General features: G+C 66.9%; 51 protein-coding genes, 2 tRNA genes and 1 pseudogene (2 of these 54 only partly in view). 23 read left to right on the top strand and 31 right to left on the bottom strand.

The features are described 5' to 3' along the window. The 3 genes in view from K244_RS22215 to K244_RS0117765 are tightly spaced (at most 1 nt apart) and all read left to right on the top strand, a layout consistent with a single transcriptional unit that may run on beyond the window. On the top strand, positions 1 to 146 hold the 3' end of the coding sequence (locus tag K244_RS22215; protein WP_020187641.1) for a S49 family peptidase. It extends 1189 nt beyond the left edge of the window; 146 of the gene's 1335 nt are visible here — the last part of the coding sequence; the start codon falls outside the window, past its left edge; its stop codon occupies positions 144 to 146. After that, entirely contained in the window at positions 143 to 2008 is a 1866-nt protein-coding gene (locus K244_RS22835) for a tape measure protein (protein ID WP_020187640.1), read from the top strand. The genes K244_RS22215 and K244_RS22835 overlap by 4 nt, the downstream gene beginning before the upstream one ends. A 1-nt stretch (position 2009) precedes the next feature. Next, positions 2010 to 2408, top strand: coding sequence for a hypothetical protein (locus tag K244_RS0117765; RefSeq protein ID WP_020187639.1), 399 nt, complete (start codon positions 2010 to 2012; stop codon positions 2406 to 2408). Positions 2409 to 2464: 56 nt separating this feature from the next. On the opposite strand, the gene K244_RS0117760 is transcribed toward K244_RS0117765, so the two are convergent. Further along, positions 2465 to 2695 (bottom strand): helix-turn-helix transcriptional regulator, encoded by a 231-nt coding sequence (locus tag K244_RS0117760; RefSeq protein WP_020187638.1) that lies wholly within the window; start codon positions 2693 to 2695, stop codon positions 2465 to 2467. 113 nt (positions 2696 to 2808) lie between these two features. Between K244_RS0117760 and K244_RS0117755 the strand changes: the two genes are divergently transcribed. From K244_RS0117755 to K244_RS0117745, 3 genes are read left to right on the top strand one after another with little or no spacing between them, the layout of a single operon-like run. Next, positions 2809 to 3123, top strand: a complete 315-nt coding sequence (locus K244_RS0117755) for a hypothetical protein (protein WP_020187637.1) — start codon at positions 2809 to 2811, stop codon at positions 3121 to 3123. After that, positions 3120 to 3668 (top strand): helix-turn-helix domain-containing protein, encoded by a 549-nt coding sequence (locus K244_RS23695; RefSeq protein WP_020187636.1) that lies wholly within the window; start codon positions 3120 to 3122, stop codon positions 3666 to 3668. Before K244_RS0117755 ends, K244_RS23695 begins: the two co-directional genes overlap by 4 nt. Positions 3669 to 3723: 55 nt before the next feature. Then, positions 3724 to 4017 carry a type II toxin-antitoxin system HicB family antitoxin gene (locus K244_RS0117745; protein WP_020187635.1) on the top strand — a complete coding sequence of 98 codons (294 nt, stop codon included), beginning with the start codon at positions 3724 to 3726 and terminating at the stop codon, positions 4015 to 4017. A gap of 2195 nt (positions 4018 to 6212) precedes the next feature. Here K244_RS0117745 and K244_RS0117740 read toward each other — a convergent pair. Then, positions 6213 to 6302 (bottom strand) — tRNA-Ser (locus K244_RS0117740). A gap of 501 nt (positions 6303 to 6803) precedes the next feature. On the opposite strand from K244_RS0117740, the gene K244_RS22200 reads away from it, so the two are divergent. Together K244_RS22200 and K244_RS0117730 are read left to right on the top strand one after the other, a co-directional pair. Next, complete coding sequence (locus K244_RS22200) at positions 6804 to 7817, top strand: DMT family transporter (protein ID WP_020187634.1); 1014 nt, start codon at positions 6804 to 6806, stop codon at positions 7815 to 7817. Between the two features lie 66 nt (positions 7818 to 7883). Continuing rightward, positions 7884 to 8729, top strand: a complete 846-nt coding sequence (locus K244_RS0117730; protein WP_020187633.1) for an MOSC N-terminal beta barrel domain-containing protein — start codon at positions 7884 to 7886, stop codon at positions 8727 to 8729. 37 nt (positions 8730 to 8766) lie between these two features. Here K244_RS0117730 and K244_RS0117725 read toward each other — a convergent pair whose 3' ends face one another. The 4 genes from K244_RS0117725 to K244_RS0117710 are packed head-to-tail and all read right to left on the bottom strand — an operon-like array spanning position 8767 to position 12254. Beyond that, positions 8767 to 10044 carry a TRAP transporter large permease subunit gene (locus tag K244_RS0117725; protein ID WP_020187632.1) on the bottom strand — a complete coding sequence of 426 codons (1278 nt, stop codon included), beginning with the start codon at positions 10042 to 10044 and terminating at the stop codon, positions 8767 to 8769. Further along, a complete protein-coding gene (locus tag K244_RS0117720; RefSeq protein WP_020187631.1) occupies positions 10041 to 10583 on the bottom strand; it encodes a TRAP transporter small permease in 543 nt (180 codons plus the stop codon). Before K244_RS0117720 ends, K244_RS0117725 begins: the two co-directional genes overlap by 4 nt. Beyond that, positions 10576 to 11247, bottom strand: a complete 672-nt coding sequence (locus tag K244_RS0117715) for a cyclase family protein (RefSeq protein WP_020187630.1) — start codon at positions 11245 to 11247, stop codon at positions 10576 to 10578. Before K244_RS0117715 ends, K244_RS0117720 begins: the two co-directional genes overlap by 8 nt. Positions 11248 to 11252: 5 nt before the next feature. Beyond that, entirely contained in the window at positions 11253 to 12254 is a 1002-nt protein-coding gene (locus K244_RS0117710) for a TRAP transporter substrate-binding protein (RefSeq protein ID WP_020187629.1), read from the bottom strand. Between the two features lie 624 nt (positions 12255 to 12878). On the opposite strand from K244_RS0117710, the gene K244_RS0117705 reads away from it, so the two are divergent. From K244_RS0117705 to K244_RS22195, 3 genes are all read left to right on the top strand, one after another. Continuing rightward, positions 12879 to 13265, top strand: coding sequence for a hypothetical protein (locus tag K244_RS0117705; RefSeq protein ID WP_020187628.1), 387 nt, complete (start codon positions 12879 to 12881; stop codon positions 13263 to 13265). A gap of 270 nt (positions 13266 to 13535) precedes the next feature. Next, positions 13536 to 13612: transfer RNA gene (locus tag K244_RS0117700), tRNA-Arg, on the top strand. Between the two features lie 19 nt (positions 13613 to 13631). Then, positions 13632 to 14084: a hypothetical protein gene (locus tag K244_RS22195; RefSeq protein WP_024816584.1), complete on the top strand. Its 453-nt coding sequence runs from the start codon at positions 13632 to 13634 to the stop codon at positions 14082 to 14084. Between the two features lie 169 nt (positions 14085 to 14253). Here K244_RS22195 and K244_RS23690 read toward each other — a convergent pair whose 3' ends face one another. Continuing rightward, a complete protein-coding gene (locus K244_RS23690) occupies positions 14254 to 14862 on the bottom strand; it encodes a hypothetical protein (protein WP_155931802.1) in 609 nt (202 codons plus the stop codon). Between the two features lie 181 nt (positions 14863 to 15043). On the opposite strand from K244_RS23690, the gene K244_RS23240 reads away from it, so the two are divergent. Both K244_RS23240 and K244_RS22190 read left to right on the top strand, forming a co-directional pair. Continuing rightward, positions 15044 to 15403: a thermonuclease family protein gene (locus K244_RS23240; protein WP_197027186.1), complete on the top strand. Its 360-nt coding sequence runs from the start codon at positions 15044 to 15046 to the stop codon at positions 15401 to 15403. 99 nt (positions 15404 to 15502) lie between these two features. Next, complete coding sequence (locus tag K244_RS22190; RefSeq protein WP_197027185.1) at positions 15503 to 16705, top strand: hypothetical protein; 1203 nt, start codon at positions 15503 to 15505, stop codon at positions 16703 to 16705. Between the two features lie 142 nt (positions 16706 to 16847). On the opposite strand, the gene K244_RS0117685 is transcribed toward K244_RS22190, so the two are convergent. The 9 genes and pseudogenes from K244_RS0117685 to K244_RS0117650 all read right to left on the bottom strand — a co-directional run bounded on the left by K244_RS0117685 (position 16848) and on the right by K244_RS0117650 (position 28585). After that, entirely contained in the window at positions 16848 to 18338 is a 1491-nt protein-coding gene (locus tag K244_RS0117685) for a hypothetical protein (protein ID WP_036307040.1), read from the bottom strand. Positions 18339 to 18746: 408 nt separating this feature from the next. Next, a pseudogene (locus K244_RS24250) lies at positions 18747 to 19073 on the bottom strand (SOS response-associated peptidase family protein); the annotation flags it as partial. A 3-nt stretch (positions 19074 to 19076) separates the two neighbouring features. Then, positions 19077 to 19964, bottom strand: coding sequence for a hypothetical protein (locus tag K244_RS0117680; RefSeq protein WP_020187624.1), 888 nt, complete (start codon positions 19962 to 19964; stop codon positions 19077 to 19079). Further along, complete coding sequence (locus K244_RS0117675; protein ID WP_081761500.1) at positions 19961 to 22585, bottom strand: S8 family peptidase; 2625 nt, start codon at positions 22583 to 22585, stop codon at positions 19961 to 19963. Before K244_RS0117675 ends, K244_RS0117680 begins: the two co-directional genes overlap by 4 nt. Then, positions 22515 to 23567 carry an AAA family ATPase gene (locus K244_RS0117670; RefSeq protein WP_020187622.1) on the bottom strand — a complete coding sequence of 351 codons (1053 nt, stop codon included), beginning with the start codon at positions 23565 to 23567 and terminating at the stop codon, positions 22515 to 22517. The genes K244_RS0117675 and K244_RS0117670 overlap by 71 nt, the downstream gene beginning before the upstream one ends. A 673-nt stretch (positions 23568 to 24240) precedes the next feature. Then, a complete protein-coding gene (locus tag K244_RS0117665; protein ID WP_020678390.1) occupies positions 24241 to 26238 on the bottom strand; it encodes a hypothetical protein in 1998 nt (665 codons plus the stop codon). Further along, positions 26238 to 27542 (bottom strand): hypothetical protein, encoded by a 1305-nt coding sequence (locus tag K244_RS0117660; protein WP_020187621.1) that lies wholly within the window; start codon positions 27540 to 27542, stop codon positions 26238 to 26240. The genes K244_RS0117665 and K244_RS0117660 overlap by 1 nt, the downstream gene beginning before the upstream one ends. Before the next feature lie 3 nt (positions 27543 to 27545). Further along, positions 27546 to 27962 (bottom strand): hypothetical protein, encoded by a 417-nt coding sequence (locus K244_RS0117655; RefSeq protein ID WP_155931798.1) that lies wholly within the window; start codon positions 27960 to 27962, stop codon positions 27546 to 27548. A gap of 98 nt (positions 27963 to 28060) precedes the next feature. Continuing rightward, on the bottom strand, positions 28061 to 28585 hold the full coding sequence (locus tag K244_RS0117650; RefSeq protein WP_020187619.1) for a hypothetical protein: 525 nt from the start codon (positions 28583 to 28585) through the stop codon (positions 28061 to 28063). Between the two features lie 473 nt (positions 28586 to 29058). Here K244_RS0117650 and K244_RS0117645 point away from each other — a divergent pair, with 473 nt between their 5' ends. Beyond that, positions 29059 to 29742 (top strand): recombinase family protein, encoded by a 684-nt coding sequence (locus K244_RS0117645; RefSeq protein WP_020187618.1) that lies wholly within the window; start codon positions 29059 to 29061, stop codon positions 29740 to 29742. Between the two features lie 219 nt (positions 29743 to 29961). Beyond that, positions 29962 to 30405, top strand: coding sequence for a hypothetical protein (locus K244_RS0117640; RefSeq protein ID WP_155931796.1), 444 nt, complete (start codon positions 29962 to 29964; stop codon positions 30403 to 30405). Here the strand turns inward: K244_RS0117640 and K244_RS0117635 are convergent. The 7 genes from K244_RS0117635 to K244_RS0117595 form a co-directional block, all read right to left on the bottom strand. Beyond that, positions 30402 to 30716, bottom strand: a complete 315-nt coding sequence (locus K244_RS0117635) for a hypothetical protein (RefSeq protein WP_020187616.1) — start codon at positions 30714 to 30716, stop codon at positions 30402 to 30404. The two genes, K244_RS0117640 and K244_RS0117635, sit on opposite strands and share 4 nt — an antisense overlap. Before the next feature lie 8 nt (positions 30717 to 30724). Continuing rightward, complete coding sequence (locus K244_RS0117630) at positions 30725 to 31336, bottom strand: hypothetical protein (RefSeq protein ID WP_155931794.1); 612 nt, start codon at positions 31334 to 31336, stop codon at positions 30725 to 30727. Between the two features lie 409 nt (positions 31337 to 31745). Continuing rightward, positions 31746 to 34265 (bottom strand): AAA family ATPase, encoded by a 2520-nt coding sequence (locus tag K244_RS23980; protein WP_197027184.1) that lies wholly within the window; start codon positions 34263 to 34265, stop codon positions 31746 to 31748. A gap of 124 nt (positions 34266 to 34389) precedes the next feature. After that, complete coding sequence (locus tag K244_RS0117615; protein ID WP_020187613.1) at positions 34390 to 35241, bottom strand: hypothetical protein; 852 nt, start codon at positions 35239 to 35241, stop codon at positions 34390 to 34392. 523 nt (positions 35242 to 35764) lie between these two features. Continuing rightward, entirely contained in the window at positions 35765 to 37036 is a 1272-nt protein-coding gene (locus tag K244_RS0117605) for a tyrosine-type recombinase/integrase (RefSeq protein WP_036307034.1), read from the bottom strand. Positions 37037 to 37875: 839 nt separating this feature from the next. Then, positions 37876 to 38079, bottom strand: a complete 204-nt coding sequence (locus K244_RS0117600; RefSeq protein ID WP_020187610.1) for a hypothetical protein — start codon at positions 38077 to 38079, stop codon at positions 37876 to 37878. Positions 38080 to 38335: 256 nt separating this feature from the next. Next, a complete protein-coding gene (locus K244_RS0117595) occupies positions 38336 to 39025 on the bottom strand; it encodes a GntR family transcriptional regulator (RefSeq protein ID WP_020187609.1) in 690 nt (229 codons plus the stop codon). 142 nt (positions 39026 to 39167) lie between these two features. Here K244_RS0117595 and K244_RS0117590 point away from each other — a divergent pair, with 142 nt between their 5' ends. The 5 genes from K244_RS0117590 (at position 39168) to K244_RS0117570 (ending at position 44419) form a co-directional block, all read left to right on the top strand. Beyond that, positions 39168 to 40157, top strand: a complete 990-nt coding sequence (locus K244_RS0117590) for a tripartite tricarboxylate transporter substrate binding protein (RefSeq protein WP_020187608.1) — start codon at positions 39168 to 39170, stop codon at positions 40155 to 40157. A gap of 86 nt (positions 40158 to 40243) precedes the next feature. Beyond that, entirely contained in the window at positions 40244 to 41386 is a 1143-nt protein-coding gene (locus tag K244_RS0117585; RefSeq protein ID WP_020187607.1) for a mandelate racemase/muconate lactonizing enzyme family protein, read from the top strand. Positions 41387 to 41389: 3 nt separating this feature from the next. Beyond that, entirely contained in the window at positions 41390 to 42280 is an 891-nt protein-coding gene (locus tag K244_RS0117580; RefSeq protein ID WP_020187606.1) for a fumarylacetoacetate hydrolase family protein, read from the top strand. After that, positions 42273 to 43259 (top strand): NAD(P)-dependent oxidoreductase, encoded by a 987-nt coding sequence (locus K244_RS0117575; protein WP_020187605.1) that lies wholly within the window; start codon positions 42273 to 42275, stop codon positions 43257 to 43259. Before K244_RS0117580 ends, K244_RS0117575 begins: the two co-directional genes overlap by 8 nt. A gap of 20 nt (positions 43260 to 43279) precedes the next feature. After that, positions 43280 to 44419: a mandelate racemase/muconate lactonizing enzyme family protein gene (locus tag K244_RS0117570; RefSeq protein ID WP_020187604.1), complete on the top strand. Its 1140-nt coding sequence runs from the start codon at positions 43280 to 43282 to the stop codon at positions 44417 to 44419. Positions 44420 to 44485: 66 nt separating this feature from the next. Here the strand turns inward: K244_RS0117570 and K244_RS0117565 are convergent, their stop codons facing one another. The 6 genes from K244_RS0117565 to K244_RS0117540 form a co-directional block, all read right to left on the bottom strand. Then, complete coding sequence (locus tag K244_RS0117565) at positions 44486 to 45907, bottom strand: amidase family protein (protein WP_020187603.1); 1422 nt, start codon at positions 45905 to 45907, stop codon at positions 44486 to 44488. 314 nt (positions 45908 to 46221) lie between these two features. Beyond that, positions 46222 to 46917 carry a cyclase family protein gene (locus K244_RS0117560; protein WP_020187602.1) on the bottom strand — a complete coding sequence of 232 codons (696 nt, stop codon included), beginning with the start codon at positions 46915 to 46917 and terminating at the stop codon, positions 46222 to 46224. Between the two features lie 42 nt (positions 46918 to 46959). Next, positions 46960 to 47694: an ABC transporter ATP-binding protein gene (locus K244_RS0117555; RefSeq protein ID WP_020187601.1), complete on the bottom strand. Its 735-nt coding sequence runs from the start codon at positions 47692 to 47694 to the stop codon at positions 46960 to 46962. Continuing rightward, positions 47691 to 49487 carry a branched-chain amino acid ABC transporter ATP-binding protein/permease gene (locus K244_RS0117550; RefSeq protein WP_020187600.1) on the bottom strand — a complete coding sequence of 599 codons (1797 nt, stop codon included), beginning with the start codon at positions 49485 to 49487 and terminating at the stop codon, positions 47691 to 47693. Before K244_RS0117550 ends, K244_RS0117555 begins: the two co-directional genes overlap by 4 nt. Next, the gene (locus K244_RS0117545; RefSeq protein ID WP_020187599.1) at positions 49484 to 50359 is read right to left on the bottom strand and encodes a branched-chain amino acid ABC transporter permease; all 876 of its coding nucleotides are present in this window, start codon (positions 50357 to 50359) and stop codon (positions 49484 to 49486) included. Before K244_RS0117545 ends, K244_RS0117550 begins: the two co-directional genes overlap by 4 nt. A gap of 149 nt (positions 50360 to 50508) precedes the next feature. Further along, positions 50509 to 51705 (bottom strand): ABC transporter substrate-binding protein, encoded by a 1197-nt coding sequence (locus K244_RS0117540; protein WP_024816581.1) that lies wholly within the window; start codon positions 51703 to 51705, stop codon positions 50509 to 50511. Positions 51706 to 52002: 297 nt separating this feature from the next. On the opposite strand from K244_RS0117540, the gene K244_RS0117535 reads away from it, so the two are divergent. After that, a complete protein-coding gene (locus K244_RS0117535; protein ID WP_020187597.1) occupies positions 52003 to 52947 on the top strand; it encodes a LysR substrate-binding domain-containing protein in 945 nt (314 codons plus the stop codon). An 87-nt stretch (positions 52948 to 53034) separates the two neighbouring features. On the opposite strand, the gene K244_RS0117530 is transcribed toward K244_RS0117535, so the two are convergent. Beyond that, positions 53035 to 53787 (bottom strand): hypothetical protein, encoded by a 753-nt coding sequence (locus K244_RS0117530; RefSeq protein ID WP_020187596.1) that lies wholly within the window; start codon positions 53785 to 53787, stop codon positions 53035 to 53037. A 212-nt stretch (positions 53788 to 53999) separates the two neighbouring features. Continuing rightward, entirely contained in the window at positions 54000 to 54566 is a 567-nt protein-coding gene (locus K244_RS0117525) for an XRE family transcriptional regulator (RefSeq protein WP_024816580.1), read from the bottom strand. Positions 54567 to 55037: 471 nt separating this feature from the next. Between K244_RS0117525 and K244_RS0117520 the strand changes: the two genes are divergently transcribed. Beyond that, a complete protein-coding gene (locus K244_RS0117520) occupies positions 55038 to 55391 on the top strand; it encodes a RidA family protein (RefSeq protein ID WP_020187594.1) in 354 nt (117 codons plus the stop codon). A 177-nt stretch (positions 55392 to 55568) separates the two neighbouring features. Then, a protein-coding gene (locus K244_RS0117515) for an MFS transporter (RefSeq protein ID WP_024816579.1) crosses the window boundary here: on the top strand, positions 55569 to 56709 show its 5' portion. The gene runs 185 nt beyond the window's last position; only the first 1141 of its 1326 coding nucleotides appear in the window; its start codon is at positions 55569 to 55571; the stop codon falls past the right edge of the window.

The raw sequence follows: 56709 nt of genomic DNA, 5'->3' as shown, positions 1-56709 counted from the left end.
CCGCTCGCCAGGCCGGCCGCGAGGTCCTGAACATGCGGGCGGCGCGAGATGAAGCGACCGGCGAGATTTCGACCTTTCCTGTTGGCTCGGGTCGTCCGGCGTCGCCGCGAGACCTTTGGCGTCGAGCGATGAAGGGGTCCAAGTGAGCACGACTTCGGCCAGCGTCGTTCTTTCGGTCGTCGACCGCATCACGGCCCCGATCGCCGCTATTCAACGGCGCATCGACCGCCTCACGGCGCCCGTGCGTCGCATCGGCCAGGCCATTAGCGACCTCGGCCGCGCCGCTGGCGTGGATCGTCTGACGGGCTCTGTCGTCAACCTCGGCCGAAGGCTCGGCGACGTCGGTTCGGTGGCGCGCGGCATTATCGCGCCGCTCGCCGCGGTCGGGGGCCTCGCGGCGGGGTTCGGCGCGCGGTCGCTCCTCACCACAAACATGGAGTTCGAGAAGTACGGCGCGATCCTCGAGACCGTCCTCAAGTCGTCCACGAAGGCGAAGGACGCGATGGCTTGGGTCTCCGACTTCGCGGCCAAGACCCCGTACGAAATCGGCGAGGTGACGGACGGGTTCGTCAAGCTCACGTCCTACGGTTTCCAGCCCATGAGCGGCGCGCTCCACGCCGCCGGCGAGGCCGCGGCGGCGATGGGAAGACCCCTTGAGCAGGCCGTCGAGGCGCTGGCGGACGCCGTTACGGGCGAGAATGAACGTCTGAAGGGGTTCGGCATCACGGCGTCGACCGTCGGAAACAAGATCACGTACAACTGGAATGAGAACGGCAAGCAAATGACTGCCTACGCGAAGAAAAATTCGCGGGCGCAGATTGAAGCCGTGATCTCCGGCATTTGGAACCGCCGGTACGCCGGTTCGATGGATAAGCTTTCGAGGACGCTAGGAGGCATGTGGGGAAACCTGCGCGATCAGTGGGCGCGCTTCATGCTCGTAATTGGCAACGCGGGCGCGTTCGACCACGTCAAGAACCGCCTCGGCGCTTTGCTCGACTACGTCAACGGCCTCGCGGCGTCCGGACAACTTGCCGCCGTAGGCGCGCGGATTTCCGACGGCCTTGTCGCCGGGATGCGGGGTGTTGAGGAATGGGTGCGCGCGGTCGATTGGTCCACGGCGTGGGAAGGTCTCAAGAGCGGGCTGCATGTGCTCGGCCAGTTCATCAGCTTCGCGGCCTGGCTTGCCGAACTCCTCGGCCCGACGGGTTCGGTCGTCGCTGGGCTCACGACGCTCGGCGCCATCACGTTCGCGCCGCTCATCGCCTCGCTCGTGTCGCTTGCGGGGGCGATCGGGAGCGTCGCCGGCGCTGTCCTGTTCACCCCTGCGGGCTTGGCGACGATCATTATCGCCGGCGGCGTCATGGGGCTCATGGCGCGCAAGTCCGAGGCTTTCGCCAAAATCTGGGAGATGCTCCCGCCGAAGGTGCAGGGCGCGCTCGCGCCGCTCGGCAAGATCGCCGACTTTATCGACTGGCTCACGGACAAGCTCGCGCTCGGCATCGACAAGGTCGCGGGCCTCATCGACGGGCTCACGGACAAGCTTGCCGGCGGAATAGGGGCCGTCGCGACGGGCATCACCTCGCTTTTCTCGTGGGCCGGCGAGGGCGCGCCGCATAAGCCCGGGACCCCGGCCGAGGAGGAAAAGAGGCGCGCCGAGATGGCGGTGCGGCCGTGGGGGCCGGGCGCCGAGGTGCCGCGCTATTCGCCCTCGGCGGCGCTCTATGGGCCGCAGCTTCCGAGCGCGCCCTACGCGCCGTCGGCGCGGTCCACGTCTTCGTCACCGTGGAAGCCTGCGGCGGGCGCGGGCGCGCCGATGCCCGCCGCGGCCGTGCCGGTCATCAATCAGGAGACGAACACCGTCAACGCGCCCGTGACGATGCACGCGCCGGTTACCGTCACAGTGCCCGACAGCCAGCTTGCCGCCGTGGTAGCTCGCGAGATTTCCAAAGCCCTCGCGGCGGTGCTGGCGCAGCAGCGCGCGGCGGCCGCCTCCTCGCTGGGAGACTGAAATGGACCTTGCGGATCAAATCGAGGCGTTCCTCGAAGGCGGAGCCCCTTTTGTCCTCATCGAGGATATCGAGATGATTGAGCCCATCGTCGAGTTGGCGCAGGGCGAGCAAATCATCGGTTCCGTATGGCGCATTCGAGGTGCGTTGGTTCAAGGCGGTCCGCGCTCGACCGGATGCATCACCGTCGCGGGAAGTGCTGACGAGGTCCGAGACCGCCTCGCGCGATTCCCCCTCCTACTGATGCTTGCGACAGGTGCCGAAGAACGCCGTCACGGGCGCGAAATCATCGGCTTTGGCACGTTCGAGACGGCAGAGGCGTTGCCCGAAATCACGACCGTCCGCGAACTTGTTGCCGATGCGGGGTTTGCACCGACCAAACCGGTGCGCACGCTCCAATGAACGCAGAACCGAGGGCGGGCGTGGTGCCCAGAGCGGGATATCGGCCCGCCGGGATGCTACTCGCTAGCCGCTAGCTTCCGAAGCTTGACCCCGCCCTCGATAAGTTCGACGCCCGCGGCCTCTAGAGCGTCCCTGATGGCGCCGAGGTTGTTGGCGATTGGCGTCCGCTTCCCGGTTTCAAAGTCCCGCACCGTTGAGACGCTGGCTTTGCTCGCCTCCGCGAGTTCTGGCTGTGACCAGTTCAAAAGGGCGCGCGCTGCGCGAGACTGTGCCGGCGTGATCGTCATTGGCGCATTGTAATGACCCGTTTGCATTTCGACAACATCATATAATTCAGTTGACGTCATCATGGTTAGCGTGATGTGTGTATGTCAGTGTTTTTATATGACGAGGCATGTGCATGTTGCAGGACGTCCGCGACCCCATGAACGAATGTCTGAGCGAGATGGCGCTGCTCAGAGCCGAGCTTGAGCGAGAGCACCTTTCAGACGCCGCTTACGAGGCAGCAACGTCGCGGTTCGTCGATCTTGACGGCCGGCTGGCCGCGTGCCCGCCTCCATGCTCGGTGGAGGGGGCGATGGCCGCCCTCGTCGAACTCAAACGCAACTGGATGACGCATTACGCCATCGACGAAGATGACCCGGGAGCCGCAACGATGACGGCTCTGTTCTCGGGCGTCGACGTGCTGGTCGCAGAGTTCGCGAGGCAGGCATGAGCCGCGTTTCATACCTGACCACGCGGGAGGCGTCGGCCATGCTCCGCCGGTCTACTAAGGCCCTTGAGCGCTGGCGGACGAAGGGCACCGGCCCGCGCTACATCAAGATGGGCGGGATCGTCCTGTACGACCCCGCTGACATCGAGGCGTTCGTCGATGCCGGCCGTCGCGGCCGGACGCGCGGCGAGCCGGAGCCGGCCAAGCCGCACCAAGCGGCTGCGGCGGTGTCCCGGCGGCCTTCTGAGCCGGCCTCGACGCAGAACGTCTCGCCTCGGTTGCTAGCGAAGACGCGCCCGTGGAATGTCGCCGAGCATCTCCACTCACCGGCGCAGCGCGCCGCCTACCTTGAGGCAGTGTTCGAAGAGGGCGACACAGTGCTCCTTGCCGCCGCGCTCGGCGACGTAGCTCAAGCAACGGACCTCGCAGGCCCGCTTCGTGGGCTACTGTCCAACATGCTCAGTTCGGAGGGTGGGATCAATTTGACGGCGGTGGCGGGCGCTCTCAAAGTCCTCGGGCTGCAGCTGCGGGTCCTGCCTTCGGAATGAACGTCGCGGCTTGAGCGGCGCGCCGCTCGCCGCAAAGACGGCCCTTCCGCTAAGGATGATCGCGATGCCCCACGTTTACGCCCTCGTCCACGAAGAGCGAGGCTCGTTCGGGATTTCCTTTCCGGACTTCCCTGGCTGCATCTCCGGCGGGCACACCCTCGACGAGGCCATACGGCGCGGTGCCAAGGCACTTAACTTCCATGTCGCCGGCATGGTCGAGGGCGGCGAGCGCCTTCCGACGCTCCGATCTTTGGACGAGCTTCGGGCGGATGCGGAGTTCGTCGAGAGCCTCGACGGTGGCGATCTGGCGCTCGTGAAATTCGGTATCCCAGACCGATGCCGAGGCTAGCGCCGTTTCGGCGGTGGTAGCGAGCATTCCCGAAGCCCATAGGCTTGGAGTTGAAGGCCCTTCCTGCACGACGAGGCGTCGGGCGGACCTTGCCATTCAAACGTGTGTTCTGTTTTTGTTCGAAGCCAGGTTTGTGTTAAAGAGCCATTCGAAATGGGAATGGACCCTCAATTTTGAACGAGCCGTGGCTGTAAATCCTGCCTGCTGGCTTCCATCGTCGCGATCATCGTTGTGGTAGCGCCGCGCTGACGAGCCCCAAATTTTCCTAGGTAGGAGGTGTTGTCACTTCCTTAGCCGGAACGAAATGGATCAAGATGCAACTCTTGCGGTCCGATTTATCCGCGCAGTTGCAGAGCAGCAGGGACGCCAATGCGGAATGATTCCCGACAGTTTTTTGTTTACGATCTAGAGATATGTGCACGCAAAGCTGAGGCAAAGATTCCTTCTTTTGAGGAGGTGTACGAAGTTTGGAAAAAATCAAAAGAAAATAACGTAGTTCATCCCATAAAGAGCAGTTCAGCATTCCTCAAGATCGGCGATATTGATTTCGACAGATTTAATAAAACTGCAACACTCCTAGTACGTATCTCCGACACCGCCTACCCAAATAGTGTTTATTCGGATCATGTATCAAATTTATTTACAGAGCATCAGAAAAGCGGGACGACCGGGGCGGACTTCGGATGTCACGTGATAATTTCTACCGTATCGGAAAAGAATAAGCCAAACACGTACACTTCGCTCGTGGAGAAGATGACAAATTTGCCTGGGAGCATAGTCCAGCGACTACTGTCAAAGCTTCTTAATATTGAGTATTCAAATAATAATCAGTTTTATGTATATCCTCACCCTGCAGGAGGGCTTACGCGCGAGGGCGAGCCTCGACTCGAACGGTGTTGCCCGCACATTGAATTGGGTGGGCGCCCCTCAGAAGCATTTATCAGCGATATCAATAGAGGCCGCTTGTCTGGCGTTCGTTTAATACGCTCCGAGCCGCGAACCCCGATGGGTAGTGGAGGTTTCTTAGTAAAAGAACAATCAGATCTGATACTTTCAGTCGACCAAGGAAGCGTTCCCCAACAATTATACGATCATATTAGGTCCTTTGCATCGAGTAATTCGGCCGCGTATCAAAGAACGTGTGTTTCATATAGACTTCCAGACAGTAAGAGAACCGTAACGGTTGAGCTTGATAGCAAAACAGGAGCGCCTATTGAGGACTTATACGTCCAATCTATTGACATTACTCGTATAAACCCATTATTGTCACAATCTTCGGAAGCGATTGTGAGGCATTTGGAAGCCAAAGCTAAGCCGCACCTGATCCATTACCGAGATATATGACATGATATCGATCATCAAATATGAATTAATGAGAGGGTTGACGTACAGAGCTATACGCCATGACTACATGCGGGCATACACGACTACGATCCCAGTAATAGGTGCGATATTAATTTACGTAGTTTACTTGTTGCTTCCCATAAGGCCGGAATTCCTCGGAGAGGAAGGAATCGTAAAGAGCGCTTTTGATATAATCGTGACGCTCCCTGGGTTCTATTTTGCTGGGTTGGCGGCAGTCGCTACGTTGGGCAATGTGTCGATGGATAAAGTAATGCCCCATCCCGCACCGCGGGCTTGGATTAAATCAAATGGTGTTTGGATCGACGTTGAATTAAGTAGAAGGCAGTTCTTATCTTATGTGTTTTCTTATCTAGTTTTGATTTCTTTTGTTTTGTGTGTAATATTCGCGTTAATAATGTCTTTCGAGGATCATATTTCCTGTGTGGGAACGCTTGATTTCTCGAGTCCTGTAAGCATATTGTCCTATATAGCAATCCAATGCTTTGGTTTTTCGATACTTATGATGTTTTTATCTATGGTTACAACGACACTGCACGGCATGTATTTTCTCACAGAGCGTGTCCATCAGCCCTAGGCATGATGCAATATTTGTAAGCGCTCTCGGCGCAGAGCACTGGCTGCGAGGGCCCTTCAAGGCTCTCAACAAGCCTAGACTGACAACGTTCGTCAGTCCGACGCGTCGGTAGCGGCGAGGCATCGAGGCTTAGCAAGATGCATTTTCTGCCTGCCGACTTCGGCTCAGCGATATTCCTAACGCCAGCTGACTTCTGGGGTCACTGCTGGGGTAAGTCGCCGAAAGCTTTCCAATTTGCTCATAAATCAAGAGGAACTGGCGGAGAGGGTGGGATTCGAACCCACGGTACGGTTGCCCGCACAACGGTTTTCGAGACCGTCCCAATCGACCACTCTGGCACCTCTCCGCGTATCGGCGAGCGTCGATCCGCGGTCCATACACGGCGCGTTACGTCGGCACAAGATGCGTCGCGCATCCGATCGCGCGAAGGGCGGCGCCGCGGCGGCGCCCTTCACGACGACGTCGCGCCAAGTCAGCTCGAGGCCGGCCGTCGGCGTGGATCAGGCTGGGCGCGAGGCGGCTTTACCCCCGCGGCTCGGCAGGCGCCCGCTCGCGGCGGACGAGGGCAGATCGATCCGGACGAACAATCCCCGCTCCCCCTCCAGCGGCGTCATCGTTCCTCCGTGGCCGCTGACGACCTCGTGGACGATCGACGGTCCAAGGCCGAACGCGACCCCGTCCGCTCCCTGGGAGGGTGAAGAAACCCTGAAGGCCGTCCCGCGTCCGGCGCACGTCTGACGCGCGTGGGCGCTCGATCATCTTTCCACCTTGCCGGCGGATCCTCTGGTAGATCTTGGCGACCGCCGCCCTTTGCGCAAGTCCGTCCCACTCCACGCATCCGAGTCCCATGAGCCCGCCGCCCTCCATCGCCTCGGCCGACGCCGCCGAGCCGGCGTCCGTCGCCGCGCCCCGCATCCCGCTGCCGCTTCCCTCCACCGACAACGCGTCTCTCGCGATCGGCCTAGTCGTGGCGGCGACGGCGTGCTTCTCGGCGGGCGACGTGGCGGCCAAGATGCTCGCCGCCACGCTTCCGGCGGTCCAGGTCACCTGGATGCGCTACACCGTGTTCGCGACCATGGTGGTCGTCGCCGCGCTGATGATCGGCGGCCCCCGCACGCTTCGGCCGAAGAGCGTGAAGCTCCAGCTCCTGCGCGGCGTCGCCACATCGAGCTCGGCGCTGTTCTTCATCCTCGGGCTGAAGAGCCTCGACGTCGCTCAAGCGACGGCGATCCACTACATGTCGCCGATCTTCATCACCGCGCTGTCGATCCCGCTTCTGGGCGAACGCGTCGGAGCGCATCGCTGGGCCGCAGCGGCCCTCGGCTTCGCGGGCGTGCTGATCGTGATGCGCCCGTTCGGCGCGGCGTTCACGCTCGCGGCGCTGCTGCCGGCTGCGGGCGCGATGGCCTGGGCTCTGGGCGCCGTGGTCACGCGCAAGATGGCGGCCGACCGGCCGGAGACCACGCTCGCCTGGTCGGCGATCGTCGGCCTCGCGATCCTCAGCCTCCTGGTCCCTTTCGCCTGGCGTATGCCCACGGCGCACGAGGCGGGCATCGCCGTCGCCATGGGCGTCTGCTCCACCGCGGGCCACGGTCTGCTGGTGGTCGCGTTGCGCCGCGCCGCGGCCTCGGCGCTCGCGCCGTTCTCCTATGTGCAGATCCTGTTCGCGGTCGCGATGAGCTTCGCCGTGTTCGGGCGCATGCCGGACCTCTGGACGATCGCGGGCGGCGCGGTGATCGCGGCGAGCGGCGTCTACGTCGCCCACCGCGAGCAGGTGTCCGCCCGGGCGCCGCGCGTGTCGTCGCGCTTCGCGGACGATCCCCACGTGGTCGCGGAGGCCGTGGCGGCCCCGCCTCGCTGACGGCGAGTTGGCGACCAGCGGGGCACGGATCTTGCGTGCGGCCAAGGCCTTACAGGAGATTGGCTGATGCTCGCAGGTCAGGTTTCGGCGCTTTGGCGCTATCCCGTCAAATCCATCCTCGGGATGAGCGTCGCCGAGGCGCCGCTCACGGCGGCGGGCCTGCTCAACGATCGGGCCTACGCCGTGATCGACGTCGAGACCGGCAAGATCGCGAGCGCCAAGCGGCCCCAGCTCTGGCGCAAGATGCTTGAGCTCGCCGCCGTCGCCGATGCGGACGGCGGCTACGGCGTGCGCTTTCCCGACGGCGACGTGATCGCGCTCGACGACCCCGCGCTCGACGCCCGCCTCAGCGCCTTCCTCGGCCGCAAGGTGCGGCTCAAGACCCAGGCCGCGGCGACCGACGCGCTCGACCGCGCGGTGCCGGAGGAGGTGTTGGACGAAGGCGAAGGCGCCGAGGTGCAGTCGACCCATCTCGTGCTGGCCCAGGCCTCGCCCGAAGGCGGGTTCTTCGACTACGCGCCCTTCCACGTGGTGACGCGCGCGAGCCTCGACGCGGTGAGCCGCGCGCTCGGCGACGACTCCATTCTGGCGCAGCGCTACAGGGCGAACATCGTGCTCGACATGCCTGACGCCGAGCCCTTCGCGGAGAACGGCTGGACCGGCCGCGAGCTGAGGATCGGACCGGACGTGACGCTCACGCTGATCGGCGCGACGCCGCGCTGCGCGGTCCCCATGCTCGCCCACGGCGACCTGCCGCGCGCCCCCGGCGCGCTGACGAAGGTGGTGGAGCTCAACCGGATCGAGCTGCCGGAGTTCGGGCCGGGCCTCTACCCCTGCCTCGGCGCCTTCGCGACCCTGAAGTCCGCCGGCGTCGCCGCGGTGAACGACGCGGCCGAACTCTCAGACGCCTGACGACGCAGCGCGGAAGGCCAAGGCCCTCCGCGCGACGTCAGTACAGCATCCGCGCGGGCACGAGCACGAGCGCCGGGAACAGCGTCAGGATGATCAGCACGATCAGCTGCGCGATCAGGAACGGCCAGACGCCCTTGATCGCGAGCGCGAGGGGCACCTTGCCGACCGCGGAGACCACGTTGAGCACCGTGCCGACCGGCGGGGTGATCAGCCCGATCGCGTTGTTCATAACGAACAGCACGCCGAAGTAGACCGGGTCGATGCCCGCCTGCTTGACGATCGGCATCAGCACCGGCGTCAGGATCAGGATCGTCGGGATGAAGTCGAGGGCGGTGCCGACGATCACCACCAGCAGCATGATCACGGCCATCAGGATGACCTTGTCGTGCTTGAAAGGGTCGAGCATCGCCGAGACTTCGGCCGGGATGTTGGCGATCGCGATGAGGTAGGCCGAGACCGAGGCCGCGGCGACGAGGAACATGACCGCGGCCGAGGTGCGGACCGCCATCAGCATGGCCTCGTAGAGCTTCGGCAGCGTCAGCTCGCGGTAGACGAAGGCGCCGACCAGCACGGCGTAGACCGCCGCGACGACCGCGGCTTCCGTCGGCGTGAACACGCCGCCCTTGAGGCCGCCGATGATGATGATCGGCAGGCCGAGCGCCAGCGCCGCGTCGAGAAGGGCGCGCCCGGCCTCGCCCCAGCTCTTGCGCTCCATCGGCTGCACCTTGTCGCGCTGCGACACGACCCACCAGGCGACCGCGAGCGACAAGCCCAGCAGCAGGCCCGGCACGATGCCGGTGAGGAACAGGCGGGTAATGGACACGCCGCCGATGACGCCGAACACGATGTAGCCGATCGACGGCGACAGCACCGGCGCGATGATGCCGCCCGAGGCGATCAGCCCCGAGGAGCGGCCGACGTCGTAGCCGGCCTGCCGCATCACCGGCAGCAGCATGGAGGCGAGCGCCGCGGTGTCCGCCACCGCCGAGCCCGACATGCTGGCGAGCAGGATCGCGGTGAAGATCGCGACATAGCCGAGCCCGCCGCGCAGGTGGCCGACGAGCGTCAGCCCGAGCGTCACCAGCCGCTTCGACAGGCCGCCCGCGTTCATGGCCTCGCCCGCGAGGAGGAAGAACGGCACGGCGAGCAGCGGGAAGCTGTCCGCGCCGTTGACCATCTGCAGCGCGATCAGCTGCCAGTCGAGCGCGCCGAGGTGCCACATCAGGGCGCCGGCGGTGACGATCAACGCGAAGGCGATCGGCATGCCCATGAAGATCGCGCCGAGCAGCACGAGCGAGAAGATGGCGACGGTCACGAGACGCCCTCGGCGACGTTGGGCTCGATGACTTCGCCATGCGGCCCGGAGCGGATCAGGTCGACGAGATCGGCGAGGATGAGCAGCGACAGGCCGACGCCCGCGACCAGCGCGCTGGCGTAGACCCAGCCGGTGGGGAGCTCCGAGACGGGAAGCAGGTTCTCGGCGTTCAGCACCGCCTGGTCCCAGGCGCCGACCGCGAGCACCACGCAGCAGCCGAGCGAAAGCGCATCGGTGACGATGCGGCAGAGCCAGCGGCCGACCTTCGGCAGCGGCGCGAGAAACATGTCGACGCCGAGATGGCCCTTCTGGCGCATCACCACGACGGAGCCGAGGAAGATCAGCCACACGAACAGGACGCGCGACACCTCCTCGGCGACCGTGATGCCGCTGTCGAAGCCGTAGCGCAGCACGACGTTGCCGAAGACCAGCACGATCATCACGCCGAGGATCGCGACCAGCAGCGCCTCGAGTCCGCGGAAGCCGAGATCGACCGCGCGCCCGAGCCCGCGCCGCGGCGGGGAGGAGGGCTCAGACATCGAGGCCCTCGATGGCGTAGGCGCGGGCCGGCGCGCCGTCCGCGTTGGGGATCAGCAGCGGGGCGGCGCTGAGCAGCACGCGCGGCGCGCGGATCTCGGCGGTGTTGATGAGGTATTCGATCAGCGTGGCGCCGTTCCGAAGCAGCACGTCGTGGGTGACGTGCTGGTCGTTCGGCACGGCTTCGCCCTTGAGCAGCAGGCGGATCGGGTAGTCCTGCGGGAAGTCGAAGGCGACCGCCGTCGGCCGCCGCTCCCACAGCCAGTCCGCCGCCTCGCGGGTGAGCCAGGGCGCCTCGGTCCAGAACTCTGGGATCGTGTAATCCCGCCGCGCCGCCCACTGGGTCGCGAGCAGCAGGATCTCGCCCTCCGGCCCGCCGGGGTCGGCGGCGGCGAGCGCCTCCGGCCCGATCGGCTCGTTCGCCGGCGCTGACGACAGGTCGAACACCCGGCAGGGACCGACGACGCGCTCGAGCGGCGTGGCCTCGATGGTGGGGCCGCCCGCCACGAAATGCGCCTGCGCGTCCACATGGGTGAAGCCGTGGCACGTGGTGGCGATGCGGCTGACGCGGAACTGGTCGCCCGCCGCGAGGTCGCCTTTGACGGTGACCTCGGGAGACCACCGGAAATGGCTCTCCATGGGCATGCTGAGATCGATGACGCGCATAGGGCTCAGCTCGCGGCCGAGGTGATCTTGTCGACGAGCTCGTGACCGAACTTCGCGACGTACTCCGCCTTCACCGTGTCCGCGACCAGCGCGCGGAACGCGCCCACATCGATGTCCTCGACCACCTTCATGCCGTCGTTCTTCAGCTCGGCGACGGCGACCTTCTCGCCCTCGACGTTCATCTCGCGCTGGAACACCGCGGCCTCCTTGGCGGCGGAGACGAGCGCCGCGCGCAGGTCCTCGGAGAGGCCGTCGAACTTGATCTTGTTCATCACCAGCGGGGCGGTGGTGAAGGCGTGGCGCGTGAGCGACAGGTGCTTCTGCACCTCGAAGAACTTGGCGTTCAGGATCAGGGTGACCGGGTTTTCCTGGCCGTCGATCGAGCCCATCTCGAGGGCGGTGAAGAGCTCGGTGAAGGCCATCGGCGTCGGCACGGCGCCCAACAGCCTAAAGGCCTGGATGTGCGCGGGGTTCGGCGTGGTGCGGATCTTCAGGCCCTTCACGTCCGCGGGCGTCTTCACCGCGCGGCGGTTGTTGGTGAGGTTGCGCCAGCCGACCTCCCAGGTGGAGAGCGCCTTCAGGTTCGACCCCGACAGGCCCTCGCGCAGGTCGTCGCCGATCGGCCCGTCGAGCACCGCCGCCACATGGGCGCGGTCGTTGAAGAGGTAAGGCAGGTCGAGCACGTTCAGCTTGGGCGCAAGGCCGGTGAAGAACGGGTTGCCGGTGAGGCAGATGTCGAGCGTGCCGCCGCGCACGCTTGCGATCATGGTCGGATCGTTGCCGAGCGCGCCGTTGGCGTAGACCTCGACCGCGATCCGGCCGCCGGTCTTCTCCTTCACCAGCTCCGCGAAGCGCAGCCCGCCCTTGTGGAAGGCGTCGACCTCCGGATGCGGATGGCCGAAGCGAAGCTTGAGCGGCGTCTGCGCGCGGGCGCGGGAGCCGGTCGCGACGAACGCGGTCGCGGCGGCGGCGCCGGCGATGACGGCGCGGCGGGAGAGAGCGGTCATGAGCAGTCCTCCTGGTGGCCGCCCGGCGCTGGGAGGCGCGGACGCGCCAGCGCCCGTGAGGGCGAGCGGCTGCGTTCCGCGCCATGCGGCGTCGGCGGCGATCTTTGCGATGAGGAGGCGTCCGCCTGTCCCAGCGGGTCGCCCGTCCTGAAGTTGCGTTTCCCAGCCACGAGCGATCTTTGTGTCGCCGTCAGCCGCCATATACTGCATGCAGCATGCGGCGTAATGCAACAGCGATGTTGCGTGGCCGTTGACGCCGGTACGGGAGCAGTCGGGCCGGTCTCAACGGCCGGCCGCGCAACACAACCAACCGACGAAGCCTTAGGCGGGAGCGCGACAACGCGGCGTCTGAGGTCCACCGCAGGGCGTCGAAAGGACCGCGAACGGACTCGGGATCGGGATCTCTCGACCTCAACGGATGGCGGATCGCGCGCCCCGGGTCCTCGATCGGGGAGCGGCCACTTCCCTGCGTGGACGCGCCGCGGCGGCGCGTGCGTTCAGTCGGTCCGCGTTGCGTAAAGCGGGACGAGAGTTCCTGGAGCCCGACTGCCGCCGACGCGTCAGGGATCATCGGCGTCCAGCGCGAGGCCGGCGCTGTCCCCTTCGTTCTCAAAGAGAAGGCCGATGAAGCGCGCACGGGTGGCTCATGCCGACGAACCGGCCGTGCGCCTTCCGCTCCACGGAGCGCGATCCACGCCCAACTTGGTCGGCGCGGCGCACAAACCGTCGGCGGTTCTGGACCAACTGGACGGCGCTCTCGCTCTCTCATCAACCGAGATCGGCGACGTGTTCTCCGAACCCAAGCGCGCCATCACCGACGGCGTGGTTATCACCCCGACGCTGATTGGCCAGGCCGTCGGCAGAAGGATCGCCCTGATGGGCGACCTCGCCGATCGCGCACGGTTGAAGGGGGCGCTGACGATTTGCTGTGCGAGCGCGTCCTGCCCGGCGGACGCCGCGATCCGCATGCGCGCTTCGAGCCTAGGTCTCGGATACTGGGCCTCGGGATGAATGTCCTTCTAGCCGATCCCGCGCCTTGCGCGTCTCCGGGCCGCGGATTGGCTCTGCGTTCAGATGCCGCCCACGTCAGGAAACGCGGCAAGACGTTCCCAATCCGCCGACGAGCGCGGCGAAAACAGCGCGTAACGGAAACCGGGGGTGCGCCGAGATCCGCTCTGCGGACACTCGAACCTCCCTCCTCTGTTCCCTTGAGAACCGTTCGCCCCGCAAACCCCGGATTGCCCCACGCGTCGCGATCGGCTAGGTTTCGCGCCGGCTCAGGCACCCGTAGCTCAGCTGGATAGAGCGCTGCCCTCCGAAGGCAGAGGTCAGAGGTTCGAATCCTCTCGGGTGCGCCAAAAATCCCTAAGAATATCAATGGCTTATGTGAGCGACCCGGCCGCGTCGCCGGTCGTCCCACACAGTCGTCCCACACAACGGCAGCGAGCACGACGAAGAGCGTGGCTCGCCGTCGCGCTGTTGATCGCCGCGCCGCTGGCCGGTTGCCAGACGACCGCGGAGCTCGAGTATGAGCGCTCGCAGCGGCTCGCGGCCTTCGAGGGCTTGACGCTGGCGCGGTTCATGGGGGCGACGGGGCTCACACCTTCCGACGCTTACCCGATCACGGGCGGGAAGGTGTTCGTGTTCGACGGGCCGACCGTCGTCTCCACGCTTCCGGCGACGCAGTGGACACCCGCCGTCTCGCGCGCGGCGGCCTGCCGGCTGCTGATCTCGGCGAGGGTCGCCCCAGGCGTCGCCCCCGGCACAGCCGATAGCTGGATCATAACCGGCACGTCGCGGACGGGCCCGTGCCAGACGGTGCCGATCTGATGGGCGTCGGGACGCAAACAGTAAAAGGGCAGGAGATAGACCCGCTTCGGACACGGTCTTCCGCGAGATGTCAGGGGGTGGGCACGATCCGCCCCGACGCCGGCAAACAGGCCGAACTCGCGGCGCTCGATTTTCTAGTTGGCGCCGCGGCACCCTAGGACCCCACATACTAGGGACATCCTAAATAAAGTTCTGATTTCCCAGCGAAGTCGACATTATCAATAGCCTCAAAGACGTAATTTGGAATCGTAAATCTTGGAATAATCAATCGATCAGGACCCTGGCCACAAATATTCAAGTTTCCAGTGTAATTTTTTACATACACTGAATAAAGTATTTGCGTTCCGCGTTTCAAATCTATTTGAAAACCATTTCGACTGAAGATTCCACCACTGCGAGGGTGACGTGGGTTAAATCTATTGTTAAAGGACACGGCACTGATGTCAACTGTGCTAATGCTTTGACCTGATGACGAATTTGTCCTAACTGCTGTAAATGAAAAATTATTTACCTCTTGTGCTAAGGCGCCAAAATAAGCTGTGCCTTGTAGACGGGGATCAAAAACTCGGGCGCCTGTAGCTGGTCGTTCGCCGCCGTCAAATTTCAGCAAGACGCCGCTAGTTGTGGAAGATCTGGCTAGTGGCAGATTTGCTGCAAGGTAAGGAGTGCTCGCAAACGGGGCCGGCTCCCAGGGTTCCATGGCCAAGTCGGCACCAAGGGAGCTGGTTAATCCCAATATCCATATGACGCCAGCAAGACGTGCCGCGCCTATCGACATCTCTTGCATCCCTCTCTTGAACGCGGGCTGTAGCGAGAAATCTATGGGAGTTTCTTCGTAAACTACCGCGGGTCGGCTATCGCCAATTAAAATCTCAGTATTCGATAGTGGGATACGCAGCCATTCACAGCAACATATCTTTTGGAGTAAAGCACATATCCTCCAAAGTATGAGGGTGCGCTTGTCAGCAATTGAGGCGCGATGTGCGTGGCGTCGAGCGCACCCGCCTGTTTGGAGCCCAATCGAGACGCACCCGAGTTCGCGGTCCGCGAAGTGCCCGCTCGAGCTGTTCCGTGCGGAGGCGGCGCGCGACCGGCTGAAGGCGCTGCTGAAGGGCCGCGAACCCACGATCGACCGCACCGGCGCCGATCGCTACGGCCGCACCGTCGCCGTCGTGCGTGTGGACGGGAATGACGTCGGGGCGATCCTGGTGCGTGAGGGCCACGCGAAGCCTTTGCCAACGCTGCGGCGGGCTGATCGGCCGGGGTGGCGCGAGCGGAACAATCAACGCGGCTGCGAATGGTTTCAAAAAGCCAACTAATGATTCCAGCGGACCGGCATCGTTTAGATGCCATCTAAAGCCGCCGCGCGCTCGGCCCCGAGCCGACATTGATTACATGAGCGAGACGCGAGAGGAAAAATGTCCGGAAATCAGAGTACGAAAGGGGGCGCCAATTCGTCCGATCCGCTCAATGCGGTGCGGCGTCGCGTAGCCAAGAACCTCGTAGGATTTTCCGCGGATTTTCCCGAAGAGTTAGACCCATTGTCGATGCTGGGAGGGCGCCTAAAGTCCGCTGAATTCCCGGTCCCCGAACTGGTCCTCTTCCTTTTGCGCACCGTCATGGGCTGGAAGTGGCGCGGACATGGCGAAAAGGTCCGGTGGAGCGTCTACGGCAGCGTGAACGGCGAGCCGGTCGTCTTCGAGTTGCGGAAATTCGGCTTCACGATCTTGCAGGCGGGGCAAGCAAAGGTCCCAACCCAGAGGATCGTCGGGCAGCTGAAGGCCGCTTTAAAGGAGGTTGAGGCGCTTCTTGAACCCTACGCCGAGGCCCAGGTCGAGATCGGCAACGTTTCGATCGTCAACCGATTTGGAGAATTCGACGGCCGCTACCGGTTTTTCCGTGAGAAGGCGCAGAAGTCTTACGCCAAAGCGGTCAAGCCGCCGCGGCGCAAGAAGCTCAAGAAAGCTGAGGATGGCGAACTGAACCTTGGGATCGCCGACGTACTGAATCATACGTTCCGCGCCAACAGCGAAGGCTTTTTCTACTCGACTGCGATGGTGGACGCTTATTTTAGCGCGCTGGAGCACCGACTGGTATTATTAAGGGCATTCAACGGAACGCCCCTGCCGCCGGGTAGTCTGACGCAATTGCTCGCTGCAAGCTGGGATGCCAAGCTCAAGACCGTATTGAACGTGGTCGGCGATCGACAGGCCGAGTTGTTGCTCGGCAAGATGCGCCGCATCAAGGAACGGATCCGAAATCCGTTCGCACATGGTGGTGTCGAGAACGACAAGGGTTCGATTTTCTTTCATCTGCCGAACGTTGGCGCGATCCCCGCCAACTTCACCCGGTTCGGCGATAGCGTCCGTTTTTCGTTCATACCAATCGAAGCCGACGATCACACGGAGTGCTGCGCAACGTTCGACGAGCTCGACCAGCTGCTATGCGTCGGAGATCTGACAGGGCCGCACCGGCTGCTGGACGCTGGCATTGACCCTTCCTTCGACGCGAACTCGCTCGCGGAGTACGCGAAGGCCATCGCCGGCGACGATGATGAGCTGGAGCGATTTATCCGCGCTCGGAGCCACGAGTGGGAGCGCCACGTCAACATGGATTACTGACGCCAATCCAATTTTGCTCGCGTCAGAAAAAGTTGGCGGGCGCCTAGTTACAAGGGCGCAATGTTGGTGACCGAGGGTCACGCGACCCTCGGTCGAGGCGGTGCTGTGCTGAACTCCACGTCGGTGAAATCGTTCGACCAGCCTACGCCATGGCGTGGGCCGCGGCGGCGAGGTTTTGCAGAAAACTGATCGACGGCGCAAAGAAATACTCACCGCCCATTAGCCTGACGCTTGTCTTGAAGTCGAAATCCGCCTCAAGACCAGCATAGGCATCCTTCCATTTTACATCGCGAGTTCCGGGTCGGTTGTCGCGCTGTCCGATGACACCGTCGATGCCAGTCTCGTCGTTCTCGAAATTGACGTTCCCCGCCCACGCTGCCTGCGTAAACTCGAATTGCTCACTGATGTCGGACATGTAGGCCATGAAGAGCAGTCCAACTCCACCCGTGGGCCGGTCAGTCTCCCGGAAGTCAGCCCCCTCCGGTCGGTAGGCGCGCTCGCCATAAGTGATCCCGCGGCGGGCCATTATGCGTGAGCGCTCGCCCTCATCCTGACCCCGAGGATTGGTCTTACGAATATGGGACTTAAACGGACAGTGGGTCTTGTCTGGATTGTCCTCGTCGACGCCGGAATAGTTGAAGTCGTTCGGAGGCGCCGCGGCGATTTCACTGCCGCTCACGATGACGGGCGTGCCGTTCTCGAACCGGCCGACGACCAGCGCACCTGCCCGCTCCTCGTTGTCGCCGGTCAGCCCTAGCGCGGCGGCTAGCTCTTCTTCTTGGAGTTTGAACTTCAGGACGTTCTGCTCAAGCTTCCGATAGACAAAGTAACTACCGCATGAGAACTCATTCGGCTGAGCTGGGTCCTTCACTATGAACTGAGATGGCTTAAAGACCGGGCTCCAGTTCGCCTTTTCCTCCCCGTCAATGTCCTCCTTAAGGAAGAGGGGCTGACTGCGGCCGTCCACATAGCCGAAATGTTCAAGCCCCTCGCCCTTCCGACCGCCTCCTGGCTGCATCCGGCGCTGCGCCTTACCGATGTCGACGCCGAGGATCTCAACGCCGGCCGGGCCCGCCAGCGCCTCCAAGGCGGCAACGCTCGCGAGGACGCTGGCCGCATCGTCGTCGCCGACGATGACGAGTGCGTCCGGTTCCTCGCGGTCCCAGACCCCGCCCGTCTCCCAATCCGCCGTCGGTGGATCGTTGATGCCATCGAACTCGACTGGGATGTTCTTGAATGTCAGCTTTGGCAACTGGCCGCGCTGACGCATACCAGCGCGGAACGCAACGTCGTCTGGAATGTCTTCGACCGGAATGCCGAGCTTGTCATAGGCCCCGCGCGCGAGCATGACGCAGACCACTCGGCCGCCGCTCAACCCAGTCTCCCCAAACGCCTCAGCCGCGCGCAACTGATCGAGCGCCGACGTTACAGAGAATGACAGTGTTTGCAGGAATTTACGCGCCTTTTGAGGGTCGGTGGCGTCAAAACGCAGAAAGATATTAGCAGTGTGATCGCGTCCGTGCCCCTTCAGGATGTTTCCCTGAAGATCCAATAGAACAGCCGCGAGTGCGCCATCCTGACCCCAACTACGCCATTCAATAGGTTGATTGAGCAAAATCTCTAAGGCAGTCATCTGCGTTCCCCCGAACGTCGCCCTCATTGGGCGATATGTCAGCTGCGCCCCGAAAATGACGCGCAATTAAACAGCGCGCCAGCCATTTCTTGATGAATGAGTTTTTTCTGGGCTGACGGCGATTTTCTGCGGAGAATGCACGCTCACGCGCGGGGCTAAAAATCTTTCAAGTGCCAAGGGATCGTTGGTCGAATTGGAGGGCGTAATCTAGATCGTCCCCTGAAGCTCTCGAAATTGTGCAGCTACTTGGTGTATATGTACTTGCGGCCGGTCCGCCGACCGGCGGCCCTCTTCACCTTGCGCTGACCTGGGTCCCAGAGCACTAGGCGTCGTCGTTCCGCAGCAGCTCCATCTGGTAAGTCTCCGTCGCCGGCGAGACCTCGTCCAGCGCACCGTCCTGGCGTGAGCCGCGCGCAGCCAGACGTCAATTTCCTCCGCCGTCGTGAGGATCACCGGCATAGCCTTCGGATGGATCGGCGCGACGACGGCGTTCGGCTCGGTCGTGAGGAAGCCGTAGGCGTCGACGGTCACCTCGCCTTCGGCCTTCTTCCGCACGCTGGTCCAGGTCGTCCAGATGCCCGTGAACACGGCGAGCGGCCGGCTCTCGTCTCACCCGAACCAAACGACCTCCTTCTTCCCACCCGGCAGCGTGTCGTACTCGCTGAAGCTCGAGAACGGCGCGACGCAGCGGTTCACTGGCCCAAGCCAGCGGCGCCAGTGCGGTGAGGCGGTGTTCGGTCAGCGCGGATCGCCGATCGTGTATCGCGAGACGCCGAAGACCATGTAGTTCATGCCGATCGGCGGGGCGTCGCGGACCGGAACGATCTCGCCAGCATGGGTGTCCCAGGCATAGTTGGCCCAGTCCCAGCCGCCGGTCCTGGCCGCCTGGGCGACCACGAACGATCCGCACCTCAGCCTGGCCGAGGTCGGGCTTCCGTCAAAATCCAGGCCCAGCGAGAACGTGTGGACCTGCCGGTTCCAACTGCGCTTGGCGGCCATGCGGACGATGCCTTCGGCGAGCTTCGTAAACGGCTTGATGGCGGGCTGCGCGTGAGTGAGCAGCGACAGGCCCTGCTTGAACGTGTCGGTGTCAAGAACCTCGAGGATGTGGTTGTCGCGTGAGCTCGACACGTTCACCGTTCGCCCCTCGAAGCTCACGCCATTGTCCCCGACGTTCAGACCGAGGAAGATCGGCAGGCCGTTGACGCCCGCGCTCTGCCCGTCCCTGGCCCTGCAGGTGGCGGTGAAAGTCAGCGCCTCCACTTCGCCGGGGACCTGGTTCTTGCCCGAGAACTCGCACAGGATCCTGTGCTCGCCGTGACCTGGAAACTCCTCGACGAAGAAGCGGTCGAGAGTGACCTTGATGGTGGCGCCCCTCAAGGTTTCGTCTGCGGTGATCGAGGCGAGCGGCACGATCGGCAGAAGATCGCCTTGGGCGTGCTCGACGAAGCCCAGGATCGCGCTGGTGCCCATGTAAGGCTTGTCGGCGCCGAACCCGAACGCCTGGGGAGCGCCGCCCTGGGGCGTCAGCGCGTCCGCCCGGCGATCGTCGCCGATCAGGCGCAGATACTCGATGATCGCCTGCGGAGACTGGGCTCCGAGGCTGTCGTCCTCGTTGAAACTCATGGTCGCCTGGTCCTGGCTCGAACGATGGCTCGCGTGCGCAGTTCGAGTTCCTGTCGGATCTGCTGATAGATGTCGGCCCTGATCGTGTCGGCGGTCTCGAAGCTGACCGCAAGCGCGTATGGCGCGTCGACGCGGTTGAAGGCGCTTGTCTCCGCGCGGGCCTGGACGCCGATGACGAAGCTCGACCGCCGTCCAAACGGAATGGCCCGGCTTCCGTCCAGCACCGAATGGAACAGCGTGCCCTTGCCGCAATGGCGGTGATCGGGCTGAACGACGTTCGTCCGGTCGACGCCCTCCCAGAAATGGGACCGCCCCTGATGGTCGGTGACCGCGAGCCGGATGGATCGGGGCGAGGCCGCGCTGACCCGCACGGGCGAGCTCCAGGCGAGCGTCACCGTGATCCGCCTGAGCTGCGCGAGTGACGACAGCGCGTCCGGGAGCGGGACCTGATACTCGTGTCGGCGCCCGTTCCGCAGCACGTCGTCGGCGAGCATCGTGACGCGGTGGCTCGCGCCGTTGATGACGCGGTCGACGTCGGGTTCGCCATAGCCGAGGAACTGGGCGATCGCCGCGCGGCGACGGTATTTCGACGTCGCCGCGGCCGGCGGATAAAGGCCGTCGAGGTGATGGCCGATGTCGCCCCACGAGCAGCCGTGCGCAAGAAGGCACTTCAGGATCACCGCCCGCGTCGGCCGGGTGCGCCATCCGGATTCGCCTGGAATGGCCGCGATCTCGTCGAGCGCGTCGGCCAGGCGAATGGCGTCGCGCGTCGCAAGCGCGGCGGCATTGCTGGTGCCGCTCGATCGCTGCGTCCGGTCGCGCCGGCCGCCACGGAAGTCGGGGATGGCCGTTCGCTGGCCTGCGCCCTCGATCTCCTGGGAATAGATCTCGAAGGCGGTCGGCGTGACCCGCGCGCGAGCCGCCTGCCGGCCCCCCGGCATCACGAGGTCCGGCTTAATGGACCCGCTGACGCCGGCGCCGAGCCGGGATCCCAGATTGGTCATGCGCAACGATCCGAACGGATCGATCGCAGCGCCCGTAAACGCGGCGGGACCGGCGAAGTCGCTATGGACGGCGCCGATGGTCAGGCCGTTGCAGGACTGCGCCGGGCTAAGCATCGGACGGGTGGCGCGGGCGCGCTCCAGAGCCGTCAGGATCGCTTCGGTGCGGGCTCCGGGACTGGCGCGCCGGAACTCGTCGAGCGAGGAAAAGCCGTCGATGGCGACGCCGTCCTGGACGTTTCCCGCGCTGATCACGAAGAGCACGCGATATGTGTGCGACAGGTGGTCGAGCAGCCTGCTCCAGTGGCTCGCACGCTTCTCGAACGGCGAGTGCATGTCGCCGATCGAATGGTTGATGATGACCACGTCCGGTCCGACAGGATCGTCGTCGCCGAGCCCCTCCTTCAACGCGCGCACGGCCCGCTCGACCATCCCGACCGCCAGCTTGTCGGTCGGGGTGTGCTCGGGGGAGCCGTTCGCGGGAGAGGCCAGGACCGGCACGACCAGAAGGGTCCGGTCAAGCGGCGGCGCGCCGCCGTCGAGATCGCCGTGAAGGATCAGCGATGCCATCTGCGTGCCGTGCATGCGACGGGCCGGCGGGGCCTCGGACGGCGTCACGTCGACTGGATAGACGTCGATCCGGTTGCGCAGGAGGTCATGGTTTTCGACCGGGAAACCGTCGAGCAGCGCCGCGATCGCGGGCCGCGCGTCGGCCTCCGCCGGCGGGCGTCGATCCACCGCCTCGAGTGGATCGCGCTCGTTTGGCGGATGCGGCGAGAAACTCTGCGGCCTGACCGCCATGACCTCGTCGGCGCTCGCCAGAGGCCCGGCGAGCGCGATCAGCTCGAGGGCGCGCCTGACAGGCAGCTCGACAAGGGCCGCGTGATACTGGATCGGCGAAATCAGGACGCGATCGAGCACCCGGCCGCCGACGGCTTCGACCTTCTCCTCGAAGGCGTTGAGACGGGCGCGCCGCACGATGCCGTCGTCGCGAAACCACAGATCGAACTCGATGCGGACTGCGCTGTCGGGGCGCTGCTCGATCTGGGCGCTCAGGACCGTCCGGGTCCACTGGTCGATCCGGTCCTGCGCCCCCCAGGGCCTCACCGTGTCGAGAGTGGCGAAGATCTGCCACCACTTGCCGAAGCCGTAAGGCGCGGGCTGTCCTGCGGTGAAGGTCTCCCACAGATCCAGCAGCGATCGCAGCGCCTGGCGCGACGGCATCAGTGCATAGAGGCGCCGGTCAATGACTGCGGCGGGATCCGGCAGGTCTTCGTCATCTGGAAAGTCTTCGCCGTCCGGCAGCTCCTCATCGTCGAGGCCCTCCTCGAGAAGCCATGTGAACCCGAGGCGGGCGGCTTCCTTGGCGAAGTTCTGGACGCCGTAGGCGAGTTCCAGCACCAGCACCCGATCGGGAGTGACGCGGTCCGGTTCGGCGGCGATGTCGACGCCATCCTCGATCTCGTCGAGGGTGCGCCTGAGGCCTTGGAACGCGTCTCCGAACCTAGCGGCCTGCGCGGCGGGCGTGGCGCGAGGCCGGGGGCGGCGATCAGCCGTTCCCGGAATCCTCCTCGCTTCCTGCGAGCGACGCAGCTTGAGGATTGGCCTTTCGGTCGGCATTGCGATGACCCTGCGATGGCTCGAAGCGCTTCTGCCACCGCTTCAGAGTGAGGCGAATCGCGTCGGACCAACTCGCATTCTTGCCCGACAGCACAATCCTCCGTTGCACGTCGAGCGCGAACTGTTCAATCTCGGAAAAACTCTTTCCCCGGAAGTTTTTGGCCAATCCTTGGAATTCCTTGGCGCAGTCGGCGGGCGCGTCGCGGAACGCCCTTTTGAGCCAGGTTGCAAGCTGCGTCTGCGTCGGATTGGGCATGTCGAGGCGCAGCTCGAAACGTCGCCACACCGCGCGGTCGAGCAGCTCGGGATGGTTGGTCGCGCAGACCAGCAGCACATGGGGCGGAAGGCTGTCGAACTGCATCAGCAGCGAGCTGACGACGCGCTTGATCTCGCCGGTCTCGTGGATGTCGCCGCGTTCCTTCCCGATGGCGTCGAATTCGTCGAAGAAGATCACGCACGGCGTCGAGGCGACGTACTCCATCACCGCCGACAGCTTGGACGCCGTCTCGCCTAGGAAGCTGTCGACGATCGCCTCGTAGCGCACGACGTAGAAGGTCAGGCCGAGCTCGGTCGCCAGCGCCTCGGCGAGCGAGGTCTTGCCGTTCCCGGGCGGGCCGACCAGCAGCACGGAATGTCTGGGCGAAAGCGAGTTCGCGTAGAGCAGCTCGACGTTCTCGTGCTCCTGACGCAGTTCCTCGAGGTCTTCGCGGGTCTCCTTCGACAGGATCAGATCGTCGAAGCGGCGTCGCGGGACGATCTCATGCAGCAGTCCGGCGACGCTGTCGGGCAGCCGCGGCGACGACAAGGTCAAGCTGGCTGCGCCCCCGACGGCTTCGATCACGTTGGCCAGCCGTTTGGCGAAGGTGTGCTGCTGCTTCGCCTTGGCCTCTTCCGCCAGCGCCCTGACGGTCCGCTTGACCATGGAGCGGTCGCCGGACGCGCCGGCTTCGGCCAACGACAGGACGAGGTCGCCTCGACTCATGCCCGATTTCTCTTGTCAGCCTGTGGCTCTGCGAGCCGACCGCCGCGAAGTGTCGAGGCTGTTGCCATAAGAGCGTGCAACACCTTCTCAAACGAGACAAGGTCTCGTTCCGTTATTTCGCCAGAATGTTCCTTTTTGTTTCGCTTTTCCAAGGGATGCTCCTTCAGAGCGCCGCGAATGCGGACCGCCGTTTCTCCGGTCACACAACCCCTCTTACAAGCGCGATCGAGCGTCGATTTTCCGATCCCGAGCAGCCGTGAGGCACAGGAAAGCCCTCCGTTCTCACGTATGAAGCGATCGAGCTGCGTCTTGAGTTCGTAATCTGGAATGACCTTAGGCATGGGCTTTTGTTTCATCACCATCGAAACGCGTCAATCTGAAAAATACGATACTTAACGGATCAAAAAAGAACGGCTGCGTTTGCCGGCCCCGTAGAAGCGCGGGATCGTACCGGCCGGCGCGCGCCTGACGTCCTCGGTCTGCAGTCGGTCGCGCTGAAGATCTTTGAACAAGCGCGCTGATGCCCTCCATGCCGGCCGTGGCCTAGGTCACGCAGATTCGATAGGTCAGGCGGTGGGCGAAGTCGTGGGACCCGCCTCCGGCCACAGCGCCGGGTTAGGCTCGCCGTAATTGACGCTGGTCGGTTGCTGCTTGGGCTTGTGTAATAGTAGGCCTACTCTCGACCAGCCTGCGTTTGAAGCGCCTGCCGGGCGAACATCGCCGCGAGCGGGCTGGCGTCGCGCCGGGCCGCAAGTTCGCGGATGAGCTGGACGCTATCCGGCGCCGTAAACAGCTCCGCGAGCTCGCTGTGCGCCCGGTCCTGCGCGGCCTGACGCACACGGTCCCGGATCTCCGAGAACACCGACGATCCCGCACTTGCAGGCGACGCCGCGATCGCGACGGGCATCGCGACCTGATCGAGCCGTTCGTTGATCTGCCGGTTCGCGTCTGTCGGGCTACCCATCGGGCGGCGCTGGCTGGTGGCGCGGAGGACGTCCAGCAGATCGTTCGTCTGCTGCCGGGCCTCTGGCAAACCGAGCGCCTCCAGCACGGCGTCCAACGTCGCGCGCTGCTCGGGCGTCCCGGCCACGGCGTTGGCGAAGCGCCCGCCCACGCTCTGATTGTCGCCGGTCGCGATGCGGCGGCTGGCCTGATCGAACCCGTCAGCGAGGCTCTGGCGAACCAGCGATGGCGGGAGCTCGGCGTCCTGGCCGCGAAGACGGCGCACGGCGTCGGTGATCTCGTCCACCCCGCCGGCCAGCGGCTTGGTCGGCAGGATCTCGCCGTAAGCCGCCGGCGTGTCGGCCGCGGTCGCGATGCGGCCGAGCGGCCCCTGCTCTAGCGGCTCGAGGTTTTGACGGCGCGCCTGCGACTGCATCGTGAGGGCATCGTCGTAGGCCTGCACGCCGCCGCGCGCCGGGGCGCGCGCGATGTCCCGCGCCTCGGTGGCGCCGCTGCTGTACGCGGCGGACTTGAGGCCTGAGAAACCAGGGTTCGCGGAGTTCGCCAGCGCGACACCGCGGTCGCGCATGTCCTTCGTGACCGCGTCGATGACGGCGATCGAGTTGTCGGGCTGGCCTTCGAACTGCGGCCCGAGCACCTCGTCGGCGCGCAGCCGCCTGAGCGACGCCGCGAACGCCGGGTCGCGGGCGATCGGTTCGAAGTCCGCCGGGTCGAGCGCGTGCGCCTCGGCCGCGGCGTAGGCCGGCCGCGTCGCCGTGTTGATGCCGCGGCGGACGTCGTCGAGCGCGACCTCGGCCGCCTGCGCGGCGCGGGGCCCGAGGGTGGACGGCGCGGCCGGCGCCGGCGCGATGGCGTCGAGCACCTGGCGCGTCGCCGCGTCGACCTGCTGCGGCCGCTGCGAGAAGAAGCGCGACGTCGTCGTGCCGCCCGCCAGCGAGCCCTCCACCGTTCGCTGCACGTCCGCGAGCTTCGACCCGCCGCGGGTCGCCTCGCCAATCGCCTCGGGCCCGCTGAGCGGCACGCCGACGCGGCGCGCGGTCTCCGCGAGGCGCTGAGCCTCGTCGAACTGGCCTGGATCAACGGCGCGGGCGGCGCGGGCCGCGACGGAGGTCGGCGCGCCGGCCACCGCGCGGGCGCCGGCGACGGCGAGGTTCCCGCCGAGCGCGCCGGCGGCGCGGGCGAACGGCTCGGCGGCGGTGCCTTCCGTAACTTGGCCGGCGGTCTCAGAAGCGACGGCGGGGATCAGCACGTCACCGACGATGCGCGCGCCAAGCCGCCCTGAGCCAAGCGCTGCCGAGGGCGCAAATTCGCCGATCGTCCGGGCGTACTCGCCGGCCGTCGTCTCGGGTTTGTGGAAGGGGCCGGTGACAGCCTCAACGGGCCTCTTAAGGTCTGCCGTCGTCTTCGGGTGTAGGAGCGCCAACGGCCCGCCGCGAACGGCGTCGATCGCTTCGCGCTGCTGCGGCGACGGGTCGGCGCCCGCGAGCTTCTCAAGGCCCCATGCCAGGCCGCGGCCCGCAAGCGTGTTCACGTCGCCGATCGATCCGCCGAACGACAGGACGCCGTCCGCGACGCCGGCCGCCGCGGACTTCGCGACGTCGCCGGGCAGGCTGGACGGCCGCGGAGAAGCGCCCGCGTCGGGGAACGCGTCGAACGGATCCGCAGACGGGGAAGCGTCGGGGAAGCGATCCCATGCGTCGGCGGCCATCACGGGCGGACCTTCAGACGCCCGTCGGGCGTGACGAACTTCGTGCCGGGCGGTAGCGCGAACGCCTCTTCGGGCGTCCTCACGCGGACGGCGTCAGAGGGAATGGCCGGCGGCGCCGGAGGTGACGGAGCGGCCGGCGGCCGCGGTTCCTGGCCGCCCTGCGCGGGCGCGCCGGGAAACGTCGGCGCGGCTTGCCTGCCGCCGCCTCGGTAGGCGTTCGACCGCTCGAAAGGCGGCAGCACGTCGTCGCGTCGGACGCCGGCACGGTCGGCGATCCCGCCATAACGGTCGAGATCGGCTCCCAGGACGTCTTCGTACGACCGCATGCGTGAATGCGCCTCCGCGAGCAAGGCGGCTCGCGTCTCAGGCTGAAGGGCCGCGCCGCCGTTCAGGCGGTTCGCGGCGCCGACGACCCAATCCGGCAGCGACGCAGTGTTCTGGACCAGCACCATCTCGCCTTCGCGCACGACGGACGTCGGGTCCATGATCTTGCCCAGGCCATACACCAGATTGAGGTCCGAGGCCTTCGAGTTCGTCCCTGCTGTGTCCACCATCGATCGGTAGATCGGGGCCGCCTGCGCGTAGTTTTTGTACGAAGGCAGCTGCGCGATCTCGCCGCGAAGCCCCTTGGCCTGTTCGCCGATTTTCGTCATGTCCGCCGCCGGCTGGGCGCCGGTGCGCACCGCCGCGCCGGGCGACATGAAAGTCGCACGCCCGTCTGGGCCCATCGCCTGGACAGGGGTCTCCGCGCCGAGAACCGCGTCCGCCTGCTGCTGAAGCGAGAGCGCGCGCAGGATCTGCGCCTTGGCTTCCGTTTCGGACATGGGCTTCAGCGCGCCCAAGCGCTCCGCGATCCCGCCGCCACCGAAGCCGAGCGCTTCCAGAAAGCGGTCGGGTACGGCCGGCGCCACCTGGCCGGCGTCGAGCGGACCGTAGAGGTTCGTTACCGTGGCACGCTGATTGTCCAGTCGGTTGTTCGTGATCGACGTGCGGGCGCCGACGTCCGTCGCATAGCGTGAACTGCCCGCAGTCAGATCTTGGCCGCGGCGCGCGGTCGCGGCATCGGTGTCCACGTTGTAGGTGAAGCCCTGCGGCGTCTGCCCGTAGCCTTGAACGCCCGTCAGCGCGGCACGCTCGGACGGCGTCCTACCAGCGGCGTGGAGCTCGGCTAGGCGCTCGGCTTCCTCCTTTTTCGCCTTCGCCATAGCGTAGGCCGCCTGTTCGGTCGGGCTCGGAGGCGCGAAGAGGCCGGCCACGCTGCGGATATGCTGGCCGATCGTCGGGTCGTACTGCCGGATTGCCATGCCTCAGCCCTCGTCGTCGGCGGTGGCGAACGCCGCGGCGTTGCTGAGCGCTCGCAGCCGGTCGCCTCGGCGCTCGAGCCGTGCGGCGCGGTGGAAGGCATCGAGAACGTCGGCGACCTGCGCCGCCTCGTCGAGCACGTCTGGTAGCAGGTCGATTTGCTCCGCAGTGCGAAGTGCCTCGGGGCGGCCGAACATACGCAGGGTCCCGCGGAGGCGGTCGAGCTTGACCGCGAACGCCGCCGGCGCGGCTGCGACGTCCGGCGCGACGGCGACCAGCATCGGCCGCGCTTTCGCGAACGCGGCAGCGGCGAAGTCGGCTTCTTCAGGTGTCGGGTGAACGCCGGTCGCATGAAGCTGGAGCGCGCAGCGGATCCCGAGCGCGGCGTCCGCGAGGCAGCGCTCGGCCCCCACGCCCGCCAAGAGAAGCCATGCCTCGACGCCCGCCCATGAAAGGTGCTCGTGGCCCGGGCCATCGCTGGGAAGGCCCGCCTCCGCGAGCGAGTGGTCGTGTTTGTTGCTCAATCGAACCCCTTCCCGGCAAACCGATGCGCTTCGAGGTCCACCACGACGCCGGCGGCGATCGCCGCGCTGCGCCGGGCGGCCGCTATCTCACCGAGGCAGTCGTCCGCGGCTGCGGCTTCCGCGTGGTGCCAAAATCGTTTGGCCTGGAGGTCGATCTCGACCGACTTGGCGGCCTCGCCCGCGCCGGCCCACCGGAACATGACGACGAGCAGCGCGAGCATGTCGGCGCCCCACGTCTCCGGCGCGTCCGGCCACACCTCCGCGCGGGGGTAGAGCTCCCACCAGGCCGCGCGGAGGTCGTTGAGTTCGGTCTCGCTGACCACCTCGTCGGCCGGCCGCTGGTGCAGGCTCGACAGCGCAAGGCCGAGCGGCCAACCCGCGGTCCGGAAGGTCTGTTCGCCCGCCGCCTGGCGGAGGCGGCCGGCCACGAAGGAAACCCGGTCGTCGCGGTCCCGGCGTCGGCGGTGCTCGTCGGGATCGTACGGTGCGTGTGCGTCGTCGTGGGCGGGGTCGCTGCTCATCCGGTGAGGATCGAGCCCCCGTGGTGGACGGATCAACCGGGGTAAAACGCCGATTTTCGTCCACTTCGGCGATTTATTCCGGCGAATGTCTTTTAACATCAAACGCTTATAGGGCGCGCCGCCGCGGCCGGACTGCCTGATGCGGGTGGTGCTCTTTGAGCGGTCTTTGCGGGTTTTTCGCTAGAAGCTCTTGGAGTTGCGGGTGATGCTCTAAGGCGGCCGGCTCGTGCGCTGCGGACCCGGTTCGGACGGGATGTCCAAAAGTTCGGTGCGGGCGAATTTTTGTGTCGGCGCCGGCCGCCGCTGCGGCGGACGCGGTCGGACTATACCCCGGGGGTCGACCTGGATGCGGGTGCGGGCCGCCAGCCCTCGACCCACCGGGCTGCGCGGCGGCACGCGGGATAGGGCGCTTGACGCTCGGACGACCTAGCCGTTACAAATCAGTCAACGCTCGTTGAGAGGTTTGTAACGTCATGGCCGAAGGCGCTTTCATCGCCTATTTCCGCGTCTCGACGGCCAAGCAGGGGGCGTCTGGCCTCGGGCTCGAAGCTCAACGAGCTGCCGTCCACCGCTACCTGAACGGCGGAGGCTGGCGGATCGTCGGCGAGTTTACCGAGGTCGAGAGCGGCAAGCGCGCGGACCGGCCTCAGTTGGCTCAGGCGCTGGCCGCCGCTCGCCTCCACCGCGCGACCCTGGTCGTCGCGAAGCTGGATCGCCTGAGCCGGAACGCGGCGTTCCTGCTCACGCTCCGGGACAGCGGCGTGAAATTCGTCGCCGCGGACATGCCGGATGCGAACAGCATGACCGTCGGCATCCTCGCCGTTGTCGCGCAGGAAGAACGCGAGGCGATCTCAAGGCGCACGAAAGAGGCGTTGGCGGCCGCAAAGGCGCGTGGGCAGATACTCGGCGGCGACCGCGGCCGGCCTCCCACTGACGAGCACCGCTTGGCCGCCGCGAAAGCCAAGGCCGAGGCCGCCAAGCGCCGCGCGGCCGACCTGGCGCCGATCATCGCGGACCTGAGGGCAAACGGAGCGACGAGCTTGGGCGCCGTCGCGAGGGAGCTGACCGCGCGCGGGATCCCGACCGCCACCGGCTGCGGCTCATGGTCCGCTGTGCAGGTTCAGCGCGTCGTGGCGGCGACGGCCAGCGTCAGTTGACGGCGATCAGGAACGCCCCTGAAAGGCCGAAGCCGCCGCGAAAATAAATATCCTATCTAGATCGACCGCGCGACCTACAATATTTGCCGCTTAAATCAGTAACATAAAGTAGATTGTAGGTCACTGTCTGTCGGATGTAGACAGACATAACCGACATATCAAGTATTGACAGCTACCAAACGTCTGGAGAACCTTCATCGCCGACCGATGGAGAGTGTCATGACCAACGCCTTGCCTGCACCGACCAGAGAACAAGAAGCCCGCTACTACTGGAATGTGATGAAGGATTTTATGGGGGCCTGCCGTGAGGGCAGATCAATGCAACAGCCCGAGGACCCCTACGACGTCCAGAACGTGCCGGCGCTCATACGCGAGGAGCTGGAGATGCTCCGCGACACCTGCTCGTCGCACCGCCTCCGCATAATTGCCTGCCGAACCCTGGATATGCTGCCGGCGCCTGAAGCCGCGGAACCGGTAAGCGCGCCCGCTGACCCCGAGGAGGCCGCCTGCCCTTATTCGTTCCGGATGACCATGCAGACGTCCGACGGCGAGTGGCCGGCGATGGAAGTGCACGCGATCCTGCCCGTCCAAGCGATGCAGGACATTGGGCGGATCTACGCCGAGGCGGTGGAGACGTACGAGGCCGCCACCGCGGGGGCCTAATCGAAAACGCTAGGCTCGTCGTCGTCATCCTCGTCGGAAGCCGCCGAGCGTCGGGCCTTCAGCGCAGCGATGGCGCGCGCCAGCTCGTCGCCGGTCATTTCGTGAGGCTCCTTCTCAAGGAGATCCCCGTCATTCTGCCGGCTAAAGCCGCCGATCGCTGCGGCTCGCATCAGCTGCCCCGACGCCGTGGCCCTTGCAGGCGCCGGGGCTGCCTTGTCTCCCGCAATGTCGATAGCGGCTTGGATCGCGATCCGAAGGCCTTGGAGCTGCACCAGCTCGAGCGCCTCGCGCCGCGCGTCAGCAATGCTCATCTTCCGTGTCATCCGAACACCCCGTCGGTGTAGTTGTTAAAGTCGTGGTCTTCAGCGGTGGCGGCGGACTGCGCGAGCAGTTGGTCGCGCTCGGCGCGCAGCGCGGAGATCGCGGCCGCGATTTCCGCGGCCTCCTGGCTCTGAGCATGGTCCGCCCGTTCGGTGAGCAAGGCGCGCGCGTCGGCGTTGTTCTGCCGGCGCCGACGAGCCGCCGCGCGCTTCGCTGGATCGCCAGGAGCGCGGTCGGCGCGGTGGCGCTCCGCGGCCGCGCGATCCTCGGGCGACATGGCGGCCAACTCGCGGGCGCGCCCGGCGCGCCGGCGTGCGATGTCAGCAAGCTTGCGCTCGAACCGCTCGCCTGCGTCTTTCGCTCTCGGCGCGGGCGCCGTGGGGAGGCCGTAACGCTTCCCGCTCGGCGTCAAGCCGCCGTGGTGTCGGCACCGCCCGTTCGACAGCGCAAACGCGTTGCAGGGCTCGCCGCTCGATCTCGCATGCGCACCACATCGTGGTCGGGCGCGCTGCGTGGCCCGCCCCCGGGCGGCGGCCTCGCGAGCGATCTGACGGAACTGCAGGCTTTGAGGCCAGCCGGGCCCGCCGCGGGTGGAGCCGCCGCGCTTCACGATCGAGCGCCCCGGACAGCCGGAGAGCAAGCAATCGGTCGTGAGGTGTAACGATCGCGCCGGCCGTGGCGCGCGAGGCGGTCTCTTACTCCCGTCTTCCCGCGGGCTTTGCCCGGACAATCTGTCATCGTCCGTTCTCCTTCATTTCTCTCTTGGCAAACTGGCGGCCTACCCTCGGTGGGCCGGAGCGCCGCTTCACCGGCGGCGCAGGCCCCCGTAGGGGGTGAAGCTGGTGAAGCCTTCCAAGGTTGATTTTCTAAGGGTTTTTCGAGCTTCACCGGCGAATGTCCGCGGTGAAGCCGGTGAAGCTCGGCCAAACCGCCCTCAACCCCAAGAGGATCAAGCTTGGAAGCCTTCACCGGGACCCTTTGCGGTGAAGCCGGTGAAGACAGTGAAGCTCCTCCACCGCTCATCCGAAAACACTCCCGCGGTGAAGCTCGTGAAGTTCTTCGCTGCTCGAAGCTGCCGGATTATTCGGACAGGATGTCCGTTCCTCGGCTTCAACGATCCAAGGCGCCGTGCGGCCGATCCCGTCCTGACGGACGCGGACAATGACCGTCTGCCCACCCCGCTCGACACAAACGCCATGGCCAGCGAGGGTGATTTTAACCAGATCAGTGATCCGGTTCCGGCTCGTCGCCTTGCATATGCTGGCGTCCGCGAGCTTCTTCCCGATCTCGTTCCACAGATCTCCGAGCACACCCGTCCGGTCCAGGCCAAGCACGTCCAGCACGGCGGCCGCGATCTTCTGGTTCTGATCGTTCGCCGCGCTCCGCTTTGGAGTAGGCGAGGCCGCAGCCGTCCACCTGACGGTGCAGGACGTGATGGGATCGCCTTCACCGTCCACGCCGAGAGTGACGACCTCGAGCGAGAACGCCGCGGCGAACGACTTGTCCAGGTCGCGCTGCTTGGTGACCGTCAGCCGGAGGTCGTCGATCTCGATCTCGGTGTCGGTCGCCGCGCGCAGCAGCGTATGACCTCGGGCGCCCTTGGCTTTGTCCTTGCCCGTGTGGTGCACGACCATCAGATGCGCGCCGGTAGCCGCCCGGATCGCGTCAAGATGGCGGACCATCGCACCCATGTCCGTCGAAGCGTTCTCGTCGCCGCCGGCCATAGCGCGGGAGAATGTGTCGATCACGACCAAGCCCACTGGCCCGATACGCCGCAGGCCTGCGATCAAAGGCCCAAGATCGGCGTCCGCGCGCAGCAGGTTCACCGAGTGCAGCAGAAAACGAAAACCGTCGACGTCGGCGCCTTTGGACTTCGCCTTCAGCGCCGCGGCGCGTTTGCGAGCGCCTTGGCCGCCCTCGGCGGCGACGTAGACGACTGAAGCGCGCGTGGTCCGCAGGCCATTCCAGGTCACGCCCGCCGCGACGTGGTGGCTGATGTCCATCGCCACGAAGGTCTTGCCGCTGTTGCTCTCCCCGTACAGCACGGACATCGCGCCCTGATCGAGCAGGCCCTTGATCAGCGGACGGGCCGACGACGCGAGCGCGGTGGCCGCGGCTTCCTCGAACATCGTGAAGGTAAAGCGCTCGTCGGGCTCTGCCGGCCCTTCCGGAAACAGCGGTTCAAATCGCTCAGCCGGTGCAGCCTGCGCCGCCTCCGTGCGATCCTCCTCTGTTTCGAAAAACACGGACGCCAGATCGAACGTGTAGACAATGCCGCCGTGCGCCTGGCTGTGGATCCTTGGAGGCGTGCAGTCGGTGTAGATGATCGCCAGGTTCTCGCCGCGGCCGTACTCGGGCTCCAGCGGGTCCGGCATCGTGGCGCGGTGGAACGCCTTCGGATGGTCCATGATCTCGCGGACTGTGGCCGTCGATCCGTCGTCGAACGTCAGCTCATGCTCGGCGAGCAGGACGTGCGTCTCGGACAGCGCCCCGACGAGCTTGGCGGCTCGCTCTCGGGATTTTCCGGCGGCGACCAATTCGGCGATCCGCTTCTCGCGCCAGCGCTCACGAACGGCTCGGGCGTGGGGCTCCGCGGCGCGCCGGATCCCGGCTTCAATCGCGACGAACTGATCGGCCTCGGTGCCGTCGAGATCGAGCACAGCGTACGTGTCGAGCAGGCCGCCGCTGACGACCTTCGGATCCCGAACGCCCGGCGCGAACTGGAGCTCGCGATCTCCAAGGATCGCGGCGCCTTCGAACCACAGCCGGGAGAGCTCGCCGGTCGCCGCGCGATCGACGAGCGTCCGGACCTCGACGTGGCCGGCCTGAGAGACGAACGCGAAGCCATAGCCCGCGAGCACGAGGCGGGCGCAGAGGGCGTCGATGAACCGTCCGGCGTCCGCGCCATCCGCGGCGATCAGGAAGCGGTGCTGTCCGGCCTCGGCGCTGGTCGGCGGTCCGCTATCCCCGACGCGCACGCCGGCCGATGACGAAGCCCGCAGCAAGCAGGCGGCCCCACGAAAAGCTGGCGCGACGGTCGCGAGCACCTTCGACAAACCGCCGTTGGTCTGGACCTTGTCGCGGAGCTCGCTAGGCCAGCCCTTCGCGTCCACGTCCAGCCCGATCAACGCCAGCCCGCCTGGGACCTTCAGGAAGTCCGCCGTCCGCGCGATAGCGTCGGCCGGGGCCTCTGCGCCGAGCGTGGCGAGATCCCGCTTCGTGGTGAAGCGCCAGACGTCGCGCCCCGCAGGCGGCGGCGCGCAGGCGATCGCCTGGCGGCTCGGCATGCTGCGGAGAACGTCCGCCAACTCCTCCAGGGCCCGGGTCGGCAAGCCGGTGAGCTCAAGTCGGCGGATCGTCCCGCGCGACGGCTGCTGTCCGTGCTGAACGACGCGCGGCTCGCCGGCGACGACGCCGAAAGTCTTCGCGGGCGGCGCACAGTGATCGTCGGCCTCGACGATTGAGATCGCAACAAGAGTATCGCCCGCAAGCCGAGGCGGACCGTTGAAGCCGGTTGGCGGGGCGGACGTATTGCCCAAATCAGGGCCAGGATCTATACTCTGCATTGTCGATGCTCTGAATTGGCCGTCGCACTCTTGGTCCGGGTGCGGCGGCTTTTCGTTTAGGGGTTGGCGTTTGCCAGGGCGCGCACAGTCGGTCCGGTCATGCGATCTCCAGCTGGCGTGCGATCCTGGGCGCGAGCTTGGTTTTCGGCGGGCGGCCACGCACGGCGCGCGCCGGCGAAGGTCGCCGTGCGGCCGCCGATAGCGCTGGCGCGAACGCCGTGCGGCCGGCCAGCAGGTTGGCCCGGATCTGCAGGAGACGGACCACCCCGACGCCGATATCGAGCTGCAGCTGTGCGTCGGAAAGCGCGGCGCGCTTGTGGATCTCGTAGGTGTCGAGCAACTCGCCGAGCAAAATCTTCCGGCTGATCGTGTCGACGGTGGAGACCGCCATTGCCGCCGCGACCGCGATGTCGAGCGCCCATTGGCTCGCCTGTTCGACCACGTCCACGCCGTCGGCACGAAGCCCGCGCTCTACAAACCTGATCACCTCGCGGCGGACCTGTTTCAGGACCGCGGGGCGCCCCCGCGCGTTGGCTTCCGAGCCGAGGCTTGGCGACCAGCTCGTGAGGGCCGTCGCACCCGTGCCCAGGCTCCCGCGCTTCCACACGAAGGCGCCGACGAGCGCGTGGTGGACCACTTCGATATCGGTCGGGACGGTCCGCCCCATGCAGAGATCCCGCCGCATCGTGTCGATGAGCAGCCAGCCGGCCGGCCCGTCCAGGAGAGCGTCGAGCGTCCCTTCGTCAGCGCCTTGGTCGAGGTATCGAGCTCGCGTGCGCTCGCGCCACCGCGTCTTGATCGCCTTGACCTCGGCGTGTCCTGCCGGCCCCACGTTCTCGGGGCCAGACCCGCCGTCGATTGAGGCGACGTAGGCCATGACGCGAACGACGCGGCCGAGCTGCGATCGCGGGTCGCGCGCCAGCTTGGCCGTCGCGCTGCCGCCGGACATCGGTCAGGCCCGCGCCGCCTTCGATCGCGAAGCGCGGCCCGCCACAGCGTTGACGTGCCGCGTGGACGCGGTCCACGGCTCCGCGGCCTCCGCGAGTGCGATCAGGGACGGCGTCGCGACCAACGTTCGGCCACCGAGCTTTCGCAGCTCTAGCCTGCCCTGAGCTGCAAAGCCGTAGATGCTGGCTGTAGACAGACCGATGATCGCCGCAGCGGCCTGGACGGACATAAGCGGGCGATCGCGCCACGGGATATCCGAGGGCCGCAAAGGCGCTAGAACAGGCGAAGAGATAGAGGGGGCCATTCATCATGCTGCCGAGAGAGCGGCGGGGCCGCTTCGGTTGCTGAGAGCCGCTCAAGCAGACCAGCAGAATGACAGACCAAGCAAAATTAACGGGCGCGGCTTAGATGTGCTCTATGTGCTACGAATGGGGTGATTATGTCAATCTCGATTACGGATCTGTAGACACTCGTCTTCTCACGAGCGACATACATGCGACATACATCGCTACGAGACGCGCGCTCTAAGCAACTAGCGCGACGCGCCTCGCGATCTCTTCGGTGGCGTCGACAATGTGGGCCGCATAGTGCGCCTCGATCATATCTGAGCTCGTGTCGTGAAGCGCCGCGACGAGGCGGACCGGCAGGCCAGCAGCCAGTCCGCGCACAATGGAGCTGTGGCGAAACGCGTACATGATCGTTCCGGGCAGCTCTGCCGCGGCGACCGTTGCCGACCAAGGCCGCTCGATCTCGTAAGCCGCTCCCCAGGGCACGCGCCTATCTCGCTCCCACTTCAGCCGTTCCGCGCGCTTGTAGGCCCATCGCGTCAGGAGAGGCTCATCGCCGCGGCGGCCCTCAAGCGCGGGCGCCAAGCGAGCCAGGACGGCTGAGGACAGCGGCACGGCGACGGCCGCCTTGGCCGATCGCGATCTCCCCTTGCGGGAGCCGGGCATCATCACCCGCCCACGAGCAGCCTGGACGTCGCGGACGCGGAGCGCGGCGATCTGCGAGAACCGCGCGCCAGTGGCGGCAGCGACGATCGCCAGCATCCCGAAATCGTCATCGACGCCGAACGCGGCGTCCACGAGGCGCCGCACCTCGTCGTCCGTAAGCAATTGCTTCCGAGCGACGGTTTGGACCGAGATGGCGCGGGTCCCGACCTTGATCTCGAGCGGCAAATGGGCGGGGAGTTCGCGTCGATAGCGTTCGGCGGCGGCGTTCAAGGCGGCCCGCAGGTCCGTCAACAGACGGTTAAGCGTCGCCGGCGCCATCTGTCCCACCGTGGGCTCATCGTCCTCATCACGCACGGCCAGACGTCCGCGCCAGGCCTCGATCGTAGACGACCGAAGTTGGCTCAGCTTCGTGGCTGCAAACGCGACGTCCGCGAGGACATGATTTGTCATGCGACCGCGCGCGATCTTTCCAGACACGGTTTGCCGCTCTCGCGCACCGAGGTACTCGGCGATCGCCGAGGCGACCGTCGGCTCAGGCGCTCCGTCGTCGCCACGGCGTTCGAGCGCTTCGGTTTGCCGACGGCTCCACTCCAGCGCCGCCGCGACCGCGGCACGGTAGGTCAGCGCCTCGGCGGGCGCGCCATCGTCGTCAGCGACCGCGAGACTCTCCTCCAGACGCCGGCCGTCCAAAACGACTTTCGCCACCCAGGTTCCGAAACCTTTGACCGCGCGACGATAGCCGAGGGAGACGCCCCCTCGTCCTCCGGAGATCCCTTGCCAGTACGGGTTTCTCCGCGGCGCGAGCTTGGCCCGCTTCGAAGGAGTATCGATAATCGTCGCCACGGCCCGCCCGTCCCACACAACGTCCCACACAGATTTCTGAGACGGCGTTGACGATCATAACAGCATGTGTTGCGTTTTCAACGCATTACAGGCGTCATAGATGTCAGGATATACTGATGAACAAGCTCTCCGAAGGCAGAGGTCAGAGGTTCGAATCCTCTCGGGTGCGCCAAAAATCCCCAAAGATTTCAGAGAGATATCTAACCGCGCGATCCCGGTGCCGGTCGTCCTACGCGCGGGGCAGGCCTCGTGAAGCGCGGCGCTCGCCGTCGCCCTGTTGTTCGCGATGCCAATAGCCGGTCGTCAGACCACGGCGGAACTCGAATACGAGCGCTTGCAGCGGCCCGCGGCTTTCCAAGGCTCAACGCTGGCCGGTTCATGGGATTTGGCAATGTTCAGCCAAATTCCTGACGAACGAAATCAACCGCCTGCTCCTGGCGCTAAGCACAAGCGATCCTACGCCTGTGCCCATACTTCTTCAAACCGTCGCGGGTCTCGTGATGCGCCACTGGGGCGAAAGCATCTCGTCCGTGGGAAGCGCGATTCCGAGTAGCCCAGCGACGGCATCCAAAAGTTGGAGGATGTGGTCATTTGGACATGTCGAAGCCGCCTCGATATACGCGAAACGCGTATCCATGACTGTTCGGGCGGCGCTGTGACCTCGCGCGACACGCAGCTGGGTCGCCGGAGGCGGCTGCGGCTGAACTCAATGAGCGCGCGCCTCACAAGCAGAGTTTGGCGGCGTTGGCGCCGAACGTCGAGAGCCGCGCGGCGACGGCGCCTGTCCGCGCCGACGCCTCGACCCTTCCAGTCTTCGCAGGCCGCGGCGCAGCCCGGGGCTAGAGCCTCGGCTGGGTCGTGGGGGCGGTCTCCTTCGGGTCGTTCTTCACGTCGCTTGAGCGGTTCGAGACGAAAAGCATGACGCTGACGATGGCGACTGCGAGAATGACGAACACCGTGAGCGACTTGCCGCGGCGGGGCGCCAGCCCCTCGTTGGGAACGCGGTTCTGATCTTTATCTGACGCCTTGAAGTCCTCGGACATGGCTGCTCTCCCCAAGCCCAACGGCGCGCGCACGGTCGGGTTCCCGCGCGCATCGTCAAGCTGACGTCTCACGTCGAGGGGGCTCCCTCGTCCCTCGCCGGGCGCAAGATCGGGGACGGCGCCTTCGTCCGCCTGATCCGGGGCCGCGGGAGATGACCATCCTCTCCGTCGGCCACGCCGCCCAAGCCTCAACCTGAGGCGTGTGAAGGTCATTTTCGGGTAGAGAGCGACGGGCGGCAGCCGTCTGGCGCGACCCTTAGGCCCGTCGGATCCGTCCGTCGGGACCGGCGAGGCTCCGAAGATAGGCGTCGGCCTCGACGATGTCGGCCGCGGTCTCCTTGCGCGCCAGAGCGCCGTCGCCGCGCGCGATGGCGTCGACGATCGCGGCGTGCCGATCGGTGCCCTTCAGCGTCAGCACGTAGTCGGGGACGACGAGCGACAGCACCGGGCCTGCCCGCAGCCACAGGTTCTCGATGATCCCCGAGAGGATCGGGACCTCGGCCAGCGCATAGACGCTGAAGTGGAAGCGTCGGTGAAGATCGAGATAGGTCGTGAAATCCTGCGCGCGGATGACGACGCGCATGGCGTCGAGCTGCGCTGCGAGGTTGGCCGCGTCGCGCCGGTTGGCCCGGGTCGCGGCCTCGAACGCCGCCCTGCCCTCGAGTTCGGTGCGCACCATGGTGATGTGGGCTAAGGCGTCGATCCTCACGTCCGGCACCACGGCCGCCCCGCGCGGACCGAGCTCCAGCACGCCCAGCGCGACCAGGCGGGAGACGGCGTCGCGGACCGGCGTGACGGAGACGCCGAAGGTCTCGGCCAGGTGCCGCAACGTCAGGGTCGAGCCGGGCGCGAAGCGGCCGCCGAGCAGGGCGTCGCGCAGTTGCGTGTGCGCCAGCTCGCCCAAAGGCTCCCGCTCGATCCGCCGCAGCGCGACCTCACCCGCCATGTCTTGCGTCCTCCGACTACCCGCGTCGCCACGGTAGCCCGCTTCTCGGTTCCGCGAACCGGGTTAAGCGACGACCGCGCCGCTTGACAGTCCAACTCTGTCGATGTTTGTTATAACACACAACAATACTGAGGGAAACGCCATGATCCTCTCACGCCGCTCGCTCCTTGCGGGACTGGCCGGCGCCGGAGCGCTTGCGGGCTCCGGCGCCTTGATACGGTCCGCCCATGCCCAGGCCTTTCCGGCGCGCGAGGTGACGCTGATCGTGCCGTGGAACGCAGGCGGCTCCAACGACATCGCCGCCCGCATCCTCCAGCCGTTGCTGCAGCAGGACGGCATGCGGATCATCGTCGAGAACATGCCCGGCGCGACGGGCGCGATCGGCATGAGGCGCGTCGCGAGCGCGGATCCGGACGGCTACACGCTCGGCATGGGCACGAGCTCGACGCTCGCCGTCATCGCGCAGGGGCTCGCGCCGCTGAAGAACGAGCAGTTCACCCATCTCGCCCGCGTCTCCACCGATCCGCTGATGCTGCTGGTGGCGGCCTCGTCGCCCCACAAGACGATCGAGGACTTCCTCGCCTTCATGGGCAAGGACCGGGTGGCGACGATCGGCACGCCCGGCAACAACAACCTCAACCACATCTTCGCCGAGATGACCGCGCGGGCGGCGAAGGCCTCCTACACCAACGTGCCCTACCCCGGCGGCGCCAAGGTGATCGCCGACCTCTCCGGCGGCCAGATCGACGCGGCCGTGCTCAAGCCCTCGGAAAGCCTCGGACAGATCCGCAGCGGCTATGTCCGGCCGCTCGGCGTGTTCGCGAACGAACGGCTCGCCGTCTTCCCGGACCTGCCGACCTTCAAGGAGCGCGGTTTCGACGTGTTCCCCTATGGCCCGCTGGTGCAGATGGCCTACCTCGTCGCCCCCGCCGGCCTCCCCGAGGCCACGCGCTCGGACCTGATCGCGCGGCTGCGGAAGGCGATCCAGAGCGACGCCTTCAAGACCTTCGGCAAGGACAACGGCTTCCTGGTCGACGATCTCACCGGCGACGCCCTGACGAAGGAGGTCATGCAGGTCCAGACCTCCCTCAACGCGGTCGCAAGCCAGGTCTTCAAGGCCGCCGCGAAGTAATCCGCGTCCCTCCTCAATCGCGGGAGCGGCCCAGGGCCGCCGATCCGCACGGCTCCGGCGTTCCCGCCTGAAAGGCTTCGAGCTTCGTGTCCAAGGTCAAAAAAGTCACCGCCCACGTCATCGCGGCCCCGGTCGAGCAGCCCTTCACCTCCTCGCGCGGCTGGCTCTACAAGACCCGCGGGACCTGCCTCGTCGAGATCGAGACCGACGACGGCGTCGTCGGCTGGGGCGAGTGCTACGGTCCGTCCGCCGTCGCCAAGGCCTTCATCGACACGCAACTCGGGCCGCGGATCATCGGCCGCGATCCCTTCGACGTGGAGGTCGTCTGGGAGGACCTCTACAACCGCATCAAGGACTACGGCCCCAAAGGCATGTCGATCGCCGCCATCAGCGGCATCGACATCGCGCTGTGGGACATTGTCGGGAAAAGCTGTGGCAAACCTGTTCACAAGCTGATCGGCGGCGCGTTCCGCACCGAGGTCCAGTCCTACGCCACCGGCCTCTACTTCATCGACTTCGACAACCTGATCGGCGAAGCGGTCGAGGAGGCGGAGGGCTACGTCCGGGACGGCTTCACCGCGATCAAGATGAAGATCGGCCTCGGCTCCGTCGCCAAGGACTTCGAGCGCGTGAAGGCGGTGCGCGACGCGATCGGGCCGGACATCCGCCTGATGGTCGACGCCAACCACTGCTTCTCGGTCCCGACCGCGATCCGCCTCGGCCGCAAGCTCGAGGAGCTCGACATCGAGTGGTTCGAGGAGCCGATTTCGCCCGAGGACATCGACGGCTATGTCGAGGTCAGCCGAGCGCTGGACATGGCGGTCGCGGGCGGCGAGAACGAGTTCACCCGCTGGGGCTTCAAGGACGCGATCGTCCGCAAGGCGATGGACATCGTGCAGCCGGACGTCTGCGCCGCCGGCGGCATCACGGAATGCAAGAAGATCGCGACGCTCGCCTCCGCGCATGGCGTGGAATGCGTGCCGCACGCCTGGGGGTCGGCGGTGGGCCTCGCCGCGACGCTTCACTTCCTGGCGGCGATTCCGGACCAGCCGCCGAGCCTGTTCCCGGCCCCTCCCCTGCTCGAGTTCGAGCAGTGCGAGAACCCGTTCCGGGACCATCTCGCCAAGGAGCCGATCGTGCAGGTCCGCGGCGTGGTGCAGATCCCGACGGCGCCCGGCCTCGGCGTCGACGTCGACCGGTCGATCATCGACAAGTATCGCGTGGCCTGACCCATGCGCTTCGTCACCTTCTGCGACGCCCAGGGCGATCGCGCCGGCGTTCTGCTCGATGAGCGCGACGCCGTGCTCGACCTTCGCCACGCTTCCATGGCGGAGGCGCTCGGCGGCCTCACGCCGGACGTCGCCCGCTTCGTGGCGGAGGGCCTCGCCGCGGTCGCCGCGCGGATCTCAGCCGCGACGCCCGCGCCCGAGGCGCTCCTGCCTTTGGCCGAGGTGACGCTGCTCGCGCCCTTCACGCCCCGCCGCATCTTCGGGATCGCGCACAACTACGTCTGCGCGCTGAAGGAACGGGGCATGCCGCATCCCGCGCGGCCGCCGCTGTTCATGAAGTCGCCGGACACGGTCGTCGGGCCCGGCGCCGCTGTCGCGCTGCCGGCGGGCGTCGGCGGATGCACCTATGAGGCCGAGCTCGCCGTCGTCATCGGTCGTCGCGCCTCCCGCGTGTCCGCGGAGGAGGCGCGGGCCCATGTCGCCGGCTACGCGGCGTTCAACGACGTGAGCGCGAGCCAGCTGATCCGCGCGGACGGCTCGTTCGACCGCGGCAAGAACATCGAGACCTTCGGCCCGTTCGGGCCTTACCTCGCGACCGTCGACGAGATCCCCGACCCGCACGCGCTCGCCGTGACGCTGACGGTCGACGGCGTCACCCGCCAGAGCGGGACCACCGCCGACCTGCTGTTCGACGTCGACCAGCTCATCGCGATCCTGTCGCAGGACGGTCCGCTGGAGCCGGGCGACGTGATCGCGACCGGCACCCCGGCGGGGGTCGCGCCAGTGCAGACTCCGCCGACCTGGCTCACGCCCGGCGCCGTGATGCGCGCGAGCGTCGCGGGACTTGGCACGCTCGAAAACCCCGTCGTGGAAGGCGCCCCCTGGAATGGCTGACGTCGATCTGGCCGGCAGGCCGAGGCTGCTTCTCACCAACGCCGTCCACCCCGACGCGGAGGCCCTGCTCGCCGCGGCCGCCGACCTCGTCGTCGCCCCGGACGTCGCGCCCGACACGCTGCGCCGGCTCGCCGGCGACGTCGACGGCATCGTGGTGCGGGCGAAGCTTCCCGACGACATCGTCGCCCACGCGCCCCGGCTGAAGGGCATCGTGCGCCATGGCGTGGGGCTCGACTTCATCCCGGTGGCGGCGGCGACGGCGGCGGGCGTCCCGGTCGCGAACCTCCCCGGCAGCAATACGCAGGCGGTCGCCGAATACGTCATCGGCGCTCTGCTCGCGCTGCGGCGGCCGTTGGCGGGCCTCGACGCCACGCTGCGTCGCGACGGCTGGGCGGCGGCGCGTCCGCTCGCCGACGGGACCGGCGAGATCGCGGGTTCGACGCTCGGGATCCTCGGCGTGGGCGAGATCGGCCGCCGCGTGGCGGCGATCGCGCGAAACGGCTTCGGGATGCGGGTGCTCGGCGCGTCGCGGACGCTCGCGAACCTTCCCGAAGGCGTGGAGCCCGTCGCCATCGACCGCCTGTTTGCGGACAGCGACGCCGTCGTCATCGCCTGCCCGCTTAATGAAACCACCCGCGGGCTGGTCGACGCCCGTCTGATCGGCCTGATGAAGCCCGGCGCTCTTCTGGTCAACGTCGCCCGCGCCGCGGTGGTCGACACCGCGGCGCTGGTCGCGGCGCTCCAGGAGGGCCGGATCGGCGGCGCGGCCGTGGACGTCCACGACGTCCAGCCGCTCGCGCCCGACGCCGCGATTCTCGGGGCTCCGAACGTGCTGGCGACGCCCCACGTCGCGGGCGTCACCGCGACCAGCCTGCGCGCCATGAGCATGGGCGCGGCCGAGGAGATGCTCCGCATCCTCGCAGGCGAGCGCCCCAAGAATCTCGTCAATCCGGACTGCTACGGCGCGGTCCCCGCGTAATCCTTCGAAAGGCCCGCCCCATGAAGATCCGATCGATCCGCGCCGTGCCCGTGTCCTACCGCGTGCCGGAGGGCCAGAACGTCACGCTCGGCATCGGGCGGGCGGTGAAGCGCGACGCGGTGCTGCTGAAGGTCGAGACCGACGAGGGGCTCGTGGGCTGGGGCGAGGCCCATCACGGCCGCTGCCCCGGCGCGGTCGCGAAGCTGATCGACACGACGCTGTCCGAACTGGTGCTGGGCATGGACGCGCTCGACGTCGTCGCGGTCTGGGCGCGCGTCTACAAGATGCAGCTCGCGAGCCACGGCATGGGCGCCGCCGCGGCGCTTGCGCTGTCCGGCCTCGATCTCGCGCTCTGGGACATCCGCGGAAAGGCCTGCGGCTGGCCGCTCTACCGGTTGCTCGGCGGCGCGTCCCGCTCGATCAAGGCCTACGCCGGCGGCATCTCGCTCGGCTGGCAGGACCCGGCGTCGCTCGCCGAAGAGGCGCAGGGCTACGTGGCGGAGGGCTACAAGGCGCTGAAGCTCCGGGTGGGCGACACCCCTTCCCGCGACATCGCCCGCGCCCGCGCCGTCCGGTCGGCGGTCGGCCCCGACGTCGACATCCTGGTGGACGCCAACACGGGCTACACCCTCGACGACGTCCGACGCGTGACGCCCGCCTATGACGAGCTGGCGATCGGCTGGCTCGAGGAGCCGTTCTCGCCCCATGACTACCGCGCCTACATCCAGGCCGCGAAGCTCGGTCGGACGCCGCTCGCCGCCGGCGAGAACCACTTCACCCGGTTCGAGTTCAGCCGTCTGCTGGAGGACGGCGCGGTGTCCTTCGTGCAGCCGGACCTGTCCAAGACCGGCGGCCTGACCGAGTCGCTCCGCATCGCGGCGATGGCGTCGGCCCAGCGGATCACGGTCAATCCGCACACCTCCGCCACCGGCATCAACATGGCGGCGACGATCCACATGCTGGCCGCCGTCGACAACCCCGGCTACTTCGAGGGCGACGTCGCCAAGGCGAACCCCTTCCGCGACGAGATCGGCGGGACGCCTTACGTCATCGGCGCGGACGGCGGCGTCCGCCCGCAGGAGAAGCCCGGCCTCGGCCTCGAGATCGACGAAGCCTTCATCGCCGCGCACCCGCTGATCGAGGGTCCCTGCTACGTCTGACGACAGGCGGACCAGGCGACCGCCGCGCCGATCCGCAGGGAATGGATTGCTTGCCGGACCCCAGCGTCAGCGGAGGCTCGGCGCGAGCCTCCGGCGGTGGAGATCGTCCGCGCCGGGACGGCCGCGCTCGACCGCAGCCGCCGCCGCGACGACGTCGGCCTCGCCGAGCGACCGTCCCACGATCTGCAGGCCGACCGGCATGCCGTCCGAAGCCAGTCCCGCGCGCACGGACGCCGCCGGCTGGCCCGTGAGGTTGAACGGGTAGGTGTAGAACACCCAGCTCACCAGCGTGCGGTCCTCCAGGCCCTCGGGCACGTCGACGCCGGCCGGCACGCTCGCCTTGGGGAGCGTCGGCGACAGCAGCAGGTCGTACCGCTCGAAGAAGCGCCGCATCTGGTCGCGCAGCGCATAGCGACGGAAGACCTTGTCGTAATAGTCGCGCATCTCCTGCGCGAGCGCCGCCTCCAGCACGACGGCGACGGCGGGGTCGAGCAGGTCGCGCTTGGTCTCGACCACGGACCGGAGACGCGTGCCGACGCCGGCGTAGAATTCGGCCATCCACAGGTCTTCCGGGTCGGCGTCGAACACCCGCTCGACCTCCTCGACGATCGCTCCGGCCTCCGCCAGCCGCTTCGCCGCCGCTTCCGCGATCGCCACGACCTCCGGGTCCGGCCGGGCGTAACCGAGCGTGGGGCTCCAGGCGACGCGCAGGCCTTCGACGCCCCGACCGACCGCGCCCAGCACGTCCGGAACCGGGCCGGCCACCGAGAACGGGTCGCGCGCATCGTAGCCGGCGATCACGGAGAACAGCAGCGCGGCGTCCTCGATCGAGCGCGCGATCGGACCCACATGGGCGAGCGTCGGCGTGGCGGAGGTCGGCCACACGGCCACCCGCCCGAACTGGCCCTTGAGCCCGGAAAGCCCCGTCAGGCTGCAGGGAATGCGGATCGAGCCGCCGCCGTCGGTGCCGAGCGCGAACGGCGTGATCCCCGCCGCCACCGAAGCCGCGGCGCCGGCGCTGGAGCCGCCGGGGGTCTTGCTCAGGTCCCAGGGGTGGCGGGTCACGCCGGTGAGCGGGCTGTCGCCGACCGGCTTGCAGCCGAACTCAGACGTCGTGGTCTTGCCGATCAGGATCGCGCCGGCGGCCTTGGCGCGCTCGACCGCGGGGGCGTCGACCTCCGCCACGTTGTCGGCCATGGCGCGGGAGCCCGAGGCGTACCGGACCCCCTTCACCGCCATCAGGTCCTTGGCGGAGAATGGCAGCCCGTGCAGGGGCCCGAGCTCGTCGCCGCGCACGACGGCCGTCTCGGCCTCGCGCGCGGCGCTCATCGCCTCGTCCTCCATCAGCAGGAAGAAGGCATTGAGCGAGCTTTGCGTCGCCGCCGCCCGGTCGAGCGCGCGCCGGGTCAGCTCGACCGGCGAGACGGCCTTCGTCGCGACCAGCCGCGCGAGTTCGGTCGCGCTCATGAAGTCGAAGTCGGCGGACATCGGCGGTTCTCCGGAGGAGAGTTTCGGTCTGGCGCTGCGTCGCCCTTCCGCGTCACGAGGAAAACGACCGCATTTGGTTTTGAGAGCCGACGCTAGAGCCAGGCAGGCGGTATGAATCTGACACGCCGTCGAAGCCCCCCTCTCCCCTTGCGGGAGAGGGTAAGGGTGAGGGGTCGTTTCAGGGCGAGGCTCGTCTTCGCCGTCGCGGATGGCCAGGACGACCCCTCATCCGACCGGCTTCGCCTGCCACCTTCTCCCGCAAGGGGAGAAGGGAAGGAACGGCATCCTTCCCGCGAGGGGAGGGGGGAAGGCCGTCAGTTCACCACGGCGAAGGCGCGGACCGGCGAGCCCGAGCCGCCCTTGAACTTGATCGGCGCGCCGAAGAACTGGAACTCGCCGGCGCCGACCAGCTCTTCGAGGTTCACCAGCCACTCCCAGTGGCTGACGCCGAGGTCGCGGCAGAGGCGGTGCTGGGCGAAGATGTTGTCGGTCGGCTTGTCGGTCGACGGCCCCTCGACGCCGTGCATCTTGGAGCCGCGGTCGTAGAGCCACTTCGTGGCCTCCACCGTCAGCAGCGGGTTCTTCCAGACCGAGTCCAGGCTCGGATAGTTGCGGGCGTGGAAGCCGGTGCAGAGCAGCACGATGTGGCCGTCGACCTTGACGCCGCACTTCTCCTCGGCCGCCTCCATGTCGGCGACGGTGATGTCGCCGAGGTCGGGAATGTGGCGCAGGTCGAAGCAGAGCGCCTTGCCCATGAACATTTCGAGCGGCATCTCGTCGATCGGCGCGCCGTTCGGATTCACGTGCTTGTAGGCGTCAACGTGGGTGCCGACGTGATCGAGCATGGCGATGAAGTTGGTCTGGAACGTCATCGCGTCGCCGGGCACGCCAAGGTCGAAGGCCTTGGAGCTCTCGTGGCTGAGATGGGTGGTGATGACCGGCCGCTGGAACAGCTTGTGGGCCGGCATGTTGTCTTCGACGGTCAGGCTGAGATCGACGACGCGGGACATGGGTACGCTCCTTGGGGTGGTGTTCGATCGCGGCGGCGCGGGCTAGTGCGCCTTGCCGAGGAAGGCGGCCATCACCTCCGGGTCGCGGGCGAGCGCCGCGGACGGGCCGTCCTTCGCGACGACGCCGTTGGAGATGACGTAGGCGTGGTCGGCGATGCTGAGCGCATGCGCCGCGAGCTGCTCCACGAGCAGGATCGTGAGGCCCTGCCGGTTGAGGTCCCGCAGCACGCCGATGAGCTGATCGACGATCTTCGGCGCGAGGCCGAGCGACAGCTCGTCGATGATGAACAGTTCCGGCTCCGCCATCAGGCCGCGCGCGATGGCGAGCATCTGCTGCTCGCCGCCGGACATGCTGCCGGCGAGCTGGCCCAGCCGCTCGCGCAGGCGCGGGAACATCTCCAGCACCCGCTCGCGCGTCTCCCGCGCGCGGGCGCCCTTCAGGCCGCCATGGACGTAGGCGCCGAGGATCAGGTTGTCGTCGACCGTTTGGTCGGGGAACAGCAGCCGCCCCTCGGGCGCCATCACCAGGCCGCGCCGCACCTTGGCGTCGGCGGTGAGCCGGGTCGTGTCCTCGCCGCGGAACAGCACCTCGCCGCCGCTGGGGCGCACGAGGCCCGTGGCCCCGCGCACCAGCGAGGACTTGCCAGCGCCGTTGGCGCCGATCACGGCGACCAGCTGGCCGCGCCTCACCGTCATCGACACGTCGCGCACCGCGACCGCCGCGCCGTAGCGGATTTCGAGGTTGCGGATCTCGAGCAGGACGTCGGTCGCGCTCATGCCGGGACCTCCGCGAAATCGCCGTGGGCGACGGGAGAGCCGAAATAGGCCTCGATCACCCGCGGGTCGTTCTGCACGACGCCGGGGCGGTCGCTCGCGATCACCTGGCCGTAGTCGAGGACGGTGACGGTGTCGGCCACCGCCATGATCAGGTCGACGTGGTGCTCGATCAGCAGCACCGAGACGCCCGCCGCGGCGACCTTTCGGATCATGTCGGCGAGCGCGTCGATCTCCTGCGTGGTGAGGCCCGCGGCGGGCTCGTCCAGCAGCAGCAGCCGCGGCCGGGCGGCGAGCGCGCGGGCGATCTCGAGACGGCGCTGGAGGCCGAAGGGCAGATGGCGCGCCGCCTCGTTCGCGTGGTCGGCGAGGTCGACGAAGGCGAGCAGGCCGATCGCGGCCGCCCGCAGGTCGCGCTCCTCGCGTCGGCGCCGCGGCGTCCGCAGCAGCGCGGCGGCGAGACCGTAGGACAGCCGCGACTGGCCGCCGACCAGCACGTTCTCCAGCACGGTGAGGTCGCCGAACAGCTCGGTGTTCTGGAATGTGCGGGAGAGGCCGAGCCGGGCGATCTGGTGCTGGCGCTTGCCGGTCAGGTCCTCGCCGTCGATGCCGAAGGCGCCTTCGCTGGGCTGGTAGACGCCCGAGATCGCGTTGACGAAGGTGGACTTGCCCGCGCCGTTCGGGCCGATCAGAGCGTGGATCTCGCCGCCCTTCACCCGGACGTTCGCGGCGGAGAGGGCCGTCAGGCCGCCGAAGCGGACGGTCAGGCCCTGCGTCACCAGTTCCGCGGTCGCGCCGCGGGCGGCCGGCGGCAACCCGACCTTGGCCGCCGCCATGTCCGCCGCGGACAGGCCGCGCGCCGGGGGCCGCAGCCGCTTCAGGCCGAGGCCGAGCGTGCCGAGGACGCCGCGCGGCAGCACGAACATGACGGCGAGCAGCAGCGCGCCATAGGCGAACTTCTGCCAGAGCTGGAACTCCTGCAGGTACTCCGGCAGGTAGGTGAGCACGAAGGCGCCGAGCACCGGACCGAAGGTCGTCGCCGCGCCGCCGAGGATCACCATCAGCAGGAAGCGCACGCTGTCGGAGAAAGTGAAGATGTCGGGCGAGATGTAGGCGTTGAGGAAGCTGTAGAACGAGCCCGCGACGCCCGCGGTCACCGCGGCGGCGACGAAGGCGAGGATGCGCATGGCGGTGGCGTCGATCCCGAGCGAGCGCGCCGCGATCTCGCTCTGCGACACCGCCAGCATGGCCCGCCCGTAGCGCGAGTCCTTGAGGTTGTGGGCGGCGAGCGTCGCGAGCAGCAGCGTTGCGGCCAGCACGCCGTAGAAGCCGTAGCCCGAAAGCTCGTAGCCGAAGACGTTGGGCGTCGGGATGCCCGAGAGGCCCGTGGTGCCGCCGGTGAGCGAACTCCACTCGATCGCGACGTTCTCGACGATGATGCCGAAGGCGATGGTGACGACGGCCAGATAGACGCCGCGCACCCTGACCGTGGGATAGGCGAGCGCCACGCCGAAGATGGCCGCGATCGCGGCGGCCCCCAGCGACGCGGTGATCAGGTCCGCGCCGAGCCGCACGGCGAGGATCGCGCCGGCGTAGGAGCCGAGCGCGAACAGGCCGGCCTGGCCGAGCGACACGAGGCCGGTGAGGCCCACCAGCACGTTCAGCCCCACGGCGATCAGGCCGTAGATCAGGAACAGCATGAACAGCCGCAGTTCGTACTCGTTGTCCGCCGTCAGCGGCACGGCGACGAGCAAGGCGGCGAGGGCGAGAAACCCGAGGGCGTGGAGCCGGCTCATACCTTCACCGTCTCGCGCTTGCCGAACAGGCCCTGCGGAAAGACGAGCAGCACCGCGATCATCACGCTGAAGGCGACGATCTCGCGGGCGGCGGTCGAGATGTAGCCCTCGACGAACTTCTCCAGCACGCCAAAGAGGAGGCCGGCGATCAGCACGCCGGGCGCGCTGGTGATGCCGCCGATGATGGCGACGGCGAAGCCCTTGAGGCCGAGCAGCACGCCCATGGTGGCGGAGGCCTGGATGACGGGGGCGACCAGCACGCCGGCGCCGGCGCCCAGCAGCGCGGAGAGCCCGAAGGAGATCGCGACGATGCGGCCGACGTTGACGCCCATCAGCGCGGCGGCGCGCTTGTCGTGGGCGACGGCCCGCATGGCGCGGCCGATCAGCGTCCGCTTCTGCATAAGCCCGAGACCGAGCGTGAGCGCGACCGCGACCGCCGGGATCAGCAGCTCCTGCGCGTAGACGCCGGCGCCGAACACGTTGATCGGGCGGTCCACGCCGGGCGAGTAAAGCGCGCGCGAGAAGCCGCCGAACTGCATGGTGGCGAGGCTCTCCGCCATGATGCCGATCGCGATGGTGGAGAGCATCCAGCCGATGGAGTTGGCCTCCGCCGTGAACGGCCGCACCGCGATCCGCTCGAGGGCGACGCCGAAGGCGCCGCCGGCGAGGATCGAGAGCGCGCAGGCGAGCCACACCGGCATCCCGGCGTCGACGCCCATGACAGCGAGCACCGCGCCGATCATCAGCGTGTCGCCATGGGCGAAGTTCACCGCCTTCGCCGTCGACCACATGATGTGGAAGCCGAGCGCGACGAGGGCGTAGACGCCGCCGATGGCGAGCCCCGAGAGCGTGTATTGGAGGATTGTGGTCATGGGCCGTCGGTTGCCTGATCTCACGGCGGAGACGCGAGCGGCGCCGGGGGCGGGGCCGCTCGCGTCCGTCCGGTCCGGACGCGGGGGAACGCCCAGGCCGAAACGTCGAGGAAGAGAGCGGCCGCGACAGCGGCGGCCGCTCTCGCGTCTCAGTTGGTCTTGCCGTAGGGGGTCTGCTCGATCGGCAGCAGCTTGCCGTCCTGCCAGGCGGTGAGCTTGTAGTACTTGGGCAGGATAGCGTCCTGACGCTCCGGGTCGGAGGCGTCGAAGGCCGGGTCATAGGTCGCGACGAGGCCGTCGAGCTTCACCTGGTAGAGCGCGTCACGCACCTTGGCCCAATCGTAGGCGCCGGCCTTCTCGATCGCCTGCGCGATGATGTAGATCGCGTCGTAGGCGTTGCCCACGCCGGACGCCATCTTCACCTCCGAAGGATCCTTCAGGCCGTATTTGGCGGAGATCTTGTCCCAAAGCGCCTTCTTCTTCGGGTCCATGTCGCCCATGAAGGTGTAGGTCTGCACGACCTGGACGCCGTTCGCGAGCGGGCCGGCTAGCTCGCCCAGATTGCCGGCGATGCCCCAGGCGCCGATGATCGTGGGCTTGTACCCCACCTTGTCCATCGAGCGGACGATCTGGTTGCCTTCGCGGTCGAGCGCCCAGAACAGCACGACGTCGGCGCCGGCGTCGCGGGCGCGGATCGCCTGGGGCGTCATGTCCTGGTCGTTCCAGTTGAAGGTCTCGGTGGCGACCAGCTCCTTGCCGGCGGCCTTCATCGCCGCCTGCACGTCCGGCAGCGCGCCGTTGCCCCAGCCGGTGTTCTCATAGAAGAACGCGACCTTGCCGGTCTTGGACTGCGCCACCGCCTTCTCGACGAGGAAGCGCGCCACCCATTTGTCCTTGGCGGAGACGCGGAACATGAAGTTCGGCGATCGCCCGTTCTCGATCGCCTTGGTGTTGGCGGCGAGCACGCCGACGAAGGGGATGCCGATCGTGTTCACCGGTTCGGCCTGCGCCACCGAGACCGTGGAATGGTAGCCGCCGAGAATTGCGACGCACTTGTCGGCGAGGGCGATGCGGCGGGTGTTGTCGACGCCGCGCGGGGGCGCGCCGGCGTCGTCGTACTGAATCAGCTTGAGCGGCTGGCCCAGCACGCCGCCCTTGGCGTTGATCTCCTCGATCGCGGTCTCGGCGCCCATCTTGATCGCCGCGCCTCCGAAGGCGGCGGGACCCGTGGTGGCGACCGAGTTGCCGATGCAGGGCGCCTTCTGCGCGAGCGCCACGGCGGGCGTCAGCGCCACAGCAGCCGCCAGGCCAAGGCCGTAGGCGCGTGAAACAGTGGTCCTGCGCATATCCGTGTGCTCCGCCCTCGCGAGAGCCTCCGACCGGAAGCCCTTCCTTGCGTACGGGGACGGACGTTCCCGGACCGGGCGGCGATATTCAAAGATCGATTTCCGATCCTCGCCATAGGATCAAACTATGGGTTAAAATGTAAGCAATCTCAGCGGACCGCGTTTCAGGCTCAAGCCTTTGTCTGATAAATACATATTACTGATCCTCAGGCATATGTGATACGCATGGGCCTGCGGTGGGCGCGCTGAAAGTTTATGCGCTCCAGACAAGCTCCAGACAAAGAGAGGCGGTCGTCGATGGATCTCCGGCAGCTTCGCTACTTTGTCCAGGTCGCCGAGATCGGCAACATCTCGCGCGCGGCGGAGGTTCTGAGGGTCGCCCAGCCCTCGCTCAGCCAGCAGATCCGCAACCTCGAGGAGGAGCTCGGCGTCGACCTCCTCGTGCGCCATGCCCGCGGCGTCACGCCCACCGAACTCGGCCAGCGGTTCTGGGACCGCGCGCGCCGCATCCTCGAAGAGGCGGACCGCGCCAAGGACGACCTGCGCTCGCTGGCCGAGAGTCCGAGCGGGCGGATTTCGGTCGGCCTGCCCACGTCGGCGGCGCGCGGCCTGGCGCTTCCGCTCTATCAGGCCGCGGCCGAGCGTCTGCCGAAGATCAGCCTCCATGTGGTCGAGGCCATGAGCGGCTATCTCGACGAGCTGATCCAGGCCGGACGCCTCGACGTCGCCCTCCTTTACGACCACAAGGCGTTCGAGAACGTCGCCTGGACCGAGATGATGGTCGAGGACCTGATGCTGTTCGCGCCGGCCGGACACCCGATCCTGCAGCAGGAGTCGATCCCGTTCGCGAAGCTGTTCGAGCTGCCTCTGGTGCTGCCGGGGCGACCCAACGTGCTGCGCACCGTGATCGAGCAGCTCGCGGCGCGGCACGACGTGACGCCGCGCGCGATCGACTGCGACAGCCTTCCGGCGATCGCCAAGATGGTGGTGAGCGCGGGCTTCTTCGCCGTGATGCCGAACTTCGCCTTCGCCGACGAACTCGCCCGCGGCGAACTGGGGACGGTCCGCATCGTCCGGCCCACGCCGTCCTGGCGGCTGTCCGTCGTCGTGTCGAAGCGCACCCTGAACATGCGCGGCGCGGACCTCACCGCGCGTCTGATGGCGGACGTGATCGCCGACCTGGTGAAAAGCGGGCTCTGGAAGGCGCGCCTGACGAGCGCCGAGCGGTTGGCTGCGAAGTGAGCGAGACCCGCTTTGGCGCCGAACTGTTCGTCGACGGCGGCATGGCGCAAGTCTGAGCCCGAGGCTCGGCAGGCGCGGCGTGGCCGCCTAGAACGCAGACGGCCGCCCCGCGGCGCGCGGCGACCTCGCGCGGGGCTTCGGCTTCCCCGCGCCGGAGGGGCCGGCCTGAGCCTTCGTCGCAAGCCAGATCACATGACGCCCGCCCTTGCCGGCGCGGTGCGCGCGGACGCGGTGCTCCTCGACCTTGAAGCCCGATTTGAACAGCCGCGCGCCGAACGACTTGTCCGGCCCCTGCGACCACACCGCCAGCACGCCGCCCCCCTTCAAAGCCGCGCGGGCCTCGCCCAGCCCTTCGGGACCATAGAGGCCGTCGTTCGACGCCTGCGTCAGGGCCTCCGGCCCGTTGTCGACGTCGAGCAGGATCGCGTCGTAGCCGCCCCGCTCCGCGCGCATCAAAGCCGCGACGTCGTCCTGCACGATCGTGACCCTGGGATCGCTCAGGCTGGTCCCGAAGATCTCCGACATCGGCCCGCGCGCCCAGGCGATGACCGCCGGAACCAACTCCGCCACCACGACCGACGCCCCGGCCGGCAGCGCGCCCAGCGCCGCGCCGAGCGTGAATCCCATGCCGAGGCCGCCGATCAGCACGCGCGGTCGCGCCCGGTCCCTGATCCGCTCGCAGGCCAGCGTCGCCAGCGCCTTCTCCGACCCGCTGAGGCGGCTGTTCATCAGCTCGACCTGACCGATGCGGATCGAGAACTCGTCTCCCCGCCGCGCGAGCTTCAGCACGCCGCCGCCGCCCGGCGCCTGCGCCGTGTCCAGATGGATCCAGGGGATCATGGCAGCCTCTCGGTTCAGCGCGCGCTGCGCGCCGGCGCTCGTCGTCGCGCCCCTCGATTAGGTTCGAAGACCGCCCGCCGTCAAACCGTCCCGGGTCCTAAGCGCGAAGCCGACGTCGGCGCCGTGCGGTCTCCCCTCCAGCCGCGGCTCGCGACGGCGCGGCGTGGGAGCCGCCGCCTCGCGGCGATCAAAGGCCCGACAACTTCAAGGCGTCAGCCCGCCGCGGCGGCGATCACCACAAGGACTTCGGCCTGCTCCTCGCCAAGGCTGCGCACCTCGTGCCGCTCCTCGCCGGAGAAGTAGAGGCAGTCGCCCCTGCCCATCAGGATCTCTTCGCCGCCAAGCTTCACGGCGACGCGTCCCGAGACCACAAAGATCATCTCTTCGCCGCCATGCGCCCAGCGCGGCCCGCCGATCGCGCCGGGGGAATGAGCGGGGCGCATGAGGAAGGGCTCCATCATCTTGCTCGCCCGGCCCGGCGCGAGCGGCGTGAGCCCGAAGCTGCGGTCCGCCGCGTCGTGGTCGCCTGCGCGCTGGAGCGTGTAGCGGACGTTCGGCGCCGCGTTGAGGTCGAACAGCTGGGCGATGTTGACCTCGAGGGCCCGAGCGACCCGCAGCAGCGCCGTGATCGAGGGCGTCTTCAGGCCTCGCTCCACCAGCGAAAGATACCCACGCGTCAGCTCGCTCATGCCGGCGAGCCGATCAAGGGTGAGCCCTCTCTCCTGCCGTAGCGCGCGCAGATTTGGACCCAGGCGGTCGCTTTCGGCCGTTTGCAGCACCAATCCTCCGATCGTCGTCCACGCGCCTCAGACGACGTCCGTAGCACGACGGCGGATTTGAGCGGGAGCGGCCTTCATCCGCCGAAGCGCGCCTGCAGGCTGAAGCCCTGCGGCAGGCAACGCGTTCTTCTGGAAAACATACGAAGCGCGATTTTTTAATGCAATTTTTTCAGGCGCCGAACTGGGGAAAACACCCGGCAAATGCGGGCGCAGATGGCGCCATGACCGCGCTTATCAGAGACGGCGCCCAAGGCTTGCGCATAACAGACGAAATACCGGGAAAACGCCGTTTTGATTTCCCACAGTAAACATGGTTCGATCTCTCGGCGACCCGCGATGGCTGGCCGCACCTTCAAGGGAGAGCAGCATGGCGCGCTCAATCTCTCGTCGCGACCGACACGGCGCGACCTCCGGGGCGGCGATCACGTCGTCTCGTGTAAGCAGACTTCATGCCGGCCGAAAGCGCCGTCCGTGATCCGCCGCATCGGGAGCGGACCCCGTCTCTCCGCCGCAACCGTCCATGGCGGTCTCGTCTATGTCTCGGGTCAGGTGCCGGACGATCTGAGCGTCGACGTCGTCGAGCAGACCCGGCAGGTGCTCGCCAAGATCGACGCCATCCTCGCCGAGGCCGGGACCGACAAGAGCCGCATCCTGAGCGCGATGGTCTGGCTTCCGGCGATCGGCGATTTCGGGGCCTTCAACACCGTGTGGGACGCCTGGGTCGCGCCCGGCGCCGGGCCTGCGCGGGCCTGCGTCGAAAGCCGTCTCGCCGATCCGGCCATCAAGGTCGAGGTCGGCTGCATCGCGGCCGTGCCCGCCGACTGATCTTTTTCGAAGCGTCACCCGCGCGTCGCGCGGCTTTGGCCTCCCGGCCGATCGACCGGGCGGCGCCGATCCCCTGCGGCCTGACGCGCCCCCTGAGCGGAGCGCAAGGAACGCGCGGACCGGCCGATCCGACAGCCTGCAATCGAACGACGTCTCCACAACCCAACGGGGGTCATGATGACAGTTGCGGCGGACATCTCACAGGTGACGGCGGTTTCCGCCGGAGAAAAGCTTCCCGACGCCGAGCGTCGCAAGATCGTCTGGTCGAGCGTCATCGGCACCACCGTCGAGTGGTACGACTTCCTGATCTACGGGACGGCGGCGGCGCTCGTCTTCAACAAGCTGTTCTTCCCGAGCTTCGATCCGGTGGTGGGGACCATCGCGGCCTTCGGCTCCTACGCCGTCGGCTTCGCCGCCCGCCCGCTCGGCGGGGTGATCTTCGGCCATTTCGGCGACAAGCTCGGTCGCAAGGCGATGCTCTCGCTCACGCTGCTGATCATGGGCGTCGGCACCTTCCTGATCGGCTGCCTGCCGACCTACGAGCAGATCGGCATCTGGGCCCCCATCCTGCTGGTGGTTTTGCGGCTCGTGCAGGGGCTCGGCATCGGCGGCGAGTGGGGCGGCGCGGTGCTGATGGTCGTGGAGAGCGTGCCCGACCGGAAGCGCGGGTTCTACGGCGCGCTGGTGCAGCTCGGTTATCCGCTCGGCGTGATCACGTCGATCGGCGCGTTCCGGATGACGGGTCTCATGTCGGACGAGGACTTCCTGTCCTGGGGCTGGCGCATCCCGTTCCTCGCCAGCGCACTGCTGGTGGTCGTCGGCCTGTTCATCCGCCTTCGCCTGCACGAGTCCCCGGCCTTCCGGCGGGTGAAGGAGCAGAACGTCGTCGCGAAGATGCCGATCGTGGAGATCCTCACCCAGCACACCCGCACCTTCGCCATGGCGGTGGGCCTGAAGGTCTCCGAGATCGCCTATGTCAGCATCGTCACGGTGTTCTCGATCTCCTACGTCACCAGCAAGCTCGGACTGCCGCGCAGCGTCATCCTGAACGGCATCCTGATCGCGGCGATCATCGAGCTCTTCACCCTGCCGCTGTTCGGCATGCTGGCCGACCGCTTCGGACGGAAGCCGATGTTCGTATTGGCGTGCCTGTTCTCGATCGTCTTCGCCTTCCCGATGTTCAGCCTTCTGAACACCGGCGACCCGACCATCATCACGATCACGGTGGCGATCGCGCTCAGCCTGGGCCAGGGCGTGATGTTCGCGATCGGGGCGGCCTGGATGTCCGAGCTGTTCGACGCGCGGCTGCGCTACACCG

Source organism: Methylopila sp. 73B (assembly GCF_000526315.1).
Classification (GTDB): domain Bacteria; phylum Pseudomonadota; class Alphaproteobacteria; order Rhizobiales; family Methylopilaceae; genus Methylopila.
This window is presented reverse-complemented; position numbering and strand designations above follow the sequence as displayed.

Bases quoted from the DNA above. Each gene is read 5' to 3' on its own strand.
- K244_RS0117765 (WP_020187639.1), top strand. From the start codon at position 2,010: ATGGACCTTGCGGATCAAATCGAGGCGTTCCTCGAAGGCGGAGCCCCT.
- K244_RS0117760 (WP_020187638.1), bottom strand. From the start codon at position 2,695: ATGACGATCACGCCGGCACAGTCTCGCGCAGCGCGCGCCCTTTTGAAC.
- K244_RS0117755 (WP_020187637.1), top strand. From the start codon at position 2,809: ATGTTGCAGGACGTCCGCGACCCCATGAACGAATGTCTGAGCGAGATG.
- K244_RS23695 (WP_020187636.1), top strand. From the start codon at position 3,120: ATGAGCCGCGTTTCATACCTGACCACGCGGGAGGCGTCGGCCATGCTC.
- K244_RS0117745 (WP_020187635.1), top strand. From the start codon at position 3,724: ATGATCGCGATGCCCCACGTTTACGCCCTCGTCCACGAAGAGCGAGGC.
- K244_RS22200 (WP_020187634.1), top strand. From the start codon at position 6,804: ATGAGCCCGCCGCCCTCCATCGCCTCGGCCGACGCCGCCGAGCCGGCG.
- K244_RS0117730 (WP_020187633.1), top strand. From the start codon at position 7,884: ATGCTCGCAGGTCAGGTTTCGGCGCTTTGGCGCTATCCCGTCAAATCC.
- K244_RS0117720 (WP_020187631.1), bottom strand. From the start codon at position 10,583: ATGTCTGAGCCCTCCTCCCCGCCGCGGCGCGGGCTCGGGCGCGCGGTC.
- K244_RS0117715 (WP_020187630.1), bottom strand. From the start codon at position 11,247: ATGCGCGTCATCGATCTCAGCATGCCCATGGAGAGCCATTTCCGGTGG.
- K244_RS0117710 (WP_020187629.1), bottom strand. From the start codon at position 12,254: ATGACCGCTCTCTCCCGCCGCGCCGTCATCGCCGGCGCCGCCGCCGCG.
- K244_RS0117705 (WP_020187628.1), top strand. From the start codon at position 12,879: ATGAAGCGCGCACGGGTGGCTCATGCCGACGAACCGGCCGTGCGCCTT.
- K244_RS22195 (WP_024816584.1), top strand. From the start codon at position 13,632: ATGGCTTATGTGAGCGACCCGGCCGCGTCGCCGGTCGTCCCACACAGT.
- K244_RS23690 (WP_155931802.1), bottom strand. From the start codon at position 14,862: ATGTCGATAGGCGCGGCACGTCTTGCTGGCGTCATATGGATATTGGGA.
- K244_RS22190 (WP_197027185.1), top strand. From the start codon at position 15,503: ATGTCCGGAAATCAGAGTACGAAAGGGGGCGCCAATTCGTCCGATCCG.
- K244_RS0117685 (WP_036307040.1), bottom strand. From the start codon at position 18,338: ATGACTGCCTTAGAGATTTTGCTCAATCAACCTATTGAATGGCGTAGT.
- K244_RS0117680 (WP_020187624.1), bottom strand. From the start codon at position 19,964: ATGAGTTTCAACGAGGACGACAGCCTCGGAGCCCAGTCTCCGCAGGCG.
- K244_RS0117675 (WP_081761500.1), bottom strand. From the start codon at position 22,585: ATGCCGACCGAAAGGCCAATCCTCAAGCTGCGTCGCTCGCAGGAAGCG.
- K244_RS0117670 (WP_020187622.1), bottom strand. From the start codon at position 23,567: ATGAGTCGAGGCGACCTCGTCCTGTCGTTGGCCGAAGCCGGCGCGTCC.
- K244_RS0117665 (WP_020678390.1), bottom strand. From the start codon at position 26,238: ATGGCCGCCGACGCATGGGATCGCTTCCCCGACGCTTCCCCGTCTGCG.
- K244_RS0117660 (WP_020187621.1), bottom strand. From the start codon at position 27,542: ATGGCAATCCGGCAGTACGACCCGACGATCGGCCAGCATATCCGCAGC.
- K244_RS0117650 (WP_020187619.1), bottom strand. From the start codon at position 28,585: ATGAGCAGCGACCCCGCCCACGACGACGCACACGCACCGTACGATCCC.
- K244_RS0117645 (WP_020187618.1), top strand. From the start codon at position 29,059: ATGGCCGAAGGCGCTTTCATCGCCTATTTCCGCGTCTCGACGGCCAAG.
- K244_RS0117640 (WP_155931796.1), top strand. From the start codon at position 29,962: ATGACCAACGCCTTGCCTGCACCGACCAGAGAACAAGAAGCCCGCTAC.
- K244_RS0117635 (WP_020187616.1), bottom strand. From the start codon at position 30,716: ATGAGCATTGCTGACGCGCGGCGCGAGGCGCTCGAGCTGGTGCAGCTC.
- K244_RS0117615 (WP_020187613.1), bottom strand. From the start codon at position 35,241: ATGTCCGGCGGCAGCGCGACGGCCAAGCTGGCGCGCGACCCGCGATCG.
- K244_RS0117600 (WP_020187610.1), bottom strand. From the start codon at position 38,079: ATGTCCGAGGACTTCAAGGCGTCAGATAAAGATCAGAACCGCGTTCCC.
- K244_RS0117595 (WP_020187609.1), bottom strand. From the start codon at position 39,025: ATGGCGGGTGAGGTCGCGCTGCGGCGGATCGAGCGGGAGCCTTTGGGC.
- K244_RS0117590 (WP_020187608.1), top strand. From the start codon at position 39,168: ATGATCCTCTCACGCCGCTCGCTCCTTGCGGGACTGGCCGGCGCCGGA.
- K244_RS0117580 (WP_020187606.1), top strand. From the start codon at position 41,390: ATGCGCTTCGTCACCTTCTGCGACGCCCAGGGCGATCGCGCCGGCGTT.
- K244_RS0117575 (WP_020187605.1), top strand. From the start codon at position 42,273: ATGGCTGACGTCGATCTGGCCGGCAGGCCGAGGCTGCTTCTCACCAAC.
- K244_RS0117570 (WP_020187604.1), top strand. From the start codon at position 43,280: ATGAAGATCCGATCGATCCGCGCCGTGCCCGTGTCCTACCGCGTGCCG.
- K244_RS0117565 (WP_020187603.1), bottom strand. From the start codon at position 45,907: ATGTCCGCCGACTTCGACTTCATGAGCGCGACCGAACTCGCGCGGCTG.
- K244_RS0117560 (WP_020187602.1), bottom strand. From the start codon at position 46,917: ATGTCCCGCGTCGTCGATCTCAGCCTGACCGTCGAAGACAACATGCCG.
- K244_RS0117555 (WP_020187601.1), bottom strand. From the start codon at position 47,694: ATGAGCGCGACCGACGTCCTGCTCGAGATCCGCAACCTCGAAATCCGC.
- K244_RS0117550 (WP_020187600.1), bottom strand. From the start codon at position 49,487: ATGAGCCGGCTCCACGCCCTCGGGTTTCTCGCCCTCGCCGCCTTGCTC.
- K244_RS0117545 (WP_020187599.1), bottom strand. From the start codon at position 50,359: ATGACCACAATCCTCCAATACACGCTCTCGGGGCTCGCCATCGGCGGC.
- K244_RS0117540 (WP_024816581.1), bottom strand. From the start codon at position 51,705: ATGCGCAGGACCACTGTTTCACGCGCCTACGGCCTTGGCCTGGCGGCT.
- K244_RS0117535 (WP_020187597.1), top strand. From the start codon at position 52,003: ATGGATCTCCGGCAGCTTCGCTACTTTGTCCAGGTCGCCGAGATCGGC.
- K244_RS0117530 (WP_020187596.1), bottom strand. From the start codon at position 53,787: ATGATCCCCTGGATCCATCTGGACACGGCGCAGGCGCCGGGCGGCGGC.